Here is a 42,770-nt window from a genome sequence, read left to right as displayed (position 1 = left end):
GCCTTTAGGCCATGGATTTAAAATCTCCCACGGGGCTAAAGCGCCCGCCTACAGATTGTTTTGCATTTGTAGCATGGCCTTTAGGACATGGATTTAAAATCTCTCACGGGGCTAAAGCGCCCGCCTACAGATTGTTTTGCATTTGTAGCATGGCCTTCAGGCCAAAACGTGAAATTTGGGGCTGATCCACCTATATCGTCTTCATTTTTTAAGATACTTAAACCTTAATGCTTGAAAATTCCTTCCCGCTCCCCACATATACTCCATGAATCGTGACTCGCATTTAACGTGGGTTGATAAAGTTGATCTAAACAAGGAGCAGACGTGACTACCATTGTATCCGTACGCCGCAATAATCAAGTCGTCATCGCAGGTGACGGGCAGGTTTCGTTAGGAAACACTGTTATGAAAGGCAATGCACGAAAAGTGCGTAGACTCTACAACGACAAAGTAATCGCCGGATTTGCTGGTGGCACTGCCGATGCTTTTACTCTTTTTGAGCGTTTCGAAAGTAAATTGGAAATGCATCAAGGGCATTTAACTAAAGCTGCAGTAGAACTGGCAAAGGATTGGCGAACCGATAGGATGTTACGTAAGTTAGAAGCGTTATTGGCCGTGGCTGATCATACCGCTTCTTTTATCATTACCGGTAATGGTGATGTGGTGCAGCCAGAGCAAGATCTCATCGCTATTGGTTCAGGTGGTCCCTATGCCCAAGCGGCAGCTACCGCGTTACTGGCAAATACAGAGTTGAGCGCACAAGAAATCGCAGAAAAGAGTCTGACGATTGCTGGTGACATATGTGTGTTTACCAACCACAGCCAAACAATAGAAACGTTGAATTACTAATTTTAATAGCACTGATTTAATCGCTCAGTGCGACACTATTTAAAGGTTTTTTATGTCTGAGATGACCCCAAGAGAAATTGTCCACGAGTTGGACAGGCACATTATTGGTCAGCAAGATGCAAAGCGAGCAGTGTCAATTGCACTTCGTAATCGCTGGCGTCGTATGCAATTAGAACCTGAATTACGTCAGGAAGTAACCCCAAAGAATATCTTGATGATTGGTCCTACTGGTGTTGGTAAAACCGAAATCGCCCGTCGCCTAGCTAAATTGGCCAATGCTCCTTTTATTAAAGTAGAAGCAACCAAGTTCACAGAAGTGGGCTATGTTGGTAAAGAAGTAGAAAGCATCATTCGAGATCTTGCAGACATCTCTATTAAGATGACCAAAGAGCAAGAAACTGAAAAAGTGAAGTATCGAGCTGAAGAAGCTGCTGAAGACCGTATTCTTGATACACTTTTACCACCACCAGAAAATGCGTGGGGTGAAAAAGAGAAAGTTGAAGATAAAGGTACTCGTCAAACTTTCCGTAAAAAATTACGAGAAGGTCAATTAGACGATAAAGAAATTGAAATTGATGTTGCTTTGCCTCAAGTAGGGGTAGAGATCATGGCGCCTCCTGGAATGGAAGAAATGACCAATCAACTTCAGGGCATGTTTCAGAATTTATCTGGTTCTCAAAAGAAGAAAAAGAAACTAAAAATTAAAGAAGCATTTAAACTTTTAGTTGAAGAAGAAGCTGCGCGATTAGTTAATCAGGAAGAATTGAAAGATAAAGCACTGTTTAACGTTGAGCAAAACGGTATCGTTTTTATTGATGAAATCGATAAAATCTGTAAACGAGAAGGCACTGGCAGCGCCGATGTTTCTCGCGAAGGTGTGCAACGGGATCTATTGCCTTTAGTTGAGGGGTCTACTGTATCGACTAAACATGGAATGGTTAAAACGGACCACATCTTGTTTGTCGCCTCAGGTGCTTTCCAGATGAGTAAACCCTCTGATTTAATACCTGAATTGCAAGGACGTTTGCCAATTCGAGTGGAACTTTCAGCGTTAAGTGTGGAAGACTTCGTTCGCATACTAACAGAACCAAATGCCTCGCTCACTGAGCAGTACATTGCGCTAATGGGTACTGAAGGAGTTGCAGTTAGCTTCACTGAAGACGGTATAAGACGTATCGCTGAAGCCGCTTGGCAAGTGAATGAGCGGACTGAAAATATTGGTGCTCGACGTCTGCATACTGTGATGGAGCGGTTAATGGAAGATATTTCTTTTGATGCATCTGAAATGGAAAACGAATCCGTACTGGTAGACGCTAAATACGTCAATGAACATCTAGATAAGTTTGTTGATAATGAAGATTTGAGTCGCTTTATCTTGTAGCTTCATTTTAATAATCAAGAACCATTAAACGCATTTTAAAATTGACTTTGAAATGCGTTTTTTTATGTGGGCAATATGGCCTAAAATTTGTCAGGGTATTGCTCTCTAACTTGATTAAACTGACTAATATTGGTCAATAATAAATCGACTAGTTTAGGTTCAAATGCTTTGCCTCTTTGCTCCTTTAGGAAATCGATAATTTCCTGATTAGCCCATGGTTTTTTATAACAACGCTTGCTTCCTAAAGCATCAAATACATCCATAAGTGCAGTTATGCGCCCAGCAATAGCAATCTCTTCACCTTGAAGACCTTGCGGGTAGCCTGTGCCATCCCACTTTTCATGATGCTGTCTTGCTATGGTAGCCCCTAATTGCAAAATCGGGTTATCAGTTCTAGCCAACATTTCAAACCCGATTTGAGCATGGGTTTGCATCACTTCCCATTCAAGGCTATCTAATTTGTCAGGCTTGTTTAGCACATAATCAGGAATCCCTACTTTCCCCACATCATGAAGTGGGGAGGCAAGTTTAATCATCTCTGAGTCGAAATCATCTAGACCATATAGCTTTGCTAGCATGTAGCTAGTTTGCGCTACCCGTTTAACGTGACTACCGGTTTCTTTGCTGCGCATTTCAACCGCTTCGCCAATAATATAAGACAATTCTTTTTGAGAGTCCTTAATGACATCGCGTAGCTTCAGATTTTCATGAGCTACGGCAATATTGTTGGCGAAAAACTCCAATAAACGATGTTGCATGGGTTCTAATTGCTTATTTTGAGCAACGTAAAGTACATTTTCTGTGTTGCGCTTAGTGGTAAAGTAACCAATAAAATAATCTTCTTCGTAAATCGAATGTTTGAGCGCCAATGCCCGTTTGATTCGCGCATTAACTTCGCTACTCAATGACAACGGGGTCTCTATCTGAACCGGTTGCGGTTGGTTCAACGCAAGTATATGAACATTACTCAAATTATTATTTGCGTCTTTGGCAACCGCGCAACAAATTACCGCCTCTTCCTCGATACCTAAGACAACTGCTACTTGCTTTAATATTGCCGAACCAAACTGAGGAAGTGTGTCACATTCAATAAACTCGGAAGAAGCAGCAATGATTTTTTCCAGACCGATACGGTGTTTTTCTATGGTTAAGATATCTCTATAACCACGTAGTGCAGAATAAACAGAGGTTTTTAATCTCAACGCGGTTAATTCGGTCTTATTTTTGTAATCATTGATATCGTATTCCCGAATAACACTTTCTTCTGGGGCTTCACCAGGCTGTCCTGTACGCAGGAATAGCCGAATCTTATGGTTATTTAAATCTTCTCTAACCCATTTGACAAAATCTAAACCGGCATGAACTGTTTCCATCACAACATCCACTATCGCAACGGCAAAGTCGTGTTGGCTATTTGAAATTATATTTTTAGCTTCGGTTGCAGTATAGGCGCTATGTAACGCTAGTCGTCCATCATCAAAGACTAGATCATTGAGTACGATTTTGGTTATGTTGTGAATTTCAGGTTCGTCATCAATAACTAAAACATTCCATTTATAATCAAAGGAATCCTCTTCTTCCGGCATATCATCAGCGAATAAAAATGTATCGTTCATACTTTTGCCCCTGCTGCCCCGTGTACTTTTCACGTTATGTTTGTGTATAGATTAGTCGCAACACGAAGATTTTGTGATTTTTAAGGGTATAATTTTACACGTTTTACTGAGGAAATAAATTATTCGCTAAATCTGGCCCGAAAATCTGACTGTCGCCTTGATTTGAAGAGGTGAGTACAAATCCTGCCCAGTATTTTGGATGACGATATTTGCCCGAAGAGTGAAATCTAAATTGGGTTAACTGTAGCGCTTTGGGGGCGTCCCCTTCGGATTCCACTAAGTTTGCGTAAAACTGTTTCACGAATTCTGAAGTCGGTCGATCTTGAATAGCCCAAATAGTACCCACCACCGTCTTAGCACCTTGGGCTAAAAATCCTCGCGTAATACTACGCATCCCTGAGCCTTTATAATTTTTCCCAACCATAGTTTCGCAGCCGCTAATAAACACTAAATCAGCAGATACAGGTTTACTTAGCAATTGATTTAAGCTTAAAAATCCAGGGGTTAAATTACCTTTAATATTCTCTCCAGCGGTTAATACGCCAACAATATCCGGTAATTTTTTATCGAAATAGCCGTGTGTTCCAATATGCAGAATGTTTGAATTACGAACTTTTTTAGACATTAAAAATTGACTAGTCGCATTTTCGGCAAAGCCTTTATTTATTTGGTGACCAGCAAATAAATTAGCTACGTACTTTGCTTCTTTAAGCGTGCCTGGTAAAGCCGCTAATGTTAAACGTTCAGATATGGATCCAGGTGTAATGTCATTCACCTGTGCAGTGAAATCAGGGTTTGCAAAAATGGAAATTTCAAAGTTCTCAGCGTCAGTTGAAAATGTCTGCTCAAAATATGAAGTGGCAGATGTAATAAAAACCGATTGTGAGGTTTCAACTAATGGTTTGTAGTTTTCTGCTGTTGTGGCAATATTCCACATAGAGAACGGCATCTTATGTAAACTTTCATCGGGAATAATCAAAATTTTAGTTATTTTTTGCTGTTCAATGACATCAACTGGCAGTAAAGAAATATCCCGAAACTGTGTGTTCAACCATGGTTTACTAGAAGTATATGTGCCGTGAACGTAGTTTTTTACCATCTCCGCAATCTCTGCCACTTTTGCTATTTTTTGAACCGATATATCGTTGTGTGTGACGTTAAGTGAAAACATGGTGTGTCCATCAGAAAAATATCTAACCAACATTTGATCTGATGGCAACGATTGTTGAAATGCATCTAAGGATATATTAGCAATTTTCGAATCGTGATTTTGTTCGTTCAATACTCTAGCTAGATAATCATCTCTTGCTTCAACTAATCGCAGTTTTTCGCTTGATGAGTCGCTTAACAACATCTGTTTTTCTTCTGCTAACCAAATATTGTACAAAAGTTGAATTTGCGCCTCATTTTCACTCGCAACTTCATCGATAGAAAACAGGTTTCTCTCTTGTTTTGGGTCAACTGAATAGTACTTTTCCAAAACTTCGAAAAGTCTGGCGTAGTGATGACGAGGTTGATTTTTAATGCGCTCATTATCTAATAACGAGGTAATATAGGTATTAATAAAACTAAATCTAGCCGCATTCCAAGCTTGCGGATTGGCTACGGTTAATCGACTCTTTTCTATTAATGACATTGCCTTCTCAGCAAAGATATCAACCCACTTAAAGGATTTTTCTTGCTGACTTATTTGGACTAATAACGTAAATACTTCGATCTGTTTAATGGGGTAGGTTTTGTTTTCAATATCAATAATATCTTCGTTATAAAAACTGTCGTAATCTAATAGTGCTGCTAATTCTTGAAGCTTATTTTTATCAATCGGCTTAGCTAAATACACATTGTCTATTTTGAATTTCAGGATTTTTGCATCAATTTGAGTGGTGTGAAGTGTTCTTGGATCGTTAAATACATTGTTTAAGTGTGTTTGGGCTTTAGTGAATTCTTTTTGTTTAATTGCCGTTTTTGCGAGTTCGACTTGTAATACAATTTGATAATAATCCTGTTGGTTCTTCAATAAATGCTCGGCGCACTCTAACCATTGATTGGCCCCATCAAAATCACCTTCCTCTCGACTTGTCGCCCCTATCATAACCGCGGCTCTTGCAATCATTAAATCTTGCTGACCTAAATTCAAACAACGTGCAAGTTCCCATTGCTGATTGGGCAAGGTGTTTTGTACCTGATTTATGGTATTGGAAAAGTAACGTGAACCTGTGTCATATTCACCTGTTTGGAAAAGCAGAAAACCTTTACTAAATAACAAGGGGGCAATACCTGGGCTGTTAGAATCACTGATAATGTTTAACCCTTTATTTAAATAATTATGAGCTTGAGCAAACGCGCCTTCTCGGTAGGAAGATAAAAAAGCATTACTATAGAGTTCGGCCATTAAAAATCGATATTCAGGGGCATTTTCTGCTTTAGAAATCGCATTTTTAACGGTTTCTAATGCCAAGTTATGTTTGTCTTCAAAATTGTAATAGAACCAAAGGTGATGAAGTATGTCTGCCGTCAGCCAATTAGGAGATTTAGATAGTGCTTCGAGTACTTGTTGATATAAATTTTTAGCGTATACATCCAGATCCAAACCTGCTTGTTGGGAATGGGCGATATCAGCAAACATGCTTCCACAATGTTGAATAAATTTTGATTGGTTTAGAAGCGCGGTTTGATCATTACTAAGTTGGCCATGATGTTTAGAATAAACATACAGAGTTGCAGCTAATTGTGCGGCAACTTGAGTTTTGACTGGGTCATCTATTTGGCTCTCAGGCTCAAAAGATGAAGTCCAAACTGCGCATTGAGCAATAATGTCTTGGGCGCTGAATTGATTTAAATTAAAGCTAGTAATAAAGCCAAGAGAGCCATTTTTAACTTGCTTTGCATTTTCCATTAGTCGGCGAAGCGTCCATCTGGAGAAGTCGCTATTTACGTCACTATTGGTTATTTGCGAAACAATTGAATAGGGCTGATTAGTTTGCGTTTGTGCAGGAGTAGCCAAAATATCGATAACGTTTTGGTACGCAGAATAATCTGTATTGTCTAATTCTATCAAACTGATTTTAGGAGAAATTTTAGTATAATTTACCAGCACCCTAATTTTATTGGTTTCAGTAACGGTTTGTGGGAACTGAAATAGGCTAAAATACTCGGTATCTTTGCTGTCTATATCTTTTTTTTCAATCAATTGATTATTAACGAAAATTTCAATTTCTAAAGGCTGGTCGGCATGACTCAACTTCAATAGTGCTGCATGGCCAACTTGATTGACTGTTAATGCGGTAGATTCCATTGCACTACAGGTAAAACTGGCACACAACAAGATAAGACTGTAGGACAAAAAACGGAACATATTTAGCAAAACACGTCTTTGGTTAACAATGGATGGCACATTGTAACCTATAAATTTTGTTTGGGATAAGAAACTTGGAGCTAGTGCCACCTTGAGGAAGTGGCACTTTTAGTCAGCGATGCGGGTTAATCGAGAAGGTAAACTATCCAACTGTGTTTTGATTTAGCTATGTTTCCGTATTTATCTTGCCAAATCACATGGGCAATAATATCGCTATCTGGATTGTCATCCGCCGGTAGAAAGTTGGTCCATTCTTTGATGTGCCACCCTTCTAAATCATCAAACATAATGGTTGAGATGCCATCGTTTATATTGACCAGTTGCGTTTTATCTTCATTTAATACAAATACGGTGTTGTCTGATGCTAATCTGAATAACTCAGGCCATTCGTTAGCACTTGAACCGTCTTGATTGACAGCCGTTTCTTGTACATATAGTAGATCAGCAATTTTTTTCTTACTGATCTCAATAAAGTACCTTCTTTGTGGAACAAAAAACCAAGGACTAATTTGTGAAACTATTTCTTCCTGCGTTTTTGTTCCGCCAGATTGTTCGACCGCTTCTATGCCTAAAGCTGTAATTTCTCTTATTATTTGGTCTGGCATGCAGTTTCCTTAGTTCACATTGAAAAGTTTATGCAAGTCTACATTGTTGTTCTCGTCGAGTAACTTATCTTTCACTTCGTCTAATACCATCAATGCATGACGTTTATCATAAGTACCGTTTTTGAAAATTGATAGGGCTTTAGTATTAATAGCGTCATGTAATACATCTGCAATTAGAATACTCCCTAGTTTACCAAGCCTTTCTCCGTTTTGAGTGGTAGCGGCTTCTTGCAGGATATATGTCCAAAGTGGCAAGTTCTGGATATTGAGCTTTTCAATGCCATCAAATTGCGGTGACAGTTTTTCCAGAGGAGTCATTTGAAAAATGTCGTTTAGCTCGGCTTGAGCATTGATTTTTTTAACAATGTTGTATCCAGATGGAATTTGTTTGTTTAGCCCAGCCAATATATTTTTAAAGATAATACGGATCATTTCTGAATTGTCAGAAGGAAAACGTATTTTTGACATGGCATCTGATAAAGACAGATCAATTTTATTGGCTTTTTGATTGTCTCCAAAAAAACGACGCCATTGAATTACGTGTTTATCTTGTACTTTTTGTGAAGATGCAAACAACGAGGTCAACGGTACTTCAGGTTGAAAGCGCCTTAGTGCGTAACTATTTCTCACCATACTGTGACCAAAACGAAATGCACTATTGTGAAAATAATCTAAGCGCTGCTCGGTTTTGAAGGGTAATTCAGGCTTTGCCTGTTGATTAAAATACACCTCAAAAATGTGCGGATCTAAAAGATTTTTTAGATAATATTCAATGGTCACAAACTGAAAAGTTAGTATGGTGTGGCATTTAGCATTTTCAAAATCGAAATGATATGGAGCTTCTATTAATTGGTTGTGAAAATTCTGCCAGAATGCATGTAGCTGACAAATAATATCGTTGATGTCATTGCGGTGTTCGGGAATTCGCGCTTTACCATTGTCGTCTCTTGCAACGTCGAAACCTTTTACCCCTTGCCATTGTATTGGACGCAACTCAAATCTGTCATTCACAATACTATTGTTTTGACCATATAGACTTTCCAGTAACAATTCATTGCTTACCGTTCTGACTGGGTGATCTGGTGGGGTGGTATGTGGTGCAATATCGTGAGCAATCATTTGCCCAAAATAAGTCATTCCCGCATCAAGATTACTTGATGGTACTGTATTGTTATTTTCCAATAATTTTTCTGCAATTTGCAGTAATACAGGATCACTCAAATAATCGGGATTCCACATCTTTTTAAGTTTGTGGGTGAAACTAAAATCCAACATAACTAATCTCTTACTGCTACTACCAACGATTTCTTATTTCTATTGTTTGATTCATCAAGGGAATATTGAATTTCTATCAAACCAACTTGCAACATCTCTTTATCTACCGATATGACTACTTCCCCTTCGGTGTTAGGGGTGTAGGACGCGGTATAGATTGGACTCGATGAGGAGTTAATAAACATGTTGATTTGATATGTTTTAGTAACATCAAACTCGTCTTGAAGGACTAGAGAAACAGATGATGAGACATCATTAAGAGAAAATGTCTGATCAACATTGGAGGTGTTGCCTCTTGCTGAAGACACGTAAACCATGGAAGGCGAAGAGAACGTACTATTCGACGTGACCAAATGTTCAAAATTGACAACTAACGAAAACAGCAGAGCACCGGCACAAAGAGTACCTATGCTAGCGCGCGCAGGTGTCGCAAACAACAATTGCCAAAACGTTGGTTTTTGTTTCGGGCTTTGAGCTAAAAACGGTAACGCTTTAATAAACATCGAGTCGAGCTGCAATTGGTCTACAACGTCAGGATTTTCCATTAGGTAAATTTCAAATTCTTCACATTCTTCTGCACAGAGCTTGCCTTGCATATAGCGATTGGCGATATCACGTCTTTCGATATATGCTTGATCCATTGGTGTCATTAGAACCTCTTATTTTCTCCAGCCAACAAACCATAATTATATAGTTTTCCCAAATGGCCGTTCTATTCTTCCGTGTCGGTGTTAATAACCAAGTGTTGCGGGATTTGGATTTCTCTCACCTGATTGTGAAAAAAATTATCAATTGAAGAAGACTGGGCAGAAACTGAAACTTGACAGGCTAAGGCAAGGCTCAAAAGTGATGTTAATGTTGTTTTATTTAGATCTATACCTAATTTAAGTTGAATGACATCTTTAAGTCTTTCGCGCGCTCTGTATAACACTCTGTCGAAGTGCGCTGGGCTCAATTCAAACTCGTCGCAAATTAGTTGTTTGGATTGGCCATAGACAAAATAACGATACAATAAATCTCGATCTCGTTGGGCAGGTAATTCATCAATAACCTGTTGTACAATTTGTACTAATTTTTCAGAATTGAGTGAATTAAAAATGGATTTCGACGTGTCTGGGTATTCCAAGTCGATTGAATCTGAATATTCGGTTTTACGCCGCGACTCCTTGCGGAAATGGGCTATCAACAAATTAAGCCCGGTCCGACGAATATAGGCGCCGACTGCTGAGCTATTTTCAATTTTACCATTGCGAATGTTGTCGATAACTATGAGGAAAGTATCTTGGGCTATGTCATTGGCTAATTCGTCATCGTCAGCCTGTTTTTTCAAAATAAAAAATAGACTTTTCCAATATTTATTAACCAATTGTTGCTCAGCTTGAGTCTCGCCAGAGGCAATTCTGTCCACCAGATACTCCGACGTAATCATCTCCAACGTTCACTCCTACTGCATAAAGAACAATCGAATTATTGATCTACTATCGATTGATTCACTGAGCAGACCTGAATGCTAAAACTTAGTGGAATTTTAAACGTGATGCAACCGCTAGAGGACTGATATTTCAATTTATTCGGCTGTATTCAAAAGGTTTAATGAGTTTTGATTAATTAATAGGCTTCTATATTGTGGGTAATTCATTTTCCCTTTGATTTAACCCAAGCCGCTTTTTAGAAATCAAAAACAAGCACCTAGTTGTTATATCAGCACGACGCATTGCTTTATTACTTCTTTCCTATTCATTTTTAACAATTGTCAGAAGCATTCACCTTGGTCCGATGTATTGTGAGTAAAATCTGCTCTATCGTTTATTTGTCTTGGTGATGAGGGGGTTAGGTTATTGAAATTGTTAATTATTTATCAGACATTAGTTTGTTCTTTCGGCTATTTATCAGCTCCTTATTGAGGACGATTAAAGACATTTCAAAATGGCGAAAAACCAAAGGAATTTAATCTATTTTTTGATATCATCAGAAAGTCGAAATTTTTGTTGTAACTCCGTCCTTTCATGACTCTGATGGCTAGCTGAACAATCGTCTACCGATTGATTGGTGGAAAAGTAATTTTTACTTTTTTTGATTCCAGTAAATGAGTCCGAAAGAAGACGTCAAAAAGTAAAAAATAAACCTTCTAAATAACTAAAAAGGTCAAAGTAGTTGATTGGGAAAAATTATGTACAGCAAGGTACCTTGCAAGAGGCACTTGTTTTAATTGTCGATGATGAACCCATCAATGCTATGGTTATCGCTGACTTATTGGCGAACTTGTATAATACCAAAATTGTCCATTCTGGCGAAGAGGCGTTAGAGTTTTGCCAGCACCAGACACCGGATTTGATTCTATTGGATGTGGTGATGCCTGGGATTTCGGGGTTAGAAACATGTCGGACAATTAAGAATAATCAAAATCTACAACACATCCCAGTTATTTTTATCACCTCGGTTAAAAGTCAAAACGATGAAAATAAATGTTGGGAGGCTGGAGGAGTCGATTTTGTTTCCAAGCCGGTTAATGGTATTACACTGTTAAACCGCGTGAAAGCTCACCTTACTTTAAAAGCACAATCTGACTTTCTGCGAAAAATGTCATTTACCGACGGTTTAACCGGGCTATACAACCGACATTTACTCGAAGATGTATTGAATAAGTATATGCTTCAGTCTAGTCGCACCGAGTCTCCATTATCACTCCTTATGCTGGATATCGACTGGTTTAAACGCTTTAACGACAGTTATGGGCATATTAGTGGAGACAAATGCCTAATTTCGGTCAGTAATGTTTTAAAAGACGTTTTACATCGTCCAAATGACATGTCATTTCGCTATGGCGGAGAAGAGTTTCTATGCCTTTTGCCCGATACCGATAGGGCTGGAGCTGAGCATATCGCGAAAACTATTTTACAAAAAATAGCGAATTTAAAGGTGCCTCACGAAGCGTCACCATTTGGAATCGTTACCGCAAGTATTGGTTTGTATAGCACAAGCAATAATGAATCTTACAAAGTCAATGAAATTATCCGAAATGCCGATAAAGCACTTTATTTAGCAAAACAAAAAGGTCGGAATCAATTCACCGGTTAACTTGCGTTGTTTTTAGCGAACTACTAAAGTTTAAAGTCATTTACGCATAATCTTTTATATCATTAGTTACTATCTGGTTAACTTTCAATTTATTGAAAAGCACAGAGGGTTTTGGGTGCAGTTTTTTCTACGGAGTATTTAATGTCAATAAAGCCACGTTTGCCCAAGATAAAATCTTGGTATGGCGGGAAAAACTTATTTATACCTACCTTTTTTCTATTTGTATCAATAATTTCTATCGCTATTATCATTTTCGAAACTCAAATTAATACTACTATTATGGCTTTAGTTGAAGAGAATCAGCGGGTAACAAATAGTCGAATTGACACTCAGGTACAACAATCCCTTTCCAAATATCGAAATGACTTACGCTTTTTGTTTGGTACACCTCCTATTGAAGGTTTTGCCAATACTATGGTGCAAGATTCTGAAGTAGATGGTTCTACTCATGAACAATGGAAACAAAGGTTAGAAACTATCTTTGTAGCTTTTGTTGAAAATAATTCAGAGTACGAACAAATGCGCTTTATCGGCATTGGCAATGAAGGCAAAGAGTTAGTGCGCGTTGAACGAAGTGGCGGTGGCATAAAAGTGGTAGGCGATGCTCACTTGCAAAACAAGAGCGAGAGAGACTACTACCAGCAAAGTATAAAACTGTCTGCGGGGCAAATTTATCTGTCCGAAATTTCACTAAATCGTGAGTTTGGCGAAATAGAATTTCCTTATCGTCCTATGCTCAGATTATCTATACCGGTATTCAATAATCAAATCGAACGTTTAGGTTTCTTAATCCTAAATATCAATGCCAGTGAACTGCTGAATTCGATTCAAGGCCTTGTTGATAAACCGAACCAACTAATCTTAACCGATAGTAACGGCTTTTTTCTGGTGCATCCTAATCCAGAACTAATGTACAGCAAGGATCTAAACCCAGAAGCAAGTTGGGACAGTTATTACAATCAGAAACTAGACTTGGGCAGTCAAATCGATATTACTAGAGTGAAACACTACCCAACAGGAGAGTTCTATTCTTCTGCTAAAAAATTAATTATCAGTGGTGATTTTAATGATGGCTTTCTGCTCTCTCATATTCTAACCCCAGAGGCAGTAATAAGTGATTTAGCGATGCAAAGACGAACCAATGTCTATGCCATTTTATTTGTTGTATTTATTGTAATAGTAATCGTTTTGGCGGTTTTTCAGAGAGGGTTGCGTAGAAGTCAGGAATTAGCTGAAGCAAGGGCGGAATCCGAGGCTATTGTTAATGGCTCGCAAGATGCTATTTTCGGGTTAACAACCGATGGGCGAATATCAAGCTGGAATCGCGCCGCAAAGGCGTTATTTGGTTTAGATTTCGAGCAAGTAGAAGGTCGGCGTGTTGTGGAGCTATCGTTATTTCCTGAGGTCAATTTTGATGAACTTATTCATAAATTGGCAAGTGGCGTGAGTCAGCAGTCTTTAGAAACCTGTTTACAGCAGGATCAAAACATTAAGCTGCTGGTTTCACTGTCTGCAATTCTTCAAGATGGCGTTACTTTCAGTGGAGTTGCGGTGATTACACGGGATATTACTAGCTTAAAAAAGGCCGATGAAAAAATCCGTAAAGTAAACGCTGAATTAGAGGTGAAAGTCGCTCGACGTACCGCCCAATTGGAAAAAGCGAGCGATGTTAAAAGCGCGTTTATTTCTAACATTAGCCATGAAATGCGCACCCCACTTAACGGTATAATTGGCACTTTAAATCTCATTAAAAAAGAACCACTTAGTGAACAACAGTTACAGTACCTTGATATGACGGAAGTGAGTGTTAACTCGCTCTCGGTGTTGATTAACGACATTTTAGATTTATCAAAAATAGAAGCGGGTAAATTAGACCTGGATTACAAAGCATTTAAACCTGGTAAATTAATTGAAAGCTTGTGCGGAAGTATGGCAGTCAAAGCGCAAGAGAAAGGCCTAGAATTTATACTTGATAGCATTGATATAAAGTGTGAATCAATCATCAGTGATCCGCATCGCTATTCACAGATTCTTACTAACATTTTAAATAATGCAATTAAATTTACCAATCAGGGACATATTTTAGTCAACGCCTATTCAGAACAACTCGATGATAATCATTGCAGTCTGCATTTCGCGGTGACAGACACTGGAATAGGCATCGCAGAAGAAAATCAGAAACGATTATTCAGTGCCTTTTCCCAAGAAGACAGTGCTATCGCTTCTAAGTACGGTGGAACAGGCCTTGGACTATCGATATGCAAACAATTGAGTAAATTACTCAATGGCCAAGTGACCTTCAAATCAGAAAAAGGCAAAGGCAGTACGTTTCATTTCCAAGTACATATCCCCAATGTTAACGTGACGTTCAAACGTCCAGAGAAACATCTCAGTGGCAAACTCGTTACCATCTTAGTCGCGAATCAACAACTCCATCAAAGTCTATGTAATATGGTCGTCAAACTCGGCGCTAAGGTCATGCCTGATAATGAGATTACCGGCTACTTAGAATCGAATACTGAACTGCCGGCAAAATTGCCTGACATTTTTATTGTTGATCAACTTGATCCTCGGGCACTGTTACTTGAACATTGCTGGGACGCTATAGAATATGCCAACAACAGCTCTGCTAAAGTGGCCATGTTGTATAATACTCGTGATGCCAAAACCATGTTTAAACGTCTTAAGCCCATCTATATTTCTAAACCCGTGTCTATTTCAGAGTTTTTATTGAAATATACCGACAAAAAGCAAACGTTAGCCGACGCCAATGCAGAGCAGAACAAGCCTAAAATAACTGACGTGGATCTTCCCGTAGACAGTAAATTAACCGGTGCTAGAGTATTGGTTGTGGATGACAATGATATAAATGTCGAGGTGGCAATAGGCATTTTAAAACCTACTTCAGTAGAAACAGTGAGAGCTGCCAACGGACAACAAGCAATCGATAAATTGCTCGCATCTGCTGCCAGTGGGGAAATTATTCACTGTGTACTAATGGATTGCCAAATGCCGATTTTGAATGGTTATGAAGCAACTGCGCAAATCCGTAACGGTGAGGCTGGTCAGTTATATATTGATGTTCCAATCATAGCTATGACCGCAAATGCTATGCTGGGAGAAAGGCAAAAATGCTTAGAGGCTGGCATGAATGATTATGTCACTAAGCCAATTTCTGCTGAAAAATTGATAACTAAACTGACTAAGTGGGTGTTATCTGTGTTTAAACCCAAGGTTAAAATTATTAATGACAGTGGAGATACGGAACAATCTATTGCCCAAGCTATTACCTCTTGCGTGGTTTGGGATAAACAGGGAGCACTTACCCGGTTGATGAATAATCAAAACCTGTTGAACAAAATATGTAATATATTTTTGCAAAACACTGGAGACAAAATTGCAAAGTTGCGAGGCAGCGTCCAGAGTCAATCTTTAGAAGAAATTTGCCAATTGAGTCATTCACTTAAAGGTGTTTGTGGAGATATTGGTGCAATGCAGCTACATGAAACCTTTGGTAATATAGAGATTGAAGCTCATAAACCGAATATTGCCGCGATTGAAAGTTTGCTTGTGACCATGGAACAGCAATATGACACTCTAGTTAACCTGCTTGAAAAACATATCGAAGCTGCAGATTAGATTATTAGCCCAAGGTATTGGCTTAGTAAACCCCTCTAGTTTCGACTGTATTGACAGCCAAAACTAGGGAGAAACGGTTCGCTTTGTTAGTCGGCTAGGGTCACATAGTGACGTATTCTTCTCCAGAAGTAGGATGAATGGCTACGCAAGCATCAAAATCAGCTTTAGTAGCGCCCATCTTCATAGCCACGCCAAATCCTTGCAGAATCTCGTCCATACCGGCACCTATGCCATGTAAGCCGACGACTTTTTCTTCCTCACCTGCACAAACTAGTTTCATTCGAGTCATTTGACGATGTTTCGTCACTGCTGTGTACATAGCCGCGAAGCTAGAGCTATATACTTTAACGTTGTCAGCACCGTATTCTTTGATCGCCTCATCTTCACTTAAACCTATAGTGCCGATTGGAGGATGACTAAATACCACTGTTGGGATAAGAGAATAATCCATGTGTGCATTAGTCTGACCGTTAAATAAACGCTCAGACAATAAACGTCCTGATTTAACCGCAACAGGTGTGAGTTCAACATAACCAATGTTATCGCCTACCGCATAGATCCCATCTACGTTGGTATTTTGGAATTTGTCGACTTTGATGTATCCACGTTCATTGAGTTCAACGCCAGTATTTTCGATGCCAATCTTATCATTAGCAGGTTCACGTCCAATGGCCCAAACAACACAGTCTGTTTCAATACTGGTACCGTTTTCAAATTCAATGGTTAACGAACCATCTGTATTTTTAATTACCTGTGTGGGAGTAGCATGAGTGTGCAGAGTAGGACCATCTTGAGCCATAAGCTCTACTAAGGTTTCGGATAACATAGTATCAAAACTTCTTAATGGCGCGTGTTTACGCACGACTAAATCGGTTTTTGTACCTAAAGCGTGCATTACACCTGCTAGCTCTACAGCGATATATCCGGCACCAACCACAACCGCACGTTTAGGTTGTTGGTTTAATTCAAAAAAGCCGTTAGAGTCGATTCCCAATTCTGCACCTGGGATCTTTGGTATGGTAGGGCGACCGCCAGTAGCAATAAGAATGTGCTCTGCGGTATATTGTTTGCCATTCACTTCAACGGTATTTTTGTCTACAAAAGTAGCAAAACCTGAAATTAAAGTAACGCCATTTTTCTCAAAGCCGCTGCTGTAGCTACCATGAATGCGCTTGATATAGGCTTCTCTGCTTGCAACCAAGGTTTTCCAATCGAATTTATTGATTGTGACATCGAATCCGTAGTCTGGTGCATATAGGTTTATGGCTTCAGCGACATGGGCGCCGAACCACATCACTTTTTTAGGAACACAGCCCACATTTACACAAGTGCCGCCAACCGCTGTTGCCTCAATTATTGCCACCTTTTTGCCATACTTTGCTGCGCGGTTTGCTGAAGCAATTCCACCACTGCCCCCGCCGATACATATGTAATCAAAATCTGCCATGTTTTATCCTGAAGTTAGTTGTATTAATTAGGTTATTGTAGATGAATAAGAAGCACAAATCCTGTGGATTCAATTTTCAGACAAAAAGTTCATGAAGGTAATAAATATATTTGCCTATCTCTTGTAATTGCCTTTATAAGGCCTCACGTACAAAGTTCCAACCCTTAAAATATTAATGGATACATTTATGAATCAAGTCGCCACTCATCATTCTCAATCAGATATCAAGTCTTTGCCTCAGTTTACGCAAATCAAAATTAGCGAAATAAAAGACTCAATAGAAGAGGCGATTTCGAACTGTAAAAACACTATTAATAGGGTATTAGAGCAAGAGACCGTGAATTGGGACACTATCATTCAACCAATTGACGAAATAGATGATATTTTGGGTAAGCTGTGGTCACCAGTATCGCATATGAACTCTGTTGTGAGTAATGACGAGTTGCGTGAAGCCCACGATGCATGTCTACCACTATTATCTTCCTATGGCACTTGGGTTGGGCAGCATAAAGGTCTTTATGATGCTTATACTCAGATTAAGCACTCTGAAGAATTTGCCACACTCTCGGTTGCGCAGCAGAAAGTTATTGATAATGGTATCCGCGACTTCACCTTGTCTGGGGTTGCGTTGGAAGATAGTAAAAAGCAACGTTATGGTGAGATTAAAAGTCGGCTGTCAGATTTATCCTCTACATTTAGCAATAATGTGATGGATGCGACATTGGCTTGGCAAAAACATATTACTGACAAATCTGAATTGGCGGGGTTACCAGATTCTGCCTTAGAAGCAGCTAAGCAATTGGCTGAAAGCAAAGATCTAGAGGGCTGGTTGTTCACCTTAGATATTCCAAGTTATTTGCCCGTTATGACCTATGCCGACAACCGTTCGTTGCGAGAAGAAATGTATCGCGCTTACACCACCCGTGCATCAGAGCTAGGTCCTAATGCAGGCGAGTTCGACAATACCCAGATTATTGAAGAAACCTTAGCTTTGCGTCATGAGTTAGCCAATCTTATGGGGTTTGCAAGTTACGCTGAACGTTCGCTAGCAACTAAAATGGCCGAGTCTACTGAGCAGGTTACTGGATTCCTAGAAGACTTAGCAAAACGCTCAAAACCGCAAGCTTTAAAAGATCTTCAAGAAGTCACCCAATTCGCCAAGGCTGAACATCAGGTAACAGAATTACAAGCATGGGATTTAGCCTACTACAGTGAAAAACTAAAACAGCAACAATATTCCATTTCAGACGAACAATTGCGCCCCTATTTCCCAGAAAAGCAGGTGGTCTCTGGCTTGTTTGAAGTGGTTAAACGTTTATACAAAGTTAATATTGTGCAGCGTCAAAACGTTGATGTGTGGCATAAAGATGTTAAGTTTTACGATATTGTCGACAGTGACGGTGAATTGCGTGGTAGTTTCTATTTAGATTTGTATGCGCGGCCTCGCAAGCGCGGTGGAGCGTGGATGGACGAATGTCAGGTTCGTAGAACGCGAATCGACGGGCAATTACAATATCCTGTGGCTTACTTAACATGCAACTTTAATGGACCCGTGGGCGACAAACCTGCGCTGTTTACCCATGACGAAGTCATTACTTTGTTCCATGAGTTTGGTCACGGTATTCATCATATGCTAACTAAGGTAGATGTGGCCGGCGTTTCAGGAATCAATGGTGTGCCATGGGATGCAGTGGAGTTACCTAGTCAGTTTTTAGAAAATTGGTGTTGGCAACCCGAAGCGCTAGCATTCATATCGGGGCACTATGAAACAGGCGAAGCCTTGCCCAAAGACCTGTTAGACAAGATGTTAGCAGCGCGTAATTTCCAATCGGCGATGCAAATGATGCGACAATTAGAATTCAGTTTGTTCGACTTCACCTTACATGAACAATACCAGCAAGAAAATCCGGTTAATGTGCAAGAATTTATTCAAAAAGTGCGTGAAAAAGTGTCGGTACTTAAAGCTCCGGAATTTAATCGTTTTCAAAATAGCTTTGGGCATATTTTCGCCGGCGGTTACGCGGCTGGTTATTACAGCTATAAATGGGCAGAAGTATTAAGTTCTGACGCCTTTAGTCGGTTTGAAGAAGAAGGGATTTTCAATCCGCAAGTGGGTTCAGACTTTTTACACAATGTTCTGGAAATGGGCGGCAGTAAAGAGCCGATGACGTTATTTGTGGCATTCCGCGGAAGAGAGCCCAGCGTTGATGCATTATTACGCCATTCGGGTATTGCCGCTTAATCAAATTAAAAAAGGATAGTGTGCTTTTGGCAACTTTAGAAACATTTGAACACCTTTACCAACGAGCCTGTGAGCGTAAAGGAGGTCCTAAAAAATTAGCTCTATTGTTGTCGAAGCCACTGACACCTAAGAAGATAGAAGCTATTGGTGATGATCGTTTTTTAGCAGAGTTCAGTAAAAAGGTTTTCCAATCAGGTTTTGTTTGGAGAGTAGTGCGGGATAAGTGGCCTAATTTCGAGCGAGCATTTTTCAATTTTGATATTGAAAAGGTCGTTTTAATGCCAGATGAGATGCTCGAAAAAAAAGCCCAAGATCCCAGTATTATTCGTAATTACAACAAAGTAAAAACCATTCGTGAAAACGCATTAATGATTCAAACCGTTAAACAGGACAAAGGTAGCTTTGCCAAGTTTGTGGCCCAATGGCCCACTCACGATATTATTGGGTTATGGGCATATCTGAAAAAACATGGCGCACGTTTAGGTGGCAATACCGGACCTTACGCATTGCGCGCCTTGGGTAAAGATACGTTTATTCTTAGCCAAGATGTGGTGAGCTATTTTGCCAAAAGAGATGTAATCAGCGGCTCTGCTTCATCTAAACGCAGTTTAACGGCTATGCAAAACGCATTTAACGATTTTCATCAGCAGAGCAATCTTTCACTGCAAGAAATCAGTCAAATTATTTCTTATAGTGTAGGTGATAACCATGTTCAAGTTGAATAGTGATTCTAGGTTCAGGTTTAATAGTCATGCATGAAGATTTTCGGTAAACTGATGAGATTAGTTTAAAAGGAAATACCATGAGCAATAGTCACGTCCCTGAGTCTGAAATTGAGACAAACGAAGTGGATCAAGTAAGTGTTGTGTCGACTGCTGAAGATTCGCCAGTCACTCGAGAAGAAGACTCGCAAACTCACTTTGGTTTTAAACAAGTAGACAAAACCGAAAAAGCGTCCATGGTGGCCGATGTATTTCATTCGGTGGCGGCCAAATATGACATTATGAACGACATGATGTCTATGGGGATTCATCGTTTATGGAAACGCTTCACCATCGATTGTAGTGGTGTTAGAGCAGGACATAAGGTCTTAGATCTAGCTGGTGGAACCGGTGATTTAGCCGCAAAGTTTTCTAAAATCGTTGGCGAAACTGGGCAGGTGGTATTAGCCGATATTAACAACGCCATGTTGAAAGTAGGCCGCGATAAACTGCGAAACAAAGGGGTCGTTGGCAATTTAGATTATGTTCAAGCTAATGCCGAAATGTTGCCGTTTCCAGATAACTATTTTGACGTCATTACCATTGCTTTTGGACTGCGTAATGTCACCGACAAAGACAAAGCCTTGGCTTCTATGTACCGTGTATTAAAGCCCGGTGGTCGTTTGTTGGTACTGGAGTTCTCAAAACCGCAAAGTGACATGTTAAGCAAAGCTTATGATCTGTATTCGTTCCACTTATTGCCTAAAATGGGAAAGTTAGTGGCCAATGATAGTGAAAGTTATCAGTACTTGGCAGAGTCAATTCGAATGCATCCTGACCAAGAGACCTTAAAAGGTATGATGGAAGCTGTGGGGTTTGAGCAAACCACATTTCACAATCTAACCGGTGGCATAGTGGCGCTGCACAGAGGGTTCAAATTTTAATGCCTGCAGCCCAATTAGTGTCTTCTGGCATTGAACGTATTTTTAATCATCTACTGAAGCTTGATCCTAGTTCCGTTTTTGCACTCAAAAAAATGGTAGGAAAACAGCTCAGCGTTGATATTCATGAATTACCATGGACGTTAACCTTTAGTTTTTCTGATCAAGTAGATGTATTAGTTGCTATGCCTGATGAAGAGATTAATACTGATTGCCACTTAGCATTGTCGTTGTCCACTTTACAGAAGTTAAAGGACACCAGCCAAATAACCCGTTTGATTCAAAACGGTGAACTTGTGCTAGAAGGTGATGTGGCAATTGCTCAACAGTTTAGTCAGTTAATGACTGAGTTAGATATTGATTGGGAAGAACAGCTATCAAAATATACAGGTGACATGCTAGCGCATAAAACCTTTAGAGCAGGCAAAAAACTCATTCAAACTGCAAAAAGTCAGGCTAATCGGCTAGCTGTTACCTTGGCAGATGCGGCAATTGAAGAAAAGCGCATCGCTGCGCCAGCTATTTTAGTGGTAGATTTTTGTGACCAGGTGAATGAACTGCGCAGTGCTACCGACAGGCTTGCAGCAAAGTTAAGTCGCTTAGAAAACCAATCCAGCACCTCATCAAACAAGCAGAGCAGTTAAACCAATGCGGACTCTTCGCCTATATAAGATTAACAAAGTTCTATTGCAACATGGATTAGATGAATTAATTCCTGAACACTGGCTACCTTGGTATGCCAAGCTGGGCAGGTCTTGTCAATTTTGGTTACGTAACCAGCATCCAGATAAACCGCTAGGGGTGAGAATAAGACTGGCGTTGCAAACCCTAGGTCCGGTATTTATTAAGTTTGGGCAGATGCTGTCGACTCGTCGGGATTTACTGCCTGCTGAAATTGCTGATGAATTGGCTATCTTGCAAGATAAAGTGCAACCTTTTGATAGTGCCGTGGCCGTTGAAATCATTAAACGTGCTTTAAATATCTCTGAATTGAATGAGTTATTTTCAGAGTTTGAAATCACTCCTTTAGCCTCTGCATCCATTGCACAAGTTCATAGCGCAGTATTAAAAAGTAACAACAAAGAAGTGATCGTTAAGGTTATTCGACCAGATATTGCTGGCACTATTCATGCTGATATTGAATTAATGCATTCACTGGCATTTGCAGTACAAAAATTATTGCCCGATGGTAAGCGGTTAAGACCGGTTGAAGTAGTAGATGAATATAGAAAAACCATTGTTGAAGAATTGGATCTAGCAAGAGAAGCGGCAAACGGTATTCAATTGAAACGCAATTTTGATGGCGCTGATTCGTTATATATACCAGAGATATACAGTGATTATTGCTCAACCAATGTGATGGTAATGGAGCGCATTTATGGTATTCCCATTTCCAATATTGAAGCATTGGAAGCTCAGAATACCAATATGAAGCTTTTAGCTGAACGAGGTGTCGAAGTTTTCTTTACCCAAGTGTTTCGTGATAGTTTCTTTCATGCAGATATGCATCCAGGAAACATTTTTGTTTCAAAAATGCACCCAGAAAACCCACAATATATCGCTATTGATTTTGGTATCGTGGGTACGTTAAATAGAGACGATAAGCGCTATTTAGCTGAGAATTTTATTGCGTTTTTCAATCGTGATTATCGTAAGGTTGCAGAATTGCACGTGGATTCTGGCTGGGTCCCTGCAGATACCGATATTGAAGCCTTTGAGGTGTCTATTCGCACTGTATGTGAGCCTATTTTTCAGAAACCTTTGGCGGAAATTTCTTTTAGTAATGTGTTGTTGCAGCTATTTAACACTGCTCGGCGGTTCAATATGGTAGTGCAGCCGCAATTGGTGTTACTGCAAAAAACCTTACTTTATGTGGAAGGTTTAGGACGCTTGCTTTATCCCCAGTTAGACCTTTGGCAGACGGCAAAGCCCTTTTTGGAGCAGTGGATGAAAGACCAGATTGGCTTTGTGGCTATGTTTAAAAAAATTAATGCTAACTTACCATTTTGGTCAGAAAAGTTACCTGAAATTCCTGATCTGATCTATGACAGTTTAAAACAAGTTAAACAACTTCCTGCGCTACAACAAAAACATTTTGAACAGCAGCAATTACAGCAACGTCGGGCTCAAAAAAACTTATTTTATGTGCTCACTGGCTCCACACTGATTATTTTGTCCGGTCTCTTGCCGCTTTACATAAATAGCTTTATTCCCAGTGTTTTAATGGCGGGAAGTGGTTTGGGTGCTTGGATTTATGCGTGGTTTAGGCACTAGTATCGGCTCGATATTAACTCCTTATTTTTAATTAGATCGCCTTATTTAAAACTATTTTTGCATTTTACTAGACGGTCGGTCTATTATATACCTATGAACACATCAAAAATACCAATTCCCAAGCGCGGAAGACCACCTAAGGTGGCACGTGAAAATCAGGATACGCGAGCTGAATTAATCCGCAGTGGCGTAGAGCTTTTAACTGAGCAAGGCTTTTTCGCCTCGGGTATTGATAAAATACTAAAAAAAGTAGGCGTACCTAAAGGTTCTTTTTATCATTATTTTGCTAGTAAAGAAGTGTTTGGGCGTGCAGTTATAGAAAGTTATGCAAGTTACTTTGCCAAGAAGTTAGACAGCCACCTGTTAAATAGCGATATCGATCCTATTCAACGAATATCCAATTTTGTTGAAGACGCTAAATCAGGTATGCAAAAACATCAGTACAAACGGGGTTGTTTAGTCGGAAACCTTGGACAAGAAGTCGATGTTTTGCCAGAAAGCTATCGACAATTGCTACTCAATATTTTCACTGACTGGCAAGCTCGCATAGAAGCTTGTTTATTAGAAGCCCAGCAGCAAAAATTGATTTCTGCTAAGGCAAATTGTCAGCTTCAAGCCGAGTTTTTTTGGGTGGGCTGGGAAGGTGCCGTGAGTCGGGCTAGATTAGTACAAGATGCCGAACCCCTTAACAACTTTTTATCACAATTTATTGCGGGATTACCTAGATAGTATTTAGGTATTCGTTTTAACTATTTATAGACGATTGGTCTATATTCGGAGGCTATATGTTTCAAGGTATATTAATTAACAAAGACGACAACGGATATCAGGTTGAATTGAAAGAGCTTGATGACAGCATTCTGCCGGAAGGTGACGTTACTATTAAAGTGACTCATAGCACCTTGAACTATAAAGATGGTTTGGCCATAACGGGCAAAAGTCCAGTTGTTCGTAAGTTTCCTATGGTACCAGGAATTGATTTGGCGGGCACGGTTGAGCACTCTGAGACCGATAAATTTAAAGTTGGCGATAAAGTATTGCTAAACGGCTTCGGAGTCGGGGAAGTGCATTGTGGCGGTCTAGCGCAAAAAGCACGACTTAAAAGTGAATGGCTAATTCCTTTGCCTGAGGCTTTTACTGCTAGCCAAGCTATGGCTATAGGTACTGCTGGTTACACGGCGATGCTTTGTGTTATTGCTCTTGAAAAAAATGGTGTGACGCCAGACAAAGGCGATATTTTGGTCACCGGTGCTAATGGTGGGGTGGGAAGTTTTGCAATCACTTTGCTAGCGAAATTGGGCTATCAGGTGGTCGCTTCAACAGGCCGCCCTGAACAGGCAGATTATTTGAAAAAGCTCGGAGCCAGTGAGATCATCGACCGAGCATCTTTATCTGAAGCAGGCCGTCCCCTTGGAAAAGAAAGATGGGCTGGGGCCGTTGATTCAGTGGGAAGCCATACCCTAGCAAATATCTGTGCCGGTCTTAAGTATGGTGGAACCGTGGCTGCGTGTGGTTTAGCCCAAGGTATGGATTTTCCAGCATCAGTCGCACCATTTATCTTACGCGGGATTACCCTTGCGGGGATTGATAGTGTAATGCGTCCGTTAGAAGATCGTATTGAAGCATGGCAACGCCTAGGTGAATTACTCGATCCAACGACATTAGATGATATTGCGAACAATATAACCTTAAGTGACGTAATAGAGACCGCGAAAGAACTGCTGAATGGCAAGGTTCGTGGAAGAGTGGTAGTAACTCTTTAGGTTTGATTGCGAGAATAGCGCTGAGTTTAAATAGCGGCGCTATTCTCTTATTCCCTGTAAACAACTTTGTAATTTGCTCAATTTCCTTGAGTTCTGATGTTGCATGTAATTGACTTACACTAACAAATCACGATTGTGAGGTTTGTTTAGTTCCATTATCGGACCCGCGGGAATAATCTGGGTTGGATTATACTGGGTGTGGCTAAAATAATAATGTCGTTTAATATGCACAAAATTGACTGTGTCTGCTACTTGAGGGTATTGGTATAACTCACGCAAATAGCCTGAAAGATTTGGATAATCAGCTATGCGGCGGATATTACATTTGAAATGCCCAACATAAACGGGATCAAATCTAATTAAAGTAGTAAACAAGCGCCAATCAGCCTCTGTAATTTGCTGACCTACTAAATATCGTTGTTTAGATAGTCGTTTATCGAGCCAATCTAAGGTTTCAAATAATGGAATAACGGCGTCTTCATAGGCCATTTGATTAGTGGCAAAGCCAGCTTTGTAAACACCATTGTTTACAGTGTTGTATACCCTTTCGTTTACTTCATCAATTTCAACGCGCAAATTCTCAGGGTAAAAATCAATCTGGTTATTTGTCAGTGAATTAAACTGAGAATTGAAAATTCGAATTATTTCAGCAGATTCGTTATTAACAATTGAATTGTTTTTTTTATCCCACAACACCGGAATTGTCACCCGGCTCGTGATATCAGCTTGGGCTTTGGTATATACCTGATGCATAAAATCAAAATTAAATAATTTATCCCCTGTTGCATCTGGAAAGTCAGAAAATTCCCAACCATTTTCTAACATGTCTGGGGCCACCACTGATACATCAATATGAGGCTCTAAGCCCTTTAATTTTCGGAAAATAAGTGTTCGGTGTGCCCATGGACAAGCTAATGCAACGTATAAGTGGTAACGACCGGACTCGGGTTTAAACTTTGCATCTGCTTTGATTGATATTTGGTTTCTGAATTTAGAAGCTTGTCTTTCAAATTTGCCACCACTTGATTCAGTGTCGTACCACTGGTCGACCCACTTTCCATCCACTAACAATCCCATGTATCCCCCTTTTATATATGTTGAACGGTTTCATCAAACATATAAGGTACGATTTATTTAAAAAAGTAGCGCACTTTTGTTGCGAAATCAGGGTTAACGTTCGCCAAAATACCCTTCAATTCGCAAAGCGATGCCATAGGATGCTGAAAACTGTTCATCTCTACGCCACAACACAAAAGGTTCAACTTCGTAAAATAACCAACTTCTATCGGTTTGTTTACGTAATTTAACACTGACCAAATATTCTTCTAATCGATAATTTGGCCGAGTTATACCTTCGATGTAATAACCGTAGATGACAGCACTCGAATCATCAAGTTGTTTGAAACCCTGCCAACTATGCTGCCATAACCAATCATTAGTTTTGTCTCTATATTCAAAGCGATTGTGATATCTAAGTAGTAAGTTTTTTGAATAGTCGTAGTTGAAGGTAAGACTGAAGGAGGTACCTAATTTATCTCGGTTATAATAGTAGATTGATGCGTCGTAGCGCATTTCCACTGAATCACTCAGACCTATGGCATCTCGGTATCTAGACTTCGCGTAGTATTGAAATCTGCGACCAAAACCGATTCGATGGGAAAGTCCGCTATCAGGTGACACCTTGTAACGTAGCGCTAAGTTAAAACTATCTTCACGAGCAAATTCACCACTTCCGCTGCTGGCGACTCGGTCGTCTTGCTCTTCGTCAAAATCAGTAAGTATCAAATCAACGCGATTTTTTAGGTTAGGTAGCTTTACTCTGACCTTCAAACGCGCCTCAAATTCCTCTAAATTTCGAGACCGAGGCTCTATTCCGAGTCGAAGACGCACTTCGCCAAGTGCTTTTTGGTCTTCTTGAAGGTTTTCATTTGCAAAAAAATTATCAAACCATTGTGCCGTGTCTAATACCGACTCGGAAATATTTTTATGCATAGAATCAAGCCACACGTCCTGCTCTTCTTGGGCTACAGCGGCATTGCTAAAATGTAAAATTAGAAAGAATAATGCAACAATTCTTAAATTAGGCAAACTTATTGCTCCAAATTGGGTCTATAAATCATGCTCTTTTTTTATCTATGTATCAAATCCAGTGACGTTTCAATTTAGCTACGTATAATAGCCTTACTAAATTTATAGGAGTTTTCAAATGGGTAATATTGGTTGGGCGCAATTGTTGATTGTTTTGGTTATCGTTTTATTGTTGTTCGGAACCAAAAAATTACGTTCTTTAGGTGGTGATTTGGGTTCTGCTGTTAAAGGTTTCAAGAAAGCAATATCAGATAAAGATGCTGATTTCGAAGAAGACACAGCGAAAAAAACTGAAGAAAAGATTGAATCCAAAGAACAAAATGTCCAGCAACAAAATGAAGCTGAAAAGCAACCGCAAAAAACTGAATAGTCGAAAAGAAAAGCTAGCTTATGTTTGATATCGGGTTCTTAGAAATACTGGTTGTGGGTGTGCTCGCTTTATTAGTGCTTGGCCCTGAACGGCTGCCTGGAGCAATGCGCAGTGTGGCGAAAACATTTCGCAGTGTGCGCTCCATGGCTTCGGGTTTTAAACAGGAAGTAGAAGAGCAGTTACGGGTTCATGAATTGCATGAAAACCTCAAAAAAGCAGAGCAGCAAGGTCTAGAAAATTTATCTCCGGATCTGCAAAAAACAGTTGATGAACTGAAAGCATCCGCAGCATCTGTCAATAAGCCTTACGATAAAGATAAATCTTAAATGTCTGATCCTAATAGTTTTATTTCTCATTTAATTGAATTGCGAAGCCGCTTGCTCAAAGCGGTTTTGAGCATACTAGTGGTATTCGTACCTTTAGCGTTTTTTGCTCAAGATTTGTATCATTTGTTGGCCACGCCGTTGTTGAACGCAATGCCTGATAATTCCCAAATGATTGCAACTGATGTTGGGGCGCCATTTTTTGCGCCTTTTAAACTGACGTTAGTATTGTCATTTTTTCTAGCAATACCCTTTGTGCTTTATCAAATTTGGGGATTTATTGCACCAGGGCTTTATCGCAACGAGAAAAAATTGATCGCGCCTCTTTTGCTTTCAAGCACACTGCTTTTTTACGCTGGAATTGCCTTTGCCTATTTTGTGGTCTTCCCGGTCATATTTGCGTTTTTCGCAGGTATAGAAATTAACGGTGTTGCATTCACAACGGACATTAGTAGTTATCTTACCTTTGTATTGAAGTTGTTTTTTGCCTTTGGACTCGCCTTCGAAATTCCGGTAGCGGTGATTCTGATGTGTTGGGCTGGAATTACCGATGCAGCCTCGCTAAGGGCGAAAAGGCCGTATGTCATAGTGGGTGTGTTTGTTGTGGGGATGTTGTTGACACCGCCCGACATAATCTCGCAATCGTTATTAGCTGTTCCCATGTGGATACTATTTGAAATAGGAATTATTATTGGGGCGTTATATACACCAAAAGCAGATGACGAAGACGAACAACAAGAAAAAGAAAAAAATCAGGAAGTATCATGAAGAAATTAATTATATTGTTTTTGTCAGTTTGTGTTTATGTCACTACTGTGTCAGCACAAGCTGAAACCGTTGGTGAGGCTCTTAAAAACTGTGGACAAGTTCAAAATAGTTTAAAGCGCCTAGTTTGTTATGACAAAATCGTCAATCAATTAAACCGTTACGGCGGGTTGCAGGACTTGATGCAAGTGCCGGCACCTTTACCTGCAAATAATCAGTTAGCAGCGCAAAATTCTGAGCAAAATATTGTACTAGAAGCTAAGCCTGAAAACGCAACGAAAAGTCAGCGTAATGCTGAATTTGGTAGGCAAGCAAAGCTGCCTGAAGATACCGATGATAAAATCTATGCAACTGTGGTTGAAGTCACTAAAGATGGCCTTAAACGGGCTGTTTTCAAATTAGACAATGGACATATTTGGCGTGAACAGGAAGCCACTAATTTTAAAGTGAAGGTCAATGAAGTAATTTATATAGAACGCGGTGCACTAGGTTCCTATCATTTAGGAAAAGATAGTCAAAATCGCCGTATTAGAGTGAAGCGTATTAACTAACCTCACAGCGAAGCAAGTTACCCTGAGGTTATGCACACTAGGGTAAATCCTTGTGATACATTAATGGGCTATAGTATTTAAATTATAAAATTGTGCCTAGCCCATGAATTATGGGGATAAACAAGATGTTTCAAGGAGTGTTCTCTTAATGAGCAGTATAGAAAGACCGATCAAGGTTGTTGGTTGCATAATGCTGAGTCAGGCCTACTAGTTTGACCCACTGGTTTGATATAGGCATAAACTTACCGGATAAGCGTTTAGTGTTTCCGGATGCTATTGACCATGCCCTTAATAATGACGTAACTGGTATTTTACTCATTGGTACTGATATCCAGCAAAGCCAAGAAGCGCTTTCGATAGCCCAACAATTTCCAAACAATTTGGTTACCAGTGCGGGTATTCACCCGCACTATGCAAAAGATGCCGCCCCCGACTTTATCCAACAACTCAAAAACCTAGCGACTAACCAAAAGGTTGTTGCTATTGGCGAATGTGGATTGGATTTCAATCGTAATTTCTCGCCAGCACAGACACAATTGCGGGTATTTGAGCAACAGTTGGAATTAGCTTGCGAATTACAGTTGCCGGTTTATTTGCACGAACGAGACGCATTTGCTGAACAAATCGCCCTGTTAAAAGCCTATTCCCCCAAATTATCGGGGGCTGTGGTCCATTGTTTTACTGGCAGCCTCGCTCAAATGGAAGCCTATTTAGAGTTAGGTTTCTACATTGGTGTTACAGGCTGGGTTTGTGACCCTAAGCGTGGTGAATCTTTGCGTGAAGCCGTATTAAAATTACCATCACAACGAATGCTTTTGGAAACAGACTCTCCTTATTTATTTCCTAAAACGCTAAAGGCAAAGTCCCGTAACAATCAACCCGCTCATATTCCGCACATTGCTGAATTTATTGCAAATTTACGTAATCAGGAGCTACAGGACTTGAAGCAAAACTGTTGGCAAAATACTATGGATTTATTTGCAGTAGGCGCAAGTTTTGAACATTAATAAAAATTCTGTGGGCGTCCACAAAACTTGGTTTATTGGCCTAATTATACTGTTTGGATTAATCAGTATTTTGTCCATCGCAAAACTAGGTTCTACAAACAACTATTTACTCGATATAAATCAAGGCACCCTTTATCTTGAGGACCCCACGAACTCTCTTACTATAGAGAAGTTGCGAAAATATCAAAATTCACAGTGGAATCAAGAAAGCTCAGACTTTTTAGTGTATGGAATGAGCAAAACGCCGTATTGGTTTAAGTTTTTTCTGCCCAACAACCTTAGTGAAAATCCAAAATTAATTGAAATCGACTACGTCATGCTCGACAAAGTCGATATATGGTTTTTTAGTAATGGAAAATTGATTTCGGAATACCACGAAGGTGACAGTTATCCGTTTAATTCCCGTCAGATAAAAAATGAAAAGTTACTCTTTCCTGTACCAAATTCGGAGAAACGAATTTCAGCCATTGTCAAAGTGCAGACAAGTGGCACTGTGAAATTGCCGCTGCGTGTTTGGGAAGAAAAAGAGTATTTGATTTACAATGGTGAGCAAAATTTACTATTGGGACTGTTTTTCGGTTTTATGCTGGCAATGGCCCTGAGTAATTTATTCTTTTATGTTTCAACCAAAAAGCCCAGCTTCCTAAGTTATAGTTTATACGTGGTATCGATTGCACTAACTCTTGCTACGTTGCACGGTATTGGATTTAAATATATATGGCCAGATTGGGTATGGCTACAAAGTCGCAGCGTGGGCATTTTCGCCACCCTCACCATTTTATTCGCATGCATATGTACACGACAGTTACTGGAAGTTTACAAACATAGTAGAACCTTAGATCAATTATTGAAATATTCAGTGTGGTGGCTTCTGTTATCCGTTTTTGCGAGCTTAAGCATTCCTTACTATTACTACATTATGTATTTCCTTGTGATCTTATGTTTCGCATCTATTTTGGTGTTTGTGGTTTCACTATTAATGATGTTACGGGGAGTTAAACTCGCACGTTTGTATCTGCTTGCTTGGTCGGTTTTACTTGTTTCTGGCGTTTTAGCAGGACTAGAAAGCGCAAATCTACTCGAGATAGATGTGCCAGCACAATATTTTGTTATGTTAGGTGCGGCCATTGAAACCTTTATGTTGGCTTTTGTTTTAGTTATTTCGTACTCCATTCAGCGCGAGGAGCAATATCAGAGTCAGGAACTCGCTTTGCTTGAAGAACGTATGGCCCGAGAAGCGCAAGAGGAAGCACTTAAACTAAAAGAGCAAGCCCAGCAGAGTTTAGAATATAACGTTCAGGAGCGTACCCTAGAGCTCGAAATAGCACTGCGGGAGTTGTCTGAAACAAACAATGAGCTAGAACAGCAAACCCGTACCGATAGTCTGACCGGTATTCGCAACCGTAAACACTTTGATAAAAAATTCCAAGCAGAGGCTCGACGCTGTCGCCGCGAGCGCTCTGATCTATCCTTAATCATGCTGGACATAGATCATTTTAAGAATATTAATGACACTTATGGTCATGTTGCCGGTGACGAAGTAATTAAAAATGTGGCTAACATTTTAAAACAGAATTTAAAACGCACAACTGATGATGCCTGTCGCTACGGTGGAGAGGAGTTCGCTCTTATATTGCCGAATACTGATTTTGAAGGTGCTAAAGCATTGGCACAAAGACTCCGAGAAATCATTGAAAACACCGTTACCGAAGTTGATGAATTACAACTCAAAGTCACCATTAGTGCTGGCGTTGCTTCTACTATCGTGAGCGGTGTAGAGGATGAAAAAAATCTTTTAGAGAGTGCCGATAAGGCTTTGTATCAGGCGAAACGAGATGGCCGAAACCGGGTGAGAAGTATACATTTACACGCCCGCGATATTGTATAAATAACTAAAGAGGTAAATATTTCTATGTTCGATCAAAAGTTTCCTGCCAACCGTATGAGAAGAATGCGCAAACACAGTTTCACCCGGGAGATGATGGCAGAAAATACCCTAACTGCGAAGGATTTGATTTACCCCATGTTTGTTGTTGAAGGCACACAGCAACGAGTTGCGGTCCCCTCTATGCCAGGTGTAGAGCGTCTATCTATTGATTTATTGGTGGAAGAAGCTAAAGAATTGGTCGACCTAGGAATACCCGCTATCGCTATTTTTCCCGTGACTCCCCTCGATATTAAATCGGATTGTGCGAGCGAGGCATTTAACCCTGAAGGTTTAGCACAGCGAGCGGTAAGAGCAATAAAACAGAATGTTGCTGATATTGCGGTGATTACCGATGTCGCACTCGACCCTTTTACCTCTCACGGACAAGATGGTTTGATTGATGAGTCAGGTTATGTCTTAAATGATGAAACCTGTGAAGTATTGATGAAACAGGCTTTATCACACGCGGAAGCTGGCGCAGATATCGTTGCTCCTTCAGATATGATGGATGGACGTATTGGAATGATTAGGCAAGCCCTAGAACAGCATGGCTATATTAATACTTGTATCATGGCTTATTCCGCTAAATACGCGTCAAACTACTATGGCCCTTTTCGTGATGCAGTCGGTTCAGCTGGCAATATTAAAGGGGGAAATAAGCATAGTTATCAGATGGATCCTGCTAATTCCGATGAAGCGCTTCACGAGATCGCACTTGATTTAAAAGAAGGTGCAGATATGGTGATGGTTAAACCAGGTATGCCGTATTTAGATATAGTTCGGCGTTGCAAAGATACCTTTCAAGTTCCCACTTTTGTTTATCAAGTTAGTGGTGAGTACGCGATGCACAAAGCTGCATTTGAAAATGGGTGGTTAAATGAAGAAGCCGTAATCATGGAATCTTTGGTGGCATTCAAACGTGCTGGAGCAAACGGCATTTTGACCTACTTTGCAAAGCAAGCCGCGCAAATACTGGCAAGGTAATTATTCGCCGGTTTGCTAATCGCGCCATATTCCAGATACGGCAAGGTTTGCATCTAATATCGAAGTTACATAGCCAAGCATAGTTAACCTTAATTGTGCTTGGCTTAAACTCTTCCCCCTCTTTGGGCAATGACGCTCACACTTTAATATGAAACTAAGATTAGTTCGGATAGCTAGCCGTTTATGCAGCGAAATACTTCGTTGACTAGTGCTCACCGCTATCAATTAAATACTGCTTTGACCTATGTCAAAAGAACTAAGCATGACAGCCAACCTAAATTTAAGCGTTTATAGTCAAGCAATATCAGCTCAACCAAGCAAATACAGAACAATCACATTGTAGATGTGAAAAAGTTTCTAGATTCAGTGTACTTTTTGCAAATTAAACTCAACGTTGAAGGTGTAGGGATTATTTAGAGTTATTGTTTTTATTTATATATCAATGACTTACTTTGTTGTTCGATGTTGGCACGTAATGCGCATTAAGAATATCGAACACAAACAAAAGGAGAATATCATGTTGAGCTGGGCACTAACATTTTTGGTTATCGCAATTATTGCAGCTGTATTTGGTTTTGGTGGAATTGCAGGTACTGCAGCTGGTATCGCTAAAATCATCTTTTTTGTTTTCGTAGTTTTACTGGTGATTTCACTCGTAGCCAATGCCGTACGCGGTAAAGGTCCGAAAGTATAGAGAACTCGATCATCACGCTAAATGAACTTTATAAAAATTCATAATTAATGGAGATACACATGAAAAATTTTAAACATACTTTACAAATCTTACTAATCGCTGGTTCAGTATTCGCTCTAGCCGCTTGTGAGCAAGGTCCTGCAGAGGACGCTGGTGAGAAAGTTGATGAAATGGTAACAGACGCAGGTAATGCGCTAGAAGATGCTTGCGAAGACGTTAAAGAAGGCGTTAAAGCAGAAGACAAAGACTGTTAATAAATGTCAACCCGAAGCGCTTTCACGCAGAATAAAAGGGCTCAATGAGCCCTTTTTTATTTTCAGATGAGGTGATTTATGGACTTTAAAATAATTATTATCGCAATTGTCATCAGTGTAGGATTTTTTGTGACATCTACCGGACTAGCAGGTGGCAGTCCAATCTACACATTCTTGGCTTCCTTTGGTCTATTTATGATTATACTGGTAGTTAGCATGCTACTTTTTGCCAAGAAAAGATCGAAAAAATAAATTGATTTAGTAACCTCACTCGATGCACGAAAGTGAGGTTACTTCATGTTTGCTTGGCGGTGGCGGTTACAATAAGGATGTATGAATGAAAAACCTAGCCAGATTAGATAAACTGTTTGACTCAATAAAGACTAGTTTCTGGTTTGTCCCGCTACTTATGGTTGTGACATCGATTACTTCAGCTTGGTTAATGGTATGGATTGATCATGCTCAAGCTTGGGGGGCTTTAGATTGGTTACCTTTCCTCTATCAAACCGATCAGAGCACGCTTCTTTCATTACTTAATACCATCGCCGCTTCAATGATAACGGTTACTAGTATCGCGTTTTCAATAACAATTGTTACCTTAACCTTAGCATCTTCTCAGTTTGGTCCGCGCTTGATTCGTAATTTTATGGACGACAGAGGAACCCAAGTCGTACTAGGAACTTTCATTTCAATCTTCTCATACTGCGTAGTACTAATTTACTCCATGAGTCTGGATTCAAATCAAGGCATCAAAATGGGCTTGGCTATTATTTGGTGTCTACTGGCCACATTATTTAGTGTCATTGTTCTCATCTATTTTATTCATCATGTAGCCCGTTCAATTCAAGCTGATAACGTCATTAATGAATTGTGTGAGGAAATAAACCACGCAATAGAACCGTTATTTTGTAATGAGCAAACCTCTGTTTTACAGAATAAGGCGGACAGCAGCTTTTCTTATACCTTGTCAGTGAAAGCGAAGCAAAGTGGCTATTTGCAACTTTTAAGTAATGATAAGTTACTTGATGTCGCCACTGAGCATGATGTTTTAATCGAGTTGAATTGGCGACCCGGCGATCTGATTAACCAAAGCACGGAACTGGCTAGCGTGAAGAGTCTGACGCCCATTACAAGTGACTTAAATAACGCGGTAAATGAATGTTGTGTCATCGGCAGTAATAGAACACCGATTCAAGATCCTGAATATGCGATACACCAAATGGTAGAAATCGCGGTACGCGCGCTATCTCCAGGGGTTAATGATCCCTATACGGCGATAACCTGCGTTGATAAATTGTGTTTAGTGCTATGTAACTTATCCAATCAAAAGTTGCACGCCGGACAATATTTTGATCAAAGTGGCCGATTAAGATTATCTCGCAAACCTTATGATTTTGTGGGGTTAGCGAACTCTGCATTTGATCAGATTCGTCAATATGCTGTCGGCTCTGTGGCGGTGACAATTCGGCTACTTGAGAGTCTAGAACGTATTGCATTGGTATCAGATAAGATCGACGTCCATAGGGTGATTCAACGTCAACTGCATGCTATTGAGCAAGGCAAAGAAAGCGCACAATACACTGAAAAAGACACAAAGGATTTTGTCAAAATAGCACAAAATGTTAAAACTCTTCTAACTGTTGAAACTTTGAATTAGATCTTGTAGAGCAACTAGAATAAACCATTTAGTGAAATGCTTAGGTGATGATCTGTATCACTGCTCTACAAGGTCACTGTCGTTAAATCTGCTACATACTAATAACCTACAGCTTCCATAAACTTCAGCGCTAAGTAGCGCTGAAGTTTATTTTACAAGCCTGCAAATACCGCCCCGCAAAATCTCTAATTGCCAATATCGAATACTTCTAATCAGTGAAAAATTTGCTTGCGCTTAAAGCTGTAGAAATTACATTTGAGTATTTCGAAAATACATACTCCTTTTACGCTATGAACATGGGAATTATTTAATTTATATAAAAAACAATGAGTTATAAGTTGGCATCGAATTGGCATTAGCTAAAGTGTCTAAACAAAAAGGAGAGACTGATATGAAACGTACTACTTGTTCACTAATTATAGCCGCTGCTTTAACAACTGCTTCAATGAGTGCTAACGCAGAAAACGAATGGTCAGATAAAGCAAAAGATGCATGGATTGACGGTAAAGCTGAAACAACTTTATTATTCAATGGCAACCTAGATTCTTTCGACATTAATACTGACGTAAATGATGGCGTGATTGTCCTAACCGGTAAAGTTGATACCGATGTGGATAAAGCGTTAGCAGAAGAGTTAATGTTGTCACTTGAAGGTGTAGAAGAGGTTGATAATCAATTAACCGTTATCAAAGATGAAGATGATTCTGACACCGCCCAAATAATGCAAACCCTGAAAGACTCAAAAGTGGAGTCTGTGGTTAAAACCCGTTTACTATTCGAATCTGAAGTCAGTGGTACTGACATTGAAGTTGAAGTTGAAAACGGTGTGGTGACCCTAACAGGTACGCTAGACTCAAACGCTGAACGTGATTTAGCGGTAACTATTGCCGAGAATACAGACGACGTGAAAAACGTTGTTTCTAATCTTACAATTGGCAAATAGTATTCACTAAAGTCTACAATTTGATAATTCCAAAGCGCCTTCGGGCGCTTTTTTACGTTGTATGTAAGCGTTTTATATAAAATTCTTTGTATCGATAAAAGGGGATAACTTTAAGTAACTCTTCAATTGGGATCATCGCAAATGCCCAAAAAATTGACACCTCGAAGTATAGAATCAGTAAAGCACAAATTGGCAAAGCAACAGCCCATTGGGTGATAAAGTGAATTTTCAGGACAAGATTACTGTTTCCCAGTGCGCGCAAGATGTTTCCTGCAACCGTATTGTAGGCTCTTATAATCGGCAGCACGATATATAAAGGAGCTATTACCATCAACGCAGTTTGTACCTCAGCTTCAATATCTGGGTAAATAAAATGAATATTTTGGCTGAGTAGTAAAAATATGGCAGCGATAAAAAGCGATATGATCATTCCCACTTTGGTACATTTAGAGATAAAGGTTTTGTGCTCTTTGCTACCCCTTTGTCCTAGTGCCTGACTTATACTGATTGCCGAAGCTTGCGCCCAAGCATTAGGAAATTGGGTGCCTGACCGGACCCAGGGGAAGATCAAAGTGATTGCAACGAATGCAAATAAATCTAATTGAGCAAATAACAGTTGATAAACGGTGGCGCCAACATAAAGCACAAAAAAATTCGCGGCGATAGGATAAATTTCGGCAAATTGTGGGCCAATTTCTGTTAGAAATGGCCTATTTTTGGGGTAAGTGAGGTCGACTTTGTTATCCAGTTTCAGGGCTAAATAAAGGAAGCTAGCCCTTAAAAATATCGATATTAAACTTCCCCAAGCGGCGCCTTCTACACCTAGACCTTTATAATCAGCGAATCCATTAATCAACACATAACTCAATAGTGCGTTGACGGGCAACTCAATCATAAAGCCTTTAAGCGGTACCATAGTATTGCCAATGCCATTACAAAATGCAGTACACACTTGAGTGTATGCGGTCAGCAAAACAATATACTTAGTAATTGAAATATAAGATTCGGTGAGTTCTGCAAGTTCGGGGTTGTCGGTAATTCCAGCCACTATATCGGAACTGAAAAAGGTCAAAATAAATATAAAAATCAATGATGTAGATATATTTATAACTAAGCCTGACCAATAGGCAATGGCTAATTCTGCTTGGCTTTTTGAACCAAATGCTCTGCCAACCAGCAGCTGTATGCCATTACCAATAGCTATTTCTATGCCCAACACAAACGCCACTATGGTCGTTGCAATGCCCATAGCGGCCACGGGCAATTCGCCCAAGGGAGCAACGAGCAGGGTATCAATCATCAACATGGATTGAACGAGCAAGGCATTAAAAGCTAAGGGCCACGCAAGTGCAAAGTTTCTTTTAATTTGCGAATTGGAATTTATCAATGGATTATCTTTATTAAAAACGCGCCACAATAATTAAAGGTTGTGGACTCATTTGACTCGAGTGAAATGTAAATCGAGCCATTTTTGATGGATACAGCGATATTACGAATAACATTATTCTACATAGCAAACTATTATGTAACAAAGGAATTTACAAGGGAATAACTAAGGCGAGCGCGATTCATAACGGAATCATTGCTAAGGCTAGCCTGAAAGTACCTGTTTTATGTTTAATTCGACTGAAATAGGTGGCTCTTTACGGCTTCAGAATATCAAATATTGAATAGCGAAAAATAGCTTAATGTTTATACTATTGTAATTAACAGGAGGGAATCTTATGGCGACTACAAAAAAACAAGCAGTAGTACTGGTTCATGGTATTGGTGAGCAAAGGCCAATGGAAACGGTCAGAGAATTTGTTAAATCGGTTTGGGTAAAAGACAGCAACATTGAAAATACTCGGTTTTGGAATAAACCTAGTGAGGTGTCAGGTTCTTTTGAACATCGCCGGCTTACTACAGATTATGCCACTATAAAAAATAATGCCGAGAAAAAAACCACATCTAGAGTGGATTTCTACGAATATTATTGGGCGCATCATACCGTCGGCACTACGCTGGAACATTTACGTGGTTGGGTCTTTTCGATGCTAAGACGCAAACCAAGTGATTATCCCTCGGCGTTAAAACCCATGATTTATTTATTGTGGGGCTTAATCTTTACGATTTTATTAATTTTGATTTCCATTGGCTTTTTTGAACCCACAGAAAAAGGGCAGGGAGGAGCCAGTCTGCATGGAATCTATGAAAGTTATATTAGTCCTATTTTGCTTTTTGTGCTGAGTATTGCAGTGGCTAAAATTGTCAGTTATTTGGGCGACGTCGCACGATACATTACTGCTACGCCATCGAATATTAAGGTAAGAAAAGAGATCCGTGATGGCGGTGTTAAATTGCTGGAAAGTATCGCTCAAACTGGGAAATACGATCGTATCGTTTTAGTGGGTCATAGCTTAGGTTCCATCATTGCATATGATGTTTTAACCCAATACTGGGCTCGCAAAAACAAGTTTAAAAATGCCGCGGGTGAGTCTCTTCCATTATCTGAAAACGCCTTAAAACTCATTCATGCCATGGAAGAAATGGATCATCAGCCTAAAGTTGAAGAGTACCGCAAACTCCAGTACCAGCTGTTTGAGCAACTAAAGCTAGACAGCGAAGCCCATGGTGAAGCATCTGGGATGTCGCAGTGGCTGGTGTCCGACTTGGTAACCTTGGGCAGTCCCTTAACCTATGCAGATTTTTTATTGTTCGATAATAAAATGGACTTTGTTGATAGGAAGTTAGATCGTGAATACCCAACTTCTCCGCCGGTGAAGGAAAATGAGCATTACTACTATCAAACTACAGACGCCAAGTTTTTGCATCATGGTGCCGTGTTTAGTTTGGTTCGATGGACTAATATTTATTCAAAGCCCTTCAACATTTTCTGTGGTGACCTTATATCAGGCCCAGTGAGTAGAGCTTTTTCAAATCCGCAAATTTCCAAAGATTTGGTGTCTGAAGAACAACCGGCTTCGCCTATTTTAGATATTGACGTGGAGGCTGCGTATCCTAAGCGAAATCCACGGTTATTTACGCACACAAATTATTGGCGATGGCACGACAATTTCGACCGCGATGGAGCACCAGACCACATCTTAAAACTCCGTGAAAGCCTGGGATTGGTGGATTGGTAGTGATACGGGAATAAGCAGGCAGTCGCTGTCGTTATCGCCTAATTGAGCACATGGGCTACATGTGACTTAATGTTGAGCATGATTTAGGATTAAAATCATGCTCATTTGTCAGCACTGTAATAATGGACTTTATTGCGGCCTTGGGTTTTAGCTCGATACATTGCTTGATCAGCATTCCTGAATAATGCCTCAATACTTTGTGCGTCAGTAGGAAATAACGCAATCCCAATACTGGCAGTACAATAAACATCTTTGCCTTGAATATTGTATGCTTCAGCCAGTGCGCTAGATAGCTTTTTACCCGCACTTTCGATGTCTTTAGGTGCAGACGTACCAATAAATACCACAATAAACTCATCGCCACCTAAGCGAGCCGCTATATCATTGTTTCTTATGCATTTTGTTATCCGTTTTGAACATTCTCTCAACACTGTATCGCCAGCTTCATGGCCCAATGTATCGTTAACATTTTTAAAGTTATCTAGATCCAACATCGCAATAGCTAATTGTTTTTTATCACGTTGCGCGTTGGCAATAGCGCTGCTTAAATGTTCATGCAATAAATTGCGATTAGGTAAGTTTGTTAAGCTGTCATAATGTGCCTGCTGCCATATGATTTTATCTGCTTTTTGTCGTTCAATTGCAATACGTGCGAGATTAACAAATTGCTCTATGAGTTTGAATTCATCGGCTGTAGGAGTGGATATTTCACGAAAATAAATGGAAAAAGTGCCTAGTACGTTTCCTTGGTTACCAATTATCGGTTCAGACCAACAAGCCGCCAGCCCTGCTTTTTGTGCAATGTCTGCCCAAGCTTTCCAATTGGGATGGGTTGCGATATCAGAAACGACAACACGTTTACCTGTAAAAGCAGCTTCTCCGCATGATCCGACTCCTGGAGCATTAGCTAGACCGTCAATGGCTTCATTGAAAAAATCTGGCAATCTAGGCGCTGCACCTAGAGTCAGTTTTTTGCCTTCTTTGTCGAGTAATAAAATACTGCATACGGCATGTGGAATTTCATTCTCAATAGCTTGTGTAATTGCTGATAATACTTTAGATAATTTATTGGATTTGACGATCAACTCGAGAATATTATTGTGAAGTTGGTTTATTTTGTCTTTTGCTGATAATTGACGATTTTTATTTTGCATAAAAACGGAGAATGTTAACGAAAAAATATTCGTTACTATAAACGCACCGATAATACGAGGCAGGGTAAAACTGTCAAATTGCTGATAGGTTAGTAAGCACGCAACCGTTACTAAAAGGAAATTAAATAAGCTAGCGGCTATGGTTGGTAATAAATAGAAACTGGCTATGATGATTGGGAAAATCCAATATATTAATCCAGCCCCTTTAAAATAAATGCCCAACAAAATGGTAACTTGAGCAACAACCGCGAATAACCCCCTGAATAACTTAATTCTACTAGTAAACCATACGCCAAGAAAAATAGTAAAGATACCGCCAACCGCGACCAGATCCACCAGAATATGAGCGCGATCGTCAGCCAAAAGACTAATCATCAGGAAAGGGAATAATATTAGGGTTGCGGAGGCCGTAATAGCTAACAGGATTTTATCTTCTAAAGTCCGGTCTTCGATTTTTAATGCCATGCTAGATTAATATCCTATTCATGAAATCACCTCTTTGCGATATTTTACAGATAAAAGATAAAAATGAACGAGTATTTAACACGATAGTGAATAACGTTAGCATAAATTCAATAGGTAGATGCTTTGAAGAATACTTTGATGGTTAAAAGCCAGCTAATTTTACTTAGCTGGCGGTAGGTCGATTTATCGATTAATCCACTGCAAAATTACATCAATCGGACTTTTAATCTTGCCCAATAATTATTCTGAATCCGGATTTGAATCCTCGGCTGACTGAGAAGCCGACTCTGAGCCTTGTTCAGGATTTTCGTTACTGTCTTTTCTGTGCCGATCGCTCAGCATTGTATTCAGTTTCTCGCCACCTTTGGCGCCAAAATCCAGAGTTCTGATTGGAAACGGGATTAAAATATCTGAGGCTTCTAAAGCTTTTTTAATTTCCACAACCGCTTTGTGTCTGGCTTGCATAAATCCCGTTTCTCCTGGATATCTAATCCAAAACCAAACCAGTAGATCAACACTACTTGCACCAAAGCCCTTAGCGAACACGTCTGTTTCTTCCTTATTTATCACAAAATCACACTGATTAATTACCTCGACTATTGCCTTAACTGCTTGTTCGGGATCATCGGCGTAGGATATGCCAACAGGAACTTCTATTCGCCGTCTTCCTGTAGCAGAATAATTAGTGAGTATGTTTCGAAACAGAATTTTGTTAGGAATGACTTCAATTTGACCGAAAAAGGTCTCAACTAAGGTGTTTCGCAGATTTATGGTTTGCACAGTACCAAATACTTTATCTGCTTCTATCACATCACCAATTTGGAACGGTTTTCTTATCCCCATGGCAATACCTGCAATTAGGTTTTCTGCCATATCTTGGAACGCAAAACCTAGCGCCAAACCTACGATTCCAGCCCCTGCCAACAATGACGTCACTGTGCCGGTCAATCCAAGGAAGTCTAAAGCTATAAAGAGTCCTGCAATTAGCACCATTACTTTAATAATGGATGCTAGTAAGTCAGCTATCTGTCTTGACTCTAAGGTTCTTCGCAGTACATTTCGAACCGCTCTACCCACAAACTTAGCGATAAGGCCAAAAACAATGGCGAGTAGTATGGCCACTACAAAATTAGGTAAATGTTTGATTCCAGATTCCAGCCACCCTTCAAGCTTGTCGTGAATTAATGTCCAAAATTTATCTATTTCAATAAGTTCCATATTCAATACTTCCCATTTTCTATGAGGTTTGGTTATCTGAAATTGAATGTGTTAGGTCCGTTAACTTTTGGTAAGTCAC

At 39.8% G+C, this 42,770-nt stretch carries 36 protein-coding genes (1 of these 36 running past the window's edge); 23 read left to right on the top strand and 13 right to left on the bottom strand.

The features are described 5' to 3' along the window. Window positions 1-324 precede the first annotated feature (324 nt). Both hslV and hslU read left to right on the top strand, forming a co-directional pair. Window positions 325-849 carry an ATP-dependent protease subunit HslV gene (gene hslV / locus KO530_RS14390; protein WP_216049135.1) on the top strand — a complete coding sequence of 175 codons (525 nt, stop codon included), beginning with the start codon at window positions 325-327 and terminating at the stop codon, window positions 847-849. A 52-nt stretch (window positions 850-901) separates the two neighbouring features. Further along, a complete protein-coding gene (hslU, locus tag KO530_RS14385; protein WP_216049134.1) occupies window positions 902-2,230 on the top strand; it encodes an HslU--HslV peptidase ATPase subunit in 1,329 nt (442 codons plus the stop codon). Between the two features lie 80 nt (window positions 2,231-2,310). Here hslU and KO530_RS14380 read toward each other — a convergent pair whose 3' ends face one another. From KO530_RS14380 to KO530_RS14355, 6 genes are all read right to left on the bottom strand, one after another. Beyond that, window positions 2,311-3,846 carry a DUF3369 domain-containing protein gene (locus tag KO530_RS14380; RefSeq protein WP_216049133.1) on the bottom strand — a complete coding sequence of 512 codons (1,536 nt, stop codon included), beginning with the start codon at window positions 3,844-3,846 and terminating at the stop codon, window positions 2,311-2,313. A 103-nt stretch (window positions 3,847-3,949) separates the two neighbouring features. Continuing rightward, entirely contained in the window at window positions 3,950-7,240 is a 3,291-nt protein-coding gene (locus KO530_RS22245) for a CHAT domain-containing protein (RefSeq protein ID WP_216049132.1), read from the bottom strand. Window positions 7,241-7,326: 86 nt separating this feature from the next. Then, window positions 7,327-7,806, bottom strand: a complete 480-nt coding sequence (locus KO530_RS14370) for a hypothetical protein (protein ID WP_216049131.1) — start codon at window positions 7,804-7,806, stop codon at window positions 7,327-7,329. A gap of 9 nt (window positions 7,807-7,815) precedes the next feature. Further along, entirely contained in the window at window positions 7,816-9,081 is a 1,266-nt protein-coding gene (locus tag KO530_RS14365) for a peroxidase family protein (protein WP_216049130.1), read from the bottom strand. Window positions 9,082-9,083: 2 nt separating this feature from the next. Then, window positions 9,084-9,731, bottom strand: a complete 648-nt coding sequence (locus KO530_RS14360; RefSeq protein WP_216049129.1) for a hypothetical protein — start codon at window positions 9,729-9,731, stop codon at window positions 9,084-9,086. Between the two features lie 62 nt (window positions 9,732-9,793). Next, window positions 9,794-10,489, bottom strand: a complete 696-nt coding sequence (locus KO530_RS14355; protein WP_216049128.1) for an RNA polymerase sigma factor — start codon at window positions 10,487-10,489, stop codon at window positions 9,794-9,796. A gap of 746 nt (window positions 10,490-11,235) precedes the next feature. On the opposite strand from KO530_RS14355, the gene KO530_RS14350 reads away from it, so the two are divergent. Both KO530_RS14350 and KO530_RS14345 read left to right on the top strand, forming a co-directional pair. Then, complete coding sequence (locus tag KO530_RS14350) at window positions 11,236-12,159, top strand: GGDEF domain-containing response regulator (protein ID WP_216049127.1); 924 nt, start codon at window positions 11,236-11,238, stop codon at window positions 12,157-12,159. Between the two features lie 141 nt (window positions 12,160-12,300). Continuing rightward, window positions 12,301-15,798 carry an ATP-binding protein gene (locus KO530_RS14345; protein ID WP_216049126.1) on the top strand — a complete coding sequence of 1,166 codons (3,498 nt, stop codon included), beginning with the start codon at window positions 12,301-12,303 and terminating at the stop codon, window positions 15,796-15,798. 100 nt (window positions 15,799-15,898) lie between these two features. Here KO530_RS14345 and gorA read toward each other — a convergent pair whose 3' ends face one another. After that, complete coding sequence (gene gorA / locus KO530_RS14340) at window positions 15,899-17,245, bottom strand: glutathione-disulfide reductase (protein ID WP_216049125.1); 1,347 nt, start codon at window positions 17,243-17,245, stop codon at window positions 15,899-15,901. Between the two features lie 187 nt (window positions 17,246-17,432). Here gorA and prlC point away from each other — a divergent pair, with 187 nt between their 5' ends. From prlC to acuI, 7 genes are all read left to right on the top strand, one after another. Continuing rightward, window positions 17,433-19,487, top strand: a complete 2,055-nt coding sequence (gene prlC / locus KO530_RS14335) for an oligopeptidase A (protein ID WP_216049124.1) — start codon at window positions 17,433-17,435, stop codon at window positions 19,485-19,487. 26 nt (window positions 19,488-19,513) lie between these two features. After that, complete coding sequence (locus KO530_RS14330) at window positions 19,514-20,212, top strand: DNA-3-methyladenine glycosylase I (protein WP_216049123.1); 699 nt, start codon at window positions 19,514-19,516, stop codon at window positions 20,210-20,212. Window positions 20,213-20,289: 77 nt separating this feature from the next. Further along, window positions 20,290-21,132: a bifunctional demethylmenaquinone methyltransferase/2-methoxy-6-polyprenyl-1,4-benzoquinol methylase UbiE gene (gene ubiE / locus KO530_RS14325; protein WP_216049122.1), complete on the top strand. Its 843-nt coding sequence runs from the start codon at window positions 20,290-20,292 to the stop codon at window positions 21,130-21,132. Next, window positions 21,132-21,773, top strand: a complete 642-nt coding sequence (locus KO530_RS14320) for a ubiquinone biosynthesis accessory factor UbiJ (RefSeq protein WP_216049121.1) — start codon at window positions 21,132-21,134, stop codon at window positions 21,771-21,773. Before ubiE ends, KO530_RS14320 begins: the two co-directional genes overlap by 1 nt. 4 nt (window positions 21,774-21,777) lie before the next feature. Then, window positions 21,778-23,403: a ubiquinone biosynthesis regulatory protein kinase UbiB gene (gene ubiB / locus KO530_RS14315; protein WP_216049120.1), complete on the top strand. Its 1,626-nt coding sequence runs from the start codon at window positions 21,778-21,780 to the stop codon at window positions 23,401-23,403. Between the two features lie 93 nt (window positions 23,404-23,496). Continuing rightward, window positions 23,497-24,132: an acrylate utilization transcriptional regulator AcuR gene (gene acuR / locus KO530_RS14310; RefSeq protein WP_216049119.1), complete on the top strand. Its 636-nt coding sequence runs from the start codon at window positions 23,497-23,499 to the stop codon at window positions 24,130-24,132. A 56-nt stretch (window positions 24,133-24,188) separates the two neighbouring features. Then, complete coding sequence (gene acuI, locus KO530_RS14305; RefSeq protein ID WP_216049118.1) at window positions 24,189-25,166, top strand: acrylyl-CoA reductase (NADPH); 978 nt, start codon at window positions 24,189-24,191, stop codon at window positions 25,164-25,166. A 114-nt stretch (window positions 25,167-25,280) separates the two neighbouring features. Here the strand turns inward: acuI and KO530_RS14300 are convergent, their stop codons facing one another. Together KO530_RS14300 and KO530_RS14295 are read right to left on the bottom strand one after the other, a co-directional pair. Further along, the gene (locus KO530_RS14300) at window positions 25,281-26,243 is read right to left on the bottom strand and encodes a glutathione S-transferase family protein (RefSeq protein WP_216049117.1); all 963 of its coding nucleotides are present in this window, start codon (window positions 26,241-26,243) and stop codon (window positions 25,281-25,283) included. A gap of 93 nt (window positions 26,244-26,336) precedes the next feature. Then, window positions 26,337-27,254 (bottom strand): hypothetical protein, encoded by a 918-nt coding sequence (locus KO530_RS14295; RefSeq protein WP_252729262.1) that lies wholly within the window; start codon window positions 27,252-27,254, stop codon window positions 26,337-26,339. A 118-nt stretch (window positions 27,255-27,372) separates the two neighbouring features. Between KO530_RS14295 and tatA the strand changes: the two genes are divergently transcribed. The 11 genes from tatA to KO530_RS14240 all read left to right on the top strand — a co-directional run bounded on the left by tatA (window position 27,373) and on the right by KO530_RS14240 (window position 36,729). Then, window positions 27,373-27,624, top strand: a complete 252-nt coding sequence (gene tatA / locus KO530_RS14290; RefSeq protein WP_216049116.1) for a twin-arginine translocase TatA/TatE family subunit — start codon at window positions 27,373-27,375, stop codon at window positions 27,622-27,624. A gap of 20 nt (window positions 27,625-27,644) precedes the next feature. Then, on the top strand, window positions 27,645-27,950 hold the full coding sequence (tatB, locus tag KO530_RS14285) for a Sec-independent protein translocase protein TatB (RefSeq protein WP_216049115.1): 306 nt from the start codon (window positions 27,645-27,647) through the stop codon (window positions 27,948-27,950). Next, complete coding sequence (gene tatC / locus KO530_RS14280) at window positions 27,951-28,715, top strand: twin-arginine translocase subunit TatC (protein WP_216049114.1); 765 nt, start codon at window positions 27,951-27,953, stop codon at window positions 28,713-28,715. It abuts the gene before it with no gap. After that, the gene (locus KO530_RS14275) at window positions 28,712-29,263 is read left to right on the top strand and encodes a hypothetical protein (protein ID WP_216049113.1); all 552 of its coding nucleotides are present in this window, start codon (window positions 28,712-28,714) and stop codon (window positions 29,261-29,263) included. The genes tatC and KO530_RS14275 overlap by 4 nt, the downstream gene beginning before the upstream one ends. Before the next feature lie 212 nt (window positions 29,264-29,475). Continuing rightward, window positions 29,476-30,270 carry a TatD family hydrolase gene (locus KO530_RS14270; protein WP_216049112.1) on the top strand — a complete coding sequence of 265 codons (795 nt, stop codon included), beginning with the start codon at window positions 29,476-29,478 and terminating at the stop codon, window positions 30,268-30,270. Next, the gene (locus tag KO530_RS14265) at window positions 30,260-32,158 is read left to right on the top strand and encodes a sensor domain-containing diguanylate cyclase (RefSeq protein WP_216049111.1); all 1,899 of its coding nucleotides are present in this window, start codon (window positions 30,260-30,262) and stop codon (window positions 32,156-32,158) included. The genes KO530_RS14270 and KO530_RS14265 overlap by 11 nt, the downstream gene beginning before the upstream one ends. A gap of 24 nt (window positions 32,159-32,182) precedes the next feature. Beyond that, the gene (gene hemB, locus KO530_RS14260) at window positions 32,183-33,181 is read left to right on the top strand and encodes a porphobilinogen synthase (protein ID WP_216049110.1); all 999 of its coding nucleotides are present in this window, start codon (window positions 32,183-32,185) and stop codon (window positions 33,179-33,181) included. A gap of 517 nt (window positions 33,182-33,698) precedes the next feature. Then, complete coding sequence (locus KO530_RS14255; RefSeq protein WP_216049109.1) at window positions 33,699-33,875, top strand: DUF1328 domain-containing protein; 177 nt, start codon at window positions 33,699-33,701, stop codon at window positions 33,873-33,875. Window positions 33,876-33,934: 59 nt separating this feature from the next. Continuing rightward, window positions 33,935-34,129 carry a hypothetical protein gene (locus KO530_RS14250; RefSeq protein ID WP_216049108.1) on the top strand — a complete coding sequence of 65 codons (195 nt, stop codon included), beginning with the start codon at window positions 33,935-33,937 and terminating at the stop codon, window positions 34,127-34,129. Window positions 34,130-34,466: 337 nt separating this feature from the next. Then, entirely contained in the window at window positions 34,467-35,786 is a 1,320-nt protein-coding gene (locus KO530_RS14245; RefSeq protein WP_216049107.1) for a DUF2254 domain-containing protein, read from the top strand. Window positions 35,787-36,177: 391 nt separating this feature from the next. After that, window positions 36,178-36,729: a BON domain-containing protein gene (locus KO530_RS14240; protein ID WP_216049106.1), complete on the top strand. Its 552-nt coding sequence runs from the start codon at window positions 36,178-36,180 to the stop codon at window positions 36,727-36,729. Window positions 36,730-36,781: 52 nt separating this feature from the next. Here KO530_RS14240 and KO530_RS14235 read toward each other — a convergent pair whose 3' ends face one another. After that, window positions 36,782-38,116 (bottom strand): MATE family efflux transporter, encoded by a 1,335-nt coding sequence (locus KO530_RS14235; RefSeq protein ID WP_216049105.1) that lies wholly within the window; start codon window positions 38,114-38,116, stop codon window positions 36,782-36,784. 337 nt (window positions 38,117-38,453) lie between these two features. Between KO530_RS14235 and KO530_RS14230 the strand changes: the two genes are divergently transcribed. After that, on the top strand, window positions 38,454-39,854 hold the full coding sequence (locus tag KO530_RS14230; protein ID WP_216049104.1) for a hypothetical protein: 1,401 nt from the start codon (window positions 38,454-38,456) through the stop codon (window positions 39,852-39,854). 101 nt (window positions 39,855-39,955) lie between these two features. Here KO530_RS14230 and KO530_RS14225 read toward each other — a convergent pair whose 3' ends face one another. From KO530_RS14225 to KO530_RS14215, 3 genes are all read right to left on the bottom strand, one after another. After that, window positions 39,956-41,473, bottom strand: a complete 1,518-nt coding sequence (locus tag KO530_RS14225) for a sensor domain-containing diguanylate cyclase (RefSeq protein ID WP_216049103.1) — start codon at window positions 41,471-41,473, stop codon at window positions 39,956-39,958. A 240-nt stretch (window positions 41,474-41,713) separates the two neighbouring features. Next, window positions 41,714-42,691, bottom strand: a complete 978-nt coding sequence (locus KO530_RS14220; protein WP_216049102.1) for a mechanosensitive ion channel family protein — start codon at window positions 42,689-42,691, stop codon at window positions 41,714-41,716. 19 nt (window positions 42,692-42,710) lie between these two features. After that, a protein-coding gene (locus KO530_RS14215) for a hypothetical protein (RefSeq protein ID WP_216049101.1) crosses the window boundary here: on the bottom strand, window positions 42,711-42,770 show its 3' end. The gene runs 426 nt beyond the window's last position; the window shows 60 of its 486 coding nt (coding positions 427-486); its start codon lies beyond the right edge, outside the window; it ends in the stop codon at window positions 42,711-42,713.

The organism is Aliiglaciecola lipolytica (assembly GCF_018860635.1).
In the GTDB taxonomy this organism is placed as follows: Bacteria; Pseudomonadota; Gammaproteobacteria; order Enterobacterales; family Alteromonadaceae; genus Aliiglaciecola; species Aliiglaciecola lipolytica_A.
The sequence above is the reverse complement of the archived record's forward strand: the minus strand, read 5'-3'. Positions and strand labels throughout refer to the sequence as shown.

What these genes read in the sequence shown, in the direction of transcription:
- KO530_RS14320 (WP_216049121.1), top strand. Translation starts at nt 21,132, where the DNA reads ATGCCTGCAGCCCAATTAGTGTCTTCTGGCATTGAACGTATTTTTAAT.
- ubiB (WP_216049120.1), top strand. Translation starts at nt 21,778, where the DNA reads ATGCGGACTCTTCGCCTATATAAGATTAACAAAGTTCTATTGCAACAT.
- KO530_RS14300 (WP_216049117.1), bottom strand. Translation starts at nt 26,243, where the DNA reads ATGGGATTGTTAGTGGATGGAAAGTGGGTCGACCAGTGGTACGACACT.
- tatB (WP_216049115.1), top strand. Translation starts at nt 27,645, where the DNA reads ATGTTTGATATCGGGTTCTTAGAAATACTGGTTGTGGGTGTGCTCGCT.
- gorA (WP_216049125.1), bottom strand. Translation starts at nt 17,245, where the DNA reads ATGGCAGATTTTGATTACATATGTATCGGCGGGGGCAGTGGTGGAATT.
- acuI (WP_216049118.1), top strand. Translation starts at nt 24,189, where the DNA reads ATGTTTCAAGGTATATTAATTAACAAAGACGACAACGGATATCAGGTT.
- KO530_RS14345 (WP_216049126.1), top strand. Translation starts at nt 12,301, where the DNA reads ATGTCAATAAAGCCACGTTTGCCCAAGATAAAATCTTGGTATGGCGGG.
- hemB (WP_216049110.1), top strand. Translation starts at nt 32,183, where the DNA reads ATGTTCGATCAAAAGTTTCCTGCCAACCGTATGAGAAGAATGCGCAAA.
- KO530_RS14370 (WP_216049131.1), bottom strand. Translation starts at nt 7,806, where the DNA reads ATGCCAGACCAAATAATAAGAGAAATTACAGCTTTAGGCATAGAAGCG.
- KO530_RS14240 (WP_216049106.1), top strand. Translation starts at nt 36,178, where the DNA reads ATGAAACGTACTACTTGTTCACTAATTATAGCCGCTGCTTTAACAACT.
- KO530_RS14225 (WP_216049103.1), bottom strand. Translation starts at nt 41,473, where the DNA reads ATGGCATTAAAAATCGAAGACCGGACTTTAGAAGATAAAATCCTGTTA.
- tatA (WP_216049116.1), top strand. Translation starts at nt 27,373, where the DNA reads ATGGGTAATATTGGTTGGGCGCAATTGTTGATTGTTTTGGTTATCGTT.
- tatC (WP_216049114.1), top strand. Translation starts at nt 27,951, where the DNA reads ATGTCTGATCCTAATAGTTTTATTTCTCATTTAATTGAATTGCGAAGC.
- KO530_RS14250 (WP_216049108.1), top strand. Translation starts at nt 33,935, where the DNA reads ATGAAAAATTTTAAACATACTTTACAAATCTTACTAATCGCTGGTTCA.
- ubiE (WP_216049122.1), top strand. Translation starts at nt 20,290, where the DNA reads ATGAGCAATAGTCACGTCCCTGAGTCTGAAATTGAGACAAACGAAGTG.
- hslU (WP_216049134.1), top strand. Translation starts at nt 902, where the DNA reads ATGTCTGAGATGACCCCAAGAGAAATTGTCCACGAGTTGGACAGGCAC.
- KO530_RS14255 (WP_216049109.1), top strand. Translation starts at nt 33,699, where the DNA reads ATGTTGAGCTGGGCACTAACATTTTTGGTTATCGCAATTATTGCAGCT.
- KO530_RS14365 (WP_216049130.1), bottom strand. Translation starts at nt 9,081, where the DNA reads ATGTTGGATTTTAGTTTCACCCACAAACTTAAAAAGATGTGGAATCCC.
- acuR (WP_216049119.1), top strand. Translation starts at nt 23,497, where the DNA reads ATGAACACATCAAAAATACCAATTCCCAAGCGCGGAAGACCACCTAAG.
- KO530_RS14220 (WP_216049102.1), bottom strand. Translation starts at nt 42,691, where the DNA reads ATGGAACTTATTGAAATAGATAAATTTTGGACATTAATTCACGACAAG.
- KO530_RS14380 (WP_216049133.1), bottom strand. Translation starts at nt 3,846, where the DNA reads ATGAACGATACATTTTTATTCGCTGATGATATGCCGGAAGAAGAGGAT.
- KO530_RS14230 (WP_216049104.1), top strand. Translation starts at nt 38,454, where the DNA reads ATGGCGACTACAAAAAAACAAGCAGTAGTACTGGTTCATGGTATTGGT.
- KO530_RS14275 (WP_216049113.1), top strand. Translation starts at nt 28,712, where the DNA reads ATGAAGAAATTAATTATATTGTTTTTGTCAGTTTGTGTTTATGTCACT.
- KO530_RS14360 (WP_216049129.1), bottom strand. Translation starts at nt 9,731, where the DNA reads ATGACACCAATGGATCAAGCATATATCGAAAGACGTGATATCGCCAAT.
- KO530_RS14245 (WP_216049107.1), top strand. Translation starts at nt 34,467, where the DNA reads ATGAAAAACCTAGCCAGATTAGATAAACTGTTTGACTCAATAAAGACT.
- prlC (WP_216049124.1), top strand. Translation starts at nt 17,433, where the DNA reads ATGAATCAAGTCGCCACTCATCATTCTCAATCAGATATCAAGTCTTTG.